At 36.4% G+C, this 57,671-nt stretch carries 41 protein-coding genes and 2 tRNA genes (1 of these 43 only partly in view); 18 read left to right on the plus strand and 25 right to left on the minus strand.

Features of this window, described 5'->3' with window-relative positions:
- Positions 1-50: 50 nt before the first annotated feature.
- Positions 51-1,232 carry an MFS transporter gene (locus tag DBR39_RS13820; protein WP_124534710.1) on the minus strand — a complete coding sequence of 394 codons (1,182 nt, stop codon included), beginning with the start codon at positions 1,230-1,232 and terminating at the stop codon, positions 51-53.
- Positions 1,233-1,535: 303 nt separating this feature from the next.
- On the opposite strand from DBR39_RS13820, the gene DBR39_RS13825 reads away from it, so the two are divergent.
- The 3 genes from DBR39_RS13825 to DBR39_RS13835 all read left to right on the plus strand — a co-directional run bounded on the left by DBR39_RS13825 (position 1,536) and on the right by DBR39_RS13835 (position 5,574).
- Positions 1,536-2,414: a helix-turn-helix domain-containing protein gene (locus DBR39_RS13825; protein WP_124534025.1), complete on the plus strand. Its 879-nt coding sequence runs from the start codon at positions 1,536-1,538 to the stop codon at positions 2,412-2,414.
- A gap of 89 nt (positions 2,415-2,503) precedes the next feature.
- The gene (locus tag DBR39_RS13830; protein ID WP_124534027.1) at positions 2,504-4,432 is read left to right on the plus strand and encodes an oleate hydratase; all 1,929 of its coding nucleotides are present in this window, start codon (positions 2,504-2,506) and stop codon (positions 4,430-4,432) included.
- A 245-nt stretch (positions 4,433-4,677) separates the two neighbouring features.
- Positions 4,678-5,574, plus strand: a complete 897-nt coding sequence (locus DBR39_RS13835) for a 3-hydroxyacyl-CoA dehydrogenase (RefSeq protein WP_124534029.1) — start codon at positions 4,678-4,680, stop codon at positions 5,572-5,574.
- Positions 5,575-5,949: 375 nt separating this feature from the next.
- Here DBR39_RS13835 and DBR39_RS13840 read toward each other — a convergent pair whose 3' ends face one another.
- Both DBR39_RS13840 and DBR39_RS13845 read right to left on the minus strand, forming a co-directional pair.
- Positions 5,950-7,623, minus strand: a complete 1,674-nt coding sequence (locus DBR39_RS13840; protein ID WP_124534031.1) for a glutamine--tRNA ligase/YqeY domain fusion protein — start codon at positions 7,621-7,623, stop codon at positions 5,950-5,952.
- 70 nt (positions 7,624-7,693) lie between these two features.
- Positions 7,694-10,519, minus strand: coding sequence for a hypothetical protein (locus DBR39_RS13845; RefSeq protein WP_124534032.1), 2,826 nt, complete (start codon positions 10,517-10,519; stop codon positions 7,694-7,696).
- 109 nt (positions 10,520-10,628) lie between these two features.
- On the opposite strand from DBR39_RS13845, the gene DBR39_RS13850 reads away from it, so the two are divergent.
- Together DBR39_RS13850 and DBR39_RS24260 are read left to right on the plus strand one after the other, a co-directional pair.
- Positions 10,629-11,759 (plus strand): alpha/beta hydrolase, encoded by a 1,131-nt coding sequence (locus tag DBR39_RS13850; RefSeq protein ID WP_124534034.1) that lies wholly within the window; start codon positions 10,629-10,631, stop codon positions 11,757-11,759.
- A 464-nt stretch (positions 11,760-12,223) separates the two neighbouring features.
- Positions 12,224-12,391 (plus strand): bacteriocin-like protein, encoded by a 168-nt coding sequence (locus DBR39_RS24260; protein ID WP_185147186.1) that lies wholly within the window; start codon positions 12,224-12,226, stop codon positions 12,389-12,391.
- Between the two features lie 14 nt (positions 12,392-12,405).
- Here DBR39_RS24260 and DBR39_RS13855 read toward each other — a convergent pair whose 3' ends face one another.
- Together DBR39_RS13855 and fbp are read right to left on the minus strand one after the other, a co-directional pair.
- On the minus strand, positions 12,406-13,410 hold the full coding sequence (locus tag DBR39_RS13855; RefSeq protein WP_124534036.1) for an o-succinylbenzoate synthase: 1,005 nt from the start codon (positions 13,408-13,410) through the stop codon (positions 12,406-12,408).
- The gene (fbp, locus tag DBR39_RS13860) at positions 13,411-14,427 is read right to left on the minus strand and encodes a class 1 fructose-bisphosphatase (protein WP_109737937.1); all 1,017 of its coding nucleotides are present in this window, start codon (positions 14,425-14,427) and stop codon (positions 13,411-13,413) included.
- 324 nt (positions 14,428-14,751) lie between these two features.
- Here fbp and DBR39_RS13865 point away from each other — a divergent pair, with 324 nt between their 5' ends.
- The 3 genes from DBR39_RS13865 (at position 14,752) to DBR39_RS13875 (ending at position 18,036) form a co-directional block, all read left to right on the plus strand.
- Entirely contained in the window at positions 14,752-15,990 is a 1,239-nt protein-coding gene (locus DBR39_RS13865) for an aspartate kinase (protein ID WP_124534038.1), read from the plus strand.
- Between the two features lie 22 nt (positions 15,991-16,012).
- Positions 16,013-17,854: a lysophospholipid acyltransferase family protein gene (locus DBR39_RS13870; protein ID WP_124534040.1), complete on the plus strand. Its 1,842-nt coding sequence runs from the start codon at positions 16,013-16,015 to the stop codon at positions 17,852-17,854.
- Positions 17,855-17,963: 109 nt separating this feature from the next.
- Positions 17,964-18,036: transfer RNA gene (locus tag DBR39_RS13875), tRNA-Phe, on the plus strand.
- A 322-nt stretch (positions 18,037-18,358) separates the two neighbouring features.
- Here DBR39_RS13875 and DBR39_RS13880 read toward each other — a convergent pair.
- Positions 18,359-19,480: a hypothetical protein gene (locus DBR39_RS13880; RefSeq protein ID WP_124534042.1), complete on the minus strand. Its 1,122-nt coding sequence runs from the start codon at positions 19,478-19,480 to the stop codon at positions 18,359-18,361.
- Between the two features lie 373 nt (positions 19,481-19,853).
- On the opposite strand from DBR39_RS13880, the gene DBR39_RS13885 reads away from it, so the two are divergent.
- A complete protein-coding gene (locus DBR39_RS13885; protein WP_124534044.1) occupies positions 19,854-21,203 on the plus strand; it encodes a DUF3472 domain-containing protein in 1,350 nt (449 codons plus the stop codon).
- 490 nt (positions 21,204-21,693) lie between these two features.
- Positions 21,694-21,766: transfer RNA gene (locus DBR39_RS13890), tRNA-Phe, on the plus strand.
- A gap of 269 nt (positions 21,767-22,035) precedes the next feature.
- Here DBR39_RS13890 and DBR39_RS13895 read toward each other — a convergent pair.
- From DBR39_RS13895 to DBR39_RS13915, 5 genes are all read right to left on the minus strand, one after another.
- Complete coding sequence (locus tag DBR39_RS13895) at positions 22,036-22,797, minus strand: LytR/AlgR family response regulator transcription factor (RefSeq protein ID WP_124534046.1); 762 nt, start codon at positions 22,795-22,797, stop codon at positions 22,036-22,038.
- Between the two features lie 79 nt (positions 22,798-22,876).
- Positions 22,877-24,196: a RagB/SusD family nutrient uptake outer membrane protein gene (locus tag DBR39_RS13900; protein ID WP_124534048.1), complete on the minus strand. Its 1,320-nt coding sequence runs from the start codon at positions 24,194-24,196 to the stop codon at positions 22,877-22,879.
- A gap of 12 nt (positions 24,197-24,208) precedes the next feature.
- Positions 24,209-27,541, minus strand: coding sequence for a SusC/RagA family TonB-linked outer membrane protein (locus tag DBR39_RS13905; RefSeq protein WP_124534050.1), 3,333 nt, complete (start codon positions 27,539-27,541; stop codon positions 24,209-24,211).
- Positions 27,542-27,547: 6 nt separating this feature from the next.
- Complete coding sequence (locus DBR39_RS13910) at positions 27,548-30,133, minus strand: zinc-dependent metalloprotease (protein ID WP_124534052.1); 2,586 nt, start codon at positions 30,131-30,133, stop codon at positions 27,548-27,550.
- Positions 30,134-30,245: 112 nt separating this feature from the next.
- Complete coding sequence (locus tag DBR39_RS13915) at positions 30,246-31,829, minus strand: histidine kinase (protein WP_124534054.1); 1,584 nt, start codon at positions 31,827-31,829, stop codon at positions 30,246-30,248.
- 396 nt (positions 31,830-32,225) lie between these two features.
- On the opposite strand from DBR39_RS13915, the gene DBR39_RS13920 reads away from it, so the two are divergent.
- Both DBR39_RS13920 and DBR39_RS13925 read left to right on the plus strand, forming a co-directional pair.
- Positions 32,226-33,404, plus strand: a complete 1,179-nt coding sequence (locus DBR39_RS13920) for a thioredoxin family protein (RefSeq protein ID WP_124534056.1) — start codon at positions 32,226-32,228, stop codon at positions 33,402-33,404.
- 14 nt (positions 33,405-33,418) lie between these two features.
- Complete coding sequence (locus DBR39_RS13925; RefSeq protein WP_124534058.1) at positions 33,419-34,051, plus strand: DUF3575 domain-containing protein; 633 nt, start codon at positions 33,419-33,421, stop codon at positions 34,049-34,051.
- A 211-nt stretch (positions 34,052-34,262) separates the two neighbouring features.
- Here DBR39_RS13925 and DBR39_RS13935 read toward each other — a convergent pair whose 3' ends face one another.
- Complete coding sequence (locus DBR39_RS13935) at positions 34,263-35,459, minus strand: exo-beta-N-acetylmuramidase NamZ domain-containing protein (protein WP_124534062.1); 1,197 nt, start codon at positions 35,457-35,459, stop codon at positions 34,263-34,265.
- Positions 35,460-35,463: 4 nt separating this feature from the next.
- Here DBR39_RS13935 and DBR39_RS13940 point away from each other — a divergent pair, with 4 nt between their 5' ends.
- Both DBR39_RS13940 and DBR39_RS13945 read left to right on the plus strand, forming a co-directional pair.
- Positions 35,464-36,693, plus strand: coding sequence for an ABC transporter permease (locus tag DBR39_RS13940; RefSeq protein ID WP_124534064.1), 1,230 nt, complete (start codon positions 35,464-35,466; stop codon positions 36,691-36,693).
- A 133-nt stretch (positions 36,694-36,826) separates the two neighbouring features.
- On the plus strand, positions 36,827-37,825 hold the full coding sequence (locus DBR39_RS13945; RefSeq protein WP_124534066.1) for a PLP-dependent cysteine synthase family protein: 999 nt from the start codon (positions 36,827-36,829) through the stop codon (positions 37,823-37,825).
- A gap of 90 nt (positions 37,826-37,915) precedes the next feature.
- On the opposite strand, the gene DBR39_RS13950 is transcribed toward DBR39_RS13945, so the two are convergent.
- From DBR39_RS13950 to DBR39_RS13960, 3 genes are read right to left on the minus strand one after another with little or no spacing between them, the layout of a single operon-like run.
- Entirely contained in the window at positions 37,916-38,443 is a 528-nt protein-coding gene (locus DBR39_RS13950) for a hypothetical protein (protein WP_124534068.1), read from the minus strand.
- 37 nt (positions 38,444-38,480) lie between these two features.
- Positions 38,481-38,783 carry a chaperone modulator CbpM gene (locus DBR39_RS13955; RefSeq protein ID WP_103233294.1) on the minus strand — a complete coding sequence of 101 codons (303 nt, stop codon included), beginning with the start codon at positions 38,781-38,783 and terminating at the stop codon, positions 38,481-38,483.
- A gap of 3 nt (positions 38,784-38,786) precedes the next feature.
- Positions 38,787-39,701, minus strand: a complete 915-nt coding sequence (locus DBR39_RS13960) for a DnaJ C-terminal domain-containing protein (RefSeq protein ID WP_124534070.1) — start codon at positions 39,699-39,701, stop codon at positions 38,787-38,789.
- Between the two features lie 93 nt (positions 39,702-39,794).
- On the opposite strand from DBR39_RS13960, the gene DBR39_RS13965 reads away from it, so the two are divergent.
- A complete protein-coding gene (locus DBR39_RS13965; RefSeq protein WP_124534072.1) occupies positions 39,795-40,994 on the plus strand; it encodes a dicarboxylate/amino acid:cation symporter in 1,200 nt (399 codons plus the stop codon).
- 28 nt (positions 40,995-41,022) lie between these two features.
- Positions 41,023-41,535, plus strand: a complete 513-nt coding sequence (locus DBR39_RS13970; RefSeq protein WP_124534074.1) for a hypothetical protein — start codon at positions 41,023-41,025, stop codon at positions 41,533-41,535.
- A 25-nt stretch (positions 41,536-41,560) separates the two neighbouring features.
- Here the strand turns inward: DBR39_RS13970 and DBR39_RS13975 are convergent, their stop codons facing one another.
- From DBR39_RS13975 to DBR39_RS13985, 3 genes are all read right to left on the minus strand, one after another.
- Positions 41,561-41,944, minus strand: coding sequence for a DUF779 domain-containing protein (locus DBR39_RS13975; protein WP_124534076.1), 384 nt, complete (start codon positions 41,942-41,944; stop codon positions 41,561-41,563).
- 89 nt (positions 41,945-42,033) lie between these two features.
- The gene (gene adhP / locus DBR39_RS13980; RefSeq protein WP_124534078.1) at positions 42,034-43,068 is read right to left on the minus strand and encodes an alcohol dehydrogenase AdhP; all 1,035 of its coding nucleotides are present in this window, start codon (positions 43,066-43,068) and stop codon (positions 42,034-42,036) included.
- Positions 43,069-43,347: 279 nt separating this feature from the next.
- Positions 43,348-44,877 (minus strand): aldehyde dehydrogenase family protein, encoded by a 1,530-nt coding sequence (locus tag DBR39_RS13985; protein WP_124534080.1) that lies wholly within the window; start codon positions 44,875-44,877, stop codon positions 43,348-43,350.
- A 182-nt stretch (positions 44,878-45,059) separates the two neighbouring features.
- Here DBR39_RS13985 and DBR39_RS13990 point away from each other — a divergent pair, with 182 nt between their 5' ends.
- Positions 45,060-45,983, plus strand: a complete 924-nt coding sequence (locus DBR39_RS13990; protein WP_109737930.1) for a helix-turn-helix domain-containing protein — start codon at positions 45,060-45,062, stop codon at positions 45,981-45,983.
- Between the two features lie 86 nt (positions 45,984-46,069).
- Here DBR39_RS13990 and DBR39_RS13995 read toward each other — a convergent pair whose 3' ends face one another.
- The 3 genes from DBR39_RS13995 to DBR39_RS14005 form a co-directional block, all read right to left on the minus strand.
- Positions 46,070-47,680, minus strand: a complete 1,611-nt coding sequence (locus DBR39_RS13995; protein ID WP_124534082.1) for a RagB/SusD family nutrient uptake outer membrane protein — start codon at positions 47,678-47,680, stop codon at positions 46,070-46,072.
- 12 nt (positions 47,681-47,692) lie between these two features.
- Positions 47,693-50,545: a SusC/RagA family TonB-linked outer membrane protein gene (locus tag DBR39_RS14000; protein WP_124534084.1), complete on the minus strand. Its 2,853-nt coding sequence runs from the start codon at positions 50,543-50,545 to the stop codon at positions 47,693-47,695.
- Positions 50,546-51,165: 620 nt separating this feature from the next.
- On the minus strand, positions 51,166-52,494 hold the full coding sequence (locus DBR39_RS14005) for a hydroxymethylglutaryl-CoA synthase family protein (RefSeq protein ID WP_124534086.1): 1,329 nt from the start codon (positions 52,492-52,494) through the stop codon (positions 51,166-51,168).
- A 123-nt stretch (positions 52,495-52,617) separates the two neighbouring features.
- Between DBR39_RS14005 and DBR39_RS14010 the strand changes: the two genes are divergently transcribed.
- Positions 52,618-53,115 carry a hypothetical protein gene (locus DBR39_RS14010; protein ID WP_124534088.1) on the plus strand — a complete coding sequence of 166 codons (498 nt, stop codon included), beginning with the start codon at positions 52,618-52,620 and terminating at the stop codon, positions 53,113-53,115.
- A gap of 86 nt (positions 53,116-53,201) precedes the next feature.
- Here the strand turns inward: DBR39_RS14010 and DBR39_RS14015 are convergent, their stop codons facing one another.
- The 4 genes from DBR39_RS14015 to DBR39_RS14030 all read right to left on the minus strand — a co-directional run.
- Positions 53,202-55,712, minus strand: coding sequence for a M1 family metallopeptidase (locus tag DBR39_RS14015; RefSeq protein ID WP_124534090.1), 2,511 nt, complete (start codon positions 55,710-55,712; stop codon positions 53,202-53,204).
- Positions 55,713-55,737: 25 nt separating this feature from the next.
- On the minus strand, positions 55,738-55,956 hold the full coding sequence (locus DBR39_RS14020) for a hypothetical protein (RefSeq protein ID WP_124534092.1): 219 nt from the start codon (positions 55,954-55,956) through the stop codon (positions 55,738-55,740).
- A gap of 781 nt (positions 55,957-56,737) precedes the next feature.
- Positions 56,738-57,532 (minus strand): thymidylate synthase, encoded by a 795-nt coding sequence (locus DBR39_RS14025; protein ID WP_124534094.1) that lies wholly within the window; start codon positions 57,530-57,532, stop codon positions 56,738-56,740.
- A gap of 136 nt (positions 57,533-57,668) precedes the next feature.
- Positions 57,669-57,671, minus strand: partial view of a hypothetical protein gene (locus tag DBR39_RS14030; protein WP_124534096.1) — the end only. 438 nt of this gene lie beyond the right edge of the window; 3 of the gene's 441 nt are visible here — the last part of the coding sequence; the start codon falls outside the window, past its right edge; it ends in the stop codon at positions 57,669-57,671.

Raw genomic sequence — 57,671 nt, forward strand, 5'->3', positions numbered from 1 at the left:
AAATTGCCCGAACCTTTTTTTAAATTCATGAATCAAAAACATGATATCTCTTATATCACCTCTTCTTCCACTTTATTTTTATCTTTCAACATCCATGGAACAATAAAATAAAAACCAACTGCAATAGCTACTGCCAGCACTCCCGTCCCAATCCACAGCATATTGAAGCCTAATTTCTCAGCAATCAGTGTTCCTATATAAGGTGTTATGATGAATGCTATAGAAAATGATATTCCATTCAGCCCCATATAAGCACCTTTGTTATTCTCTCCTGAGCGTAATGCTGTAATAGTCGACATAAAAGGCAGCGTCCAGATTTCTCCCACACAAAGCAAGGTCATAGAAACAATAAGGGCAGCCATACTGTAATCAAAAGCCAGCATCGCATAAGAAACTCCACACAGGAATGTCCCGATAAGCATGGTAAAAGCTAAAGTAAAATACTTCTCCGCTACCTGTACAAGCCCCATTTCAAGCAGTACAATCAAAAAACCACTGTATCCCAGAATATACCCGATATTTTGCTGGCTCAGATGCGCTGTATCCTTATAAAATATGGTCAGTGTACTGAACAGCTGGAAGAAACATATTGAAAACAGCATACAGAACACACAATAGATCAAAAACTTCCTATCGCGATAGGGAGAACTTTCTTTTTTAACAATGATGGCTTCTTTTACCTTTTTTGCTTTCAGTTTAGCCAATCTTGCACGATCTTTAAAGAACCAGATATACATCAGTCCGGCCAGAAAAGCAGCCAGTGCATTACTGAAAAACAGAAACTCATAAGAAATAGCAGATAGAATACCTCCCAATGCAGGCCCAATAGAAAACCCAAGGTTTACAGCCATACGGTTCAGTGAAAAGGCACGGGTAATATTTTCAGGTTTGGCATATTTGGTAATGGCTACCGAGTTCGCCGGACGGAAAGTTTCACTTACAATACTCTGGGCCAAAATAATTCCAGCCAGTCCGGCTTCGGTCGTAAAAAGCGGAATCATACAGAATAAAGGAACACTGAGAAGTAAGCTCAGGCTTTGTACCCTATACTCTCCTATTTTATCGGTAATCATTCCTCCCAGCCAGGATCCAAGGACCGAGCCTATTCCAAAAAAACTCAGTACAATTCCTGAATTTTCAATACTGAAATGTAAATGATTGGTCATATAAACTCCCAGAAAAGGAAGTACCATAGAACCGGCCCTGTTGATGAGCATTACCAACGCCAGCATCCAACTCTCCTGCGAGAGTCCTTTGAAAGAACTCGTATATACGTTAATTAATCTCACAATACTATTTTGGGGGAATTTGAAAGTGCAAAATTAGATAAAAATAACCCAAAAGCCTGTGTTTAAACCCTTTTTTTATAAATAACATCCATTAAAACAGACTATCAGCTGTATCCTGAAAAAAATAGTTTTTTTTACTATTTAAAGCTCAAAGACTTTTATAAAAATCGTAAATTGCAGTAACAACAAGGGCTTTTAAACTAAAACCATTTAAAAACACAATAAATTTTTAACCAATACGGAAGAATGGTAACCTACGAAAATTTACATGATACGCTATCCTTTTACAGTATTGACTGCCGGCAATCCTACTACATTTCTTCCGGAAAACCCATTTTTGAGTTCCCAAAAGCTCCTTTCAGAATGGATTATTATGCTCTGTGCATCTGTACCGCAGGAGAAATCAATATTGAGATAGACCGTCAGAAATACAAAGTAGATGCTCATAGTTTTCTGATGGCTGCCCCTTCTACCATTGTAAAGTTTGTAAAGACCAGTGAAGATTTTATGATGAAACTGCTGTTCTTTGACAAGAATTTCCTGATTAAAAATATTTCCAATCCATTTATCATCGAGAAAATGAATCTTTTCTCCAAAGGTTCCTATAGCATCGTAAAAACCTCTGCAAAAAATTCATCGTTGCTGCAGAACCTTCTGGATTACCTTGATAAAAAATCAAAGAAGCAGGGAAAGTTTACCGAAGAAATTATCCGTACCATTATTTTCAATCTGCTGCTGGAGACGGCTGAGATTATGGAACAGGAAAACTCTGCAAATCCAGGAAAAGAGGAAGGAAAAAAAGACCTTTATCTAAGGTTTAATAAACTGATCAGGGAAAATATCAACAGGGAGCGAACGGTTCAGTTTTATGCCGATCAGCTCCATATTTCTAATAAATACCTCATAGAGATCATTAAAAAGGCAAGCGGAAAAACACCTCATGAAGTTATTGACGAAGCCTTACTGAAAGAAGCTTATGTCATGTTGGGAAATCCTGATATAACGATTTCGGAAATTGCATTTGAACTTCAGTTTAATTCCGCATCGGCTTTCGGCCGTTTTTTCAAAAAACATACGACGCTTTCTCCTTCAGAGTACAGAATGAAAGAAAATATTCAGTCATGAGAATTTGGGGATGATAATTCTGAACTTGGGGATATATGTCGCTTTGTGAATAGAGGTACCTTTATACTGTTAATTAAAAACAATACAAAATGAGTACGATCAATTCAAAATTCGATAAAGTTTTAAATGCCTCTGATCAGTTCGAAAAAGTAAACCACGAACCGGATTCAAGTAAAGAAGTTCAGATTAACACTCCTGAAAAAACTATGCCTTTTTCCGACCAGATCGGAAACTATCAACGTAACAAGGGAATTCCTTTGCAGTCTTACGAAAACAGTAAAATCTATATTGTAGGAAGCGGAATTGCAGGCATGTCTGCCGCTTATTATTTTATCCGTGATGGCCGTGTACCAGGCAAAAACATTATTTTCCTCGACCAGCTGAATGTTGAAGGTGGATCCCTGGATGGCGCCGGGAATGCAAAAGACGGTTATATCATCCGTGGAGGAAGGGAAATGGATATGACGTATGAAAACCTATGGGATATGTTCCAGGATATTCCTGCATTGGAATTACCAGCTCCGTATAGCGTATTGGATGAATACAGACTTGTCAATGACAATGACCCCAATTATTCTAAAGCGAGACTAATCCACAATCAAGGACAGATCCAGGATTTTAGTAAATTCGGTCTTGAGAAAAAAGATCAGCTTGCCATTGTAAAACTTTTGTTGAAGAAAAAAGAAGAGCTTGATGATCTTACCATTGAAGATTATTTTGCAGAATCCTTCCTGAACAGTAATTTCTGGTTTTTCTGGCGTTCTATGTTTGCCTTCGAAAACTGGCACAGCTTGCTTGAACTGAAACTGTATATGCACAGATTCCTTCACGCTATTGACGGAATGAAAGACTTCTCATGTCTGGTTTTCCCTAAATATAACCAATATGATACCTACGTAACCCCCCTGAAAAACTTCCTGGTTGAAAAAGGAGTACAGATCCAGTTTAATGTTCTGGTAAAAGACCTTGATATTCATATCAACACCGAAGGAAAAACGGTAGAAGGAATCATTACTGAACAAAATGGAGAGGAAGTAAGAATACCAATCGGTAAAGATGATTATGTTATTGTAACAACCGGATCTATGACAGAAAGTACTTTCTACGGTGACAACAATACCGTTCCTGAAATTACGATAGATAACAGCAGTGCAGGACAAAGCGCCGGATGGAAACTGTGGAAAAATCTTGCTGCAAAATCTGAAGTATTCGGAAAACCAGAAAAATTCTGTAGCCACATTGAAAAATCTTCATGGGAATCCGCCACATTAACATGTCGTCCTTCCGCTTTCACTGAGAAACTGAAAGAGATGTGTGTGAATGATCCTTATTCTGGAAGAACTGCTACAGGAGGTATTATTACCATTACAGACTCCAATTGGGTGATGAGCTTTACCTGCAACAGACAGCCGCACTTCCCTACTCAGCCGGATGATATCCTTGTAGTATGGGTATATGCTTTACTAATGGATAAAGAAGGTAATTATATCAAAAAAGCAATGCCTCAATGTACCGGAAACGAAATTCTTGCCGAACTTTGTTATCACCTTGGAATAACAGACCAACTGGATAACGTTATAGAAAACACGATTGTACGTACCGCCTTCATGCCTTACATTACTTCTATGTTTATGCCAAGAGCGCAGGGTGATCGTCCTAGAGTGGTTCCTGAAGGATGTACCAACTTAGGTCTTGTAGGACAGTTTGTAGAAACCAATAATGACGTTGTATTCACAATGGAAAGTTCTGTGAGAACTGCTAGAATAGCTGTTTACAATCTTCTTAACCTCAACAAACAAGTTCCGGATATCAATCCTTTACAATATGATATCAGACATTTATTAAAAGCTACCCAGGCTCTTAATGACTACAAACCATTCTTAGGAGAAGGAATATTAAGAAAAGTATTGAAAGGGACTTATTTTGAACATATCCTGGTAAACCGTCCTGAAGAAAAAGAAGAACACGAATCTTTCTTGAGCAGATTTCAGGAATGGGTAAAAGGAGTAAAAGGCTAAAAGTACCAGTTTACAAAACAATAGTTTTAAAGTAGTCCATACTTTATTCTTAACGCAAAGATTTAGAATTATAATAATTTATTAGAGGAAGCAAAGAAGAGAATCAACAAGTTGATTTGATGAAGCGTATAGCTTTGCGAAGCAGATTTATCTGCCTTTGCCCTCTTGAAATAATAATAAGTTTTTATAAACCCTTGCGTTAAAAAAAATAACTATTCTAAAAACATATATAAAAAATAAATCTCATGGATTTTAAAAATATAACGATAGCAGGAAGTGGTGTATTAGGATATCAGATCGCTTTTCAGTCTGCCTATCACGGATTCAACGTTACCGTATATGATATCAACGATGATGTATTGGAAAAAGCGAAAGGTAAATTCGCTGCTTTAAGTGAAGCTTACCAGCAAGATTTGGGTGCAACACAGGAACAGCTTGATACAACCTTTAAAAACATCAGCTATTCATCAGACCTTGCTGAAGCAGTGAAAGATGCAGACCTTCTCATAGAAGCAGTTCCTGAAGATCCAGCCATTAAAATAGAATTCTATCATAAATTAGCTCAGGTAGCACCGGAAAAAACAGTATTTGCAACGAATTCTTCTACCCTTCTCCCAAGCCAGTTTGCCGAAGATACAGGAAGACCTGAAAAATTTGTTGCCCTCCATTTTGCCAATGAAATCTGGAAGCACAATACCGGGGAAGTAATGCGTCATCCGGGAACTTCGCAGGAAGTATTTGATTCTGTAATCAAATTCGCCAAAGCTATAGGAATGGTGGCACTACCTATTAACAAAGAACAACCGGGATATATTGTCAATTCATTGCTCGTTCCGTTGCTTGGTGCCGCAGTCAATCTTTGGATTGATGAAGTTGCCGATATTGAAACGATTGACAAGACATGGATGGTAGCTACAGGAGCGCCGACAGGACCATTCGGTATTCTGGATGTTGTAGGAATTACAACGGCTTACAATATCAATAAAATGGAAGCTGAAGAAACTCAGGATCCGTTGAAAATTAAAGCTGTAGAAAAATTAAAAGAAGATTATATTGATAAAGGAAAACTGGGAGTACTGACGGGTGAAGGGTTTTATAAATATCCTAATCCTGCATACCATGACAAAGACTTTTTGAAATAGAATCTTAAGCTTCTGATTTTAAACTATTAAAGTAAAAAGCAGGACTTGTTTAGAGTCTTGCTTTTATTTTTTCCAATATTAAGATTAATTCAGGCTTATAGAGCTGTCTGTTGGAAAACGCAAGGACGCAAGGTTATTTCTTTTTCGAAGTGTTTAAGGCACAAAGATTCTATCTGAGATAAAATTGAACACTGTTAATTTCTTAAGCTAAGAATATTGATTGATCAAGTATTACACTTGCTGGAAATCTTTGATTTCCTTGGGGCTTAAAAATATTCACAATGATGAGCTTCTTAGCACCTTTGCGTTACTCAACAAAAATAAAAACCAGGACTCCCATGAAGTCCTGGTTTTATATATTAAGTATCCTGAAAATTATTCAGGCTTATAAGAATCTTTCAGTGTTACTGTACGGTTAAATACGAATGTATCCTCTGTAGAATCCTGATCTTTTGTAAAATATCCGATTCTTTGGAACTGTAATGGTTCTCCTATCGCAACTTCTTTAAGGCTTGGCTCAGCAAAACCTTTCGCTGTAGTTACAGATTCAGGGTTGATGAAGTTTAAGAAATCAACATCTTTCTCTGCATCAGGCTGCTCCACGGTAAACAGATGATTGTAGCTTCTTACTTCTACAGGAATAGCATGTTTTGCAGATACCCAGTGTAGAGTTCCTTTTACTTTTCTTAAACTCTCCTCTGTTCCACTTCCCGATTTACTCTTCTCATCATAAGAAGAGTAGATGGTTGTGATCTCTCCATTTTCATCCTTCTCCACTCTTTCAGCTTTGATGATGTAAGCAGATTTCAAACGAACTTCTCCGCCTAATTTAAGTCTGAAGAATTTATTGTTAGCTTCCTCTTTGAAGTCTTCGCGCTCGATATACAGTTCTCTTGAGAAAGGTACTTCTCTTGTTCCTGCATTTTCCTGCTCAGGATTATTTTCAGTGTCCAACCATTCTTCCTTGTCTTCAGGATAGTTTTCGATCACTAATTTTACCGGATCTACAACTGCCATCACACGCTTAGCTACCTTATTAAGGTCTTCACGTACACAGAAGTCTAGCAACTGAATTTCGATTAGGTTTTCTCTTTTCGCCACCCCTACTTTATCAATAAAGTTTCTGATTGAAGTCGGAGTATATCCTTTTCTTCTCATTCCTGAAATGGTAGGCATTCTAGGATCATCCCATCCGGTTACAGCTCCTTCCGCCACCAATCTCTGCAGCTTTCTTTTGGAAGTAATCATATAGGAAACGTTCATTCTCGCAAATTCTCTCTGCTTGTTTTTAACCCTTCCTTCTTCATACACCTGATCTAAATACCAGTTGTACAAAGGTCTGTGGTTTTCAAATTCCAAAGAACACAACGAGTGTGAAATTTGTTCAATATAATCGGATTCACCATGAGCCCAGTCGTACATCGGATAGATTTTCCATGCAGTACCTGTTCTGTGGTGAGGCTTATTCAAAATTCTGTACATAACAGGATCACGCATATTCATGTTTGGCGAAACCATGTCGATTTTTGCACGAAGAGACATTGAACCACTTTCAAATTCTCCGTTTTTCATCCTTTCGAATAAATCTAACGATTCTTCAACAGGACGGTTTCTGTATGGAGATTCTATTCCCGGTTCTGCAGGATTTTTTCTTTGTTCTGTAATGACTTCAGACGCTTGCTCATCTACGTAAGCTTTTCCTTCTTTAATTAACTGAACTGCCCAATCGTAAAGCTGCTGGAAGTAATCGGATGCGTACAAAACTTTATCCCATTTGAAACCTAGCCATTCTACGTCTTTCATGATAGAATCTACGAATTCCTGTTCTTCTTTTTCAGGATTCGTATCGTCGAAACGAAGGTTTACGGGAGCATTGTATTTTTCGCCCAGCCCAAAGTTGATGCAGATTGCTTTTGTGTGACCTACATGCAGGTAACCATTTGGTTCAGGTGGAAAACGGAAACGGATTTGATCTTTATTCAAACCGTTTGCCAGATCATCTTCAATAATTTGCTCAATAAAATTGAGGGATTTTTTTTCTTCTTCCATTAAGATTAGCTTTTGTTTTTGTACAAAAAAAGTTGTACAAAGTTACGGAAAATTTGGGGTAAAGAAAATTCTATTTTTTTGCATCTATTTTAGATGGTTTAGGTTTCTTAAGCTTATCAATCCATATTTGCAACTGGCCTTTAGGAACAGCTTTTTTAAAATTTTTATTGTCAAAATACTTATGTTCCAAAACCAGACCTTTTTTACCAATCTCTCTTGCCAGTTTTTCTGCTATTTCAGCATCATCTCTATTAAAATACCGAACCTGATTGATATCAAAAGAAGAAACATTTTGCATGCCCTGAACACTGAATATATATTTTTTTTCACTGTTTTTGGGATTATCAATGATGACTTCGTTGCTGATATAATTTCGCATATTTTTGATTAGTTCCGGGTTTTCTTTTTCAGCTTTATCTGAGTAATAAATATATACTGTAGATACATTTGCACCATTATTATCATTAGAAATCATTTTAGTACGCTCATCTGTAATTTTTTTCAAAGCATTAATGATAAGTGTTGCACCATTCTTTTCAGAGCTTCCATATAAAAACATCTTGTTTATTGTTTTCTTACTGATCAATCTTGTAGTAGCAAATTCTTCTGAGTTTCTTATATTTAAAATTGTATCGGTGATTCCCTCCTGTTTATTAAATATATTGTTACTGCTTTCAACTTCTTTTTCTAAAAAACTTAAAGCATCCTTAGCATGTCCGTTAAAAGGTACTTTATAAGTCTGGTTTATCGTATAATACAACATAGATTTTCTTAATAGGCCCGAAGATTTATCTGTTTTTTTATCAGATTGATCTGCTGAAAGGAAATTAATCATTATAAACCGTATCTTTCTTTTAGTATGTTTTTTTAGATAGTTTTGATAATAGCTTTTTAATTTCTTATAAACAATTAAGGTTGTAGATGTTCCTGTATTTTCATAAAAGCCGCCATCACCCAGATGGTCTACTCCCGGAACATTATTGTAAGTGCTCAACAATGGAAATGCCTGGCTTTGTGCTACAGCAGCGGAAATCGGGATGTAGTTCTCTTTTCCGTATTTAGTATTTGCAAATCTCTTAACAATATCTTTCACACGACTGGTATCTAAATCCTGAACAGGTGAAAAAATAGCCTTTTCACCTTTATTCATCATAGTTGTATTAATAAAGAATAAAGGATTGATCTGTTTCTGTTTATCAATTTTTTCTTTGTACCACAAGTCCAGATAATTTTGATCAAAATAAGCTTCAATAGATTTTAAACTGTCCGGTCTTATCATTGAAGTTGCAGCAAGCATTGCATTCTTTTCTTCTTTCTGCAAAATATAATTCCTGTCGATATGAGCTCCGCTAAGCGAAGCAATAGGATTAATAAAATAATCAGAAAACATAAGTCCTAAAAAATTGCTACTGAAATAATTGGTAGTGTAAATTTCTTTAAGCAATTCATATCTTCTATTATCTGCAAATCCGGCTTTTGGAATTTCAGGTAAAATATTTTTCGTCTTAGCCGCAAAATAAAAATTAGCTCCATTTGATGATCCTGATACGGTAGAAATACTAAAGATATTATTATAAAACTGAGGATTTACAGCTTCTACATTCAGCAGATTGGCAAGCAGCCAGCTTCCTGCCGTAGACCCTCCTCCTTCTCCCGAAATAAGGATAACATCAATGGGTTCATTATTTTCCTTTTCATTAAATTGATGATTATGTATCAGCCACTGAAGAAAATACCCATTCAAGGTCATTCTTTTGTCAATCTTTTCTGAAGTAGGGCATTGGTATACATTTTCTCCTGCATCCGATTTTATCATGTGGATGTTTTTATCAGGCAACAATATGAATATTACAAGCATGATCATCATTGCTGCATAGAAAATATACCGCTGTCTGTCATATTTTCCTGTAGGTGAAGAATTTTTATAGCGATCAATCACAACAATCATTCTCGGAGTTGTATAAAGTAATTCAAAAGCTAATATAAATACCGTTGAGACAATGATTAATATGACCGTCGGAGAAATCCAGATTAATTTTGAGTTCAAGCTAAACAAACAGAAAATCAATAAAAGTGAAACACTGAGAAAGATGGTGGACCGGTGAAGCGTTTTACTGAATTTATATTTTTGTTCCGTAGTTGCCGATTCTTTTTCTTTATACACTAAAAATAAAAAAGTACTCACAATACAGAAAACATTATAAATAGCCAATAAACTTAAGAAGATATTATAATACTTCTTTACACAAACGGGATTTGTACTGCATTTATTGCTAAGCTCAGGATAGGCAAACAAAAAGATAACTAATGGAAGGACAGCAATTACAATTGCTGCCAGAATTAGGGTATTTAGTAATCTTTTGCGGGTTTTATTTCTAGTAAAAAACTTGTGAAGTATATTGTATTTTCTATTCAGAAGATTCAGAATATACATAGAAAACAGGAATAAATATAAAAAGATATACCAGACTGATTCTATTATAAATAAAGACTTCATCAGACAAACAGTCAAAGTAATAGTGTAGATAACCCAGGGAGCAATAGCTATGTACTTCACCGGAATTTGATTTCTCTTTTCATTTCTCTTTCCGTTATAAATGTCTTCAAAACCTTGATAATATGACAAAACTTCCTGATGTGGAGTTTCAGATCCTAAAAATATTTTTAGAAAAGATGCAGGAATTACCCACAAAGCAAGCGTTAGGAGAATAAATGACAAACAGATAAAGAATACACTGGCAAAATTCCCTTTATCACTTAATGCATAGATGAAATCATCACTCACATCTGAAATCACAAAAAGTAAAAAGACAAAAAAAACAGATAAAAAGATATAAATTCCATTGGATTTAATGGTATTATAAAGCTTTTCAAAATAATAGATTATAGTTTCCATGGTATTAATTTTAGTTGATTTTAAAGTTAGTGAAACTGAAATCTGATTCAAATCACCCGAAAGTGGTATTTTCAATCATTATTTTTAATAACTTTATGAAAAACTAATCATGGCCGTTTATATCTTAAGCAACCGGAAAATCATCCGGCATAAAGGCGAAAAAGTGGACTCTTTTTCTAATGATGAATACTCAATTCCCAATTTCAGGATTGCTAAATGTGATTTTGAAAACTATAAAGAACCCACTGCACAAGCCAAAAAAAAGAAAGATTACACCAACAGGAATATCGTAAACTACAAACTGTTCTCCGAACCCGAAAAACAAGGTTATCAGGACGTTTTAGACGTTCTGTTGAGCGAAAAAGGAGTTAAAAATTCTTCTCTTACAGCCAATAATCTGGGCGGAACTCAGAGAATGTTCTATGAGCTGTATAAAAATATGTCTTCCACCAAAGAAAGGAGTGATGTATTGATATTTATCCATGGCTATTTGTATGATTTTGATGATGAATTAAAAGCTATTCTAGACCTTAAGAAAATATTCATTGATAATCCGGCATCCCCAGTAGAACATATTTTATTCGTAAGCTGGCCTGCCTCCGGGAGTATTATTCCGTTAAGTTATTTTGATGATAAGGCATCCAGTATCAATTCCGGAGCATCACTGATGAGGATGTTTTATTTCTATACTCAGTTTTTAAAGGATATTTTTTCCAACCGGGATCTTGTGCCCTGCAATCAAAGAATTCATATCATGACCCATTCTTTGGGAAACAGAGTCCTTCAAAGCATGCTGTATAGTCTTAAACGTGAAAATATACTTCGTGTCATAGATCAGGTTCTTCTGTTGAATGCAGATGTGACCTATAAAGTATTTGAAGATTCTGAAGATTCTTTTAATAAACTGCCCTTATTAGCCAACCGGATATCTATTTATCTCAACAGACAGGATGCAGTTTTGGGCATTTCTCAGTTCACCAAAAACATTCTGACACCAAGGCTGGGCAAAAACGGACCGAGTGACATTGACCGTTACAAGGATATTGTTTCTATTATTGATTGTACGTTTGTGAAAGATGACCTTCTAAACAGCTTAAAATATGAAGTAGGACATCATTGGGGATATCTCTCAAGCTCGCAGGTACAAAATGATATCATCCAGAATTTAAATGGAATAGACAGAAACCTTATTACCAACAGAACAAAGAATACCGAAAATATTTTCACAATTATTTCTTAACAAATAATTAAAATACACCTTGAAAAATGAACTCTGCGTTAAAATTAATTCAATACTAGAGTATGGCATAAAGATTGCCAATTCAAACTATAGGGAATTACAATTTTTTATTATGGAACAGATTAAAAAAAGGTTTTCTTATATTTTAAACTATATAAAGAAGGCCATCTTCGTAAAAGATGTGATTTAGCTGAATAACAACCTCTAAACATTAATTATCCGATAAAAAACTACTTTAGCCATTAAACAGAACTGAAAATTGACTACACTTCCTACAAATTTAATGCAGGGATGTATTTTCATTTTTAGTATTCGGGTTACTTCTCTAACTGTTCATTTTAATATTTAATATCTATACAATAATCCCCCACTACATTGTTAAATATAGCTAAATAATCCCCCACATGTTGTATAATTGAAAAAAGTTTTCGACATTTGATTATCAATCAAATAAAATATTAAACATGAAAAATCTAAAAAAAATCAAAAGAGGAGAATTAAAGACTATCAAAGGAGGAAGACCCCCTCTTGGATGCAACAGCTGGAACCCAGGTGCTATGTGCTGTAGATCATGGGCTCCTGATTACTGTGGTCAGGCTACATGCCCGGATTCACCTGCTCCATCGTGCTAATTAACTTTTCTCAGTTATATTTTGAACCATAAAAGCTCATTTCTGAGATCCAGATCGGATTCAAAATTATTGACAAATAAAGCTCCAGTGCCCAAACCTTGAGGCATTGGACTTTTTTTTGTAAATGTGTATTGAGCAATAGCATTCAAGCCAATATTACTTTCCAACGCTGAAGTAATCCACCAGTCTATATTCTGATTTTCAGCAAGAGAAATCCATTCATCCGAACCGGAAAATCCTCCTACCAATGCTGGCTTCAGAATGATATATTGGGGTTGTATTTTTTCTAAAAGCTTTTTCTTTTCTTCAGGATCAATAATCCCTATCAACTCTTCATCCAATGCAATTGGAGTGGGTGTTTTTGCACATAATTCTGCCATATCATTCCAGTTTCCAGCTTTGATAGGCTGCTCAATAGAATGAATGTGAAGATCTGCAAGCTGTTGTAAAACGATAACGGCTTCATCTTTACTGAATCCTCCGTTGGCATCTACACGAAGCTCCAGCTGGTCTTTGGAGAATTTTTCTCTTAATTTCTGAAGAATAACATGTTCTGATTTCCAATCGACACCGATTTTCAATTTAATACAATGGAATCCTTTTTCCAGTTTATCCTGAATCTGTTCTTCCATGTATCCTACCTCTCCCATCCATATCAGACCGTTGATGGTGATAGCAGATTTTCCTTCGGTAAACTCACTTGGAAAATAAAGGCTGTCCCCATATTTAAGATTCAGAACAGCCTGTTCATAACCAAACCAAATAGACGGAAACTCCTTGAGCTCTTCTTTCAAAAAAGAAGTGTCCTGATCAATGTTTTCGCAAAGCCATTTTAGTTTTTCTTCGTAGTCAGGTCTGTCATCGAAGCTCAAGCCTCTGAAAATCGCGCACTCACCTACTCCTTTTCTTCCGTCTTTTGAAAGAGTCAGGATAAAGGTTTCCTTATCAAGCAAAACGCCGCGAGATGTTCCACTCGGGCGTTTAAACTGTAATAAATATTTTAAATAAGTTGCTTTCATTTATTTTACGCTGTCGATACGCATAAATTCTTCTGCTTTCTCTACCATTTCTATACTTCCACAGAAGAACGGAATTCTCTGGTGAAGTTCTGTAGGTTCTATTTCAAGAATTCTTCTGAATCCGTCTGTTGCTTTTCCTCCTGCCTGCTCTGCAAGGAATGCCATTGGATTACATTCGTATAACAATCTTAATTTACCATTCGGAGCCTGTGAATAAGAAGGATAAATATAAATTCCTCCTTTCAGCATGTTTCTATGGAAGTCTGCTACCAAAGAACCGATGTATCTTGATGTATAAGGACGGTCTCCTTCTTCCATCTGGCAGTACTTAAGATAATTTTTTACTCCCTGAGGGAATTTGATATAATTTCCTTCGTTGATAGAATAGATTTTACCTGTTCTTGGAAAAGTCATATTAGGATGGGAAAGATAATAAGTTCCCAAAGAAGGATCCAGCGTAAATCCGTTCACTCCGTTTCCGGTCGTATAAACAATCATTGTAGAAGAACCGTAAATAACATATCCTGCAGCAATCTGATTGATTCCTTTTTGTAAAAAGTCTTCTAACTGTACGGGAGTTCCAGGTTCTGTAACTCTTCTGTAAATAGAAAAAATGGTTCCTACAGAAACATTGACATCAATATTGGAAGATCCGTCCAACGGATCGATAAGTACTACATATTTACTTAAATGACCGTTTTCTCCACATTTAATATCAATAAAATCATCATTTTCTTCAGAAGCAATACCACAAACAACCTCTCTTTGAGACAAAGCCGTAATAAAAATTTCATTAGCGATCACATCCAATTTCTGCTGTTCTTCACCCTGAATATTCTGGTTTCCGGCAGCTCCTGTTATATCTACAATTCCGGCTTTATTTACTTCTCTGTTTACCACTTTAGAAGCCAATCTTATGGCACTCAGAAGACGAGAGAATTCACCTGTAGAATACTGAAAATCGTCCTGCTTATCTATAAGAAATTCTCCTAAAGTCTGTAATGGTTGATTTGACATATTTTTCTTTTTACGTTTTGCCCAAATTTCGGAAAATTTATCGCATTAAGGAAATTTAATTGCAAAAGAGATTACCCACTGTATTTCAACACAATACAAACCAAACACAACATAATATGAAGCAGTTACAAAAAATAGAGTCCCCGAATTTGTTATTCCAGACCTGTGAAAAAAACAGATTATTTCAACAATTATTGATTTTAAGCAAATCTTAATTCTATCATTCCGCTAGGCTATTTCATATCTCGTTGTAAATTTATAATTTTGACGTCCGTAAAAAACTCATGTAATTTTTTATCTAACAATTTTATTTTTAACAATTTAATGAAAATTTTCAAGTTTGGTGGAGCATCAGTAAAAGATGCTGAAAGTGTGAAAAACGTGTCTATGGTTCTAAAAAGCCAGGGATTTGCCAAATGCTTGCTGGTCATTTCAGCAATGGGCAAAACGACGAATGAGTTGGAAAAAGTTGTAGAACTTTATTTCAAAAAGGATAACTATCAAACTGAGATTGAGAAGATAAAACGAAAACACATTGAGATTGCGGAAGGCCTTTTCCCTGAAAATCATGCGGTTTTCGCTGAAATCAATCTCTTTTTTGATGATATTGATTCTTTTTTAAGAAGAAATAAGTCTCCTAACTACAGCTTCGTATATGATCAGGTGGTAAGCTGTGGAGAAATGATTTCTACTAAAATCCTGAGTGAATATCTGAATGAGATCCAGTTTACCAATCAATGGTTAGATGCCAGAGATTATATTAAAACGGATAATTCATACAGAGAAGGTACCGTAGACTGGACAAGAACTGAAGAATTTATTTCCAATCTTAATCCTGAAATCTGCTATGTAACCCAGGGGTTCATAGGTTCCGACGACAATAATTTTACGGTGACGTTAGGAAGAGAGGGATCTGACTACTCTGCGGCTATTTTTGCTTACTGCTTAAATGCTGAAGCGATGACCATCTGGAAAGATGTACCGGGAGTAATGACCGGAGATCCAAGAAAATTCAATGATGTAACGCTTCTTTCTAATATTTCTTATGAAGAGGCCATTGAAATGGCTTATTACGGAGCAAGTGTTATTCACCCGAAAACATTACAGCCCCTACAGCAAAAAAGCATTCCTTTTTATGTAAAATCTTTCGTAGATCCCACTAAAGAAGGAACAAAAGTAGGTGCTTCCGAGAAAAACCAAAACGAAGAATCTTATATTTTAAAAGAAAATCAGGATCTTTTGAAAATCTCTACCAGAGACTTCTCTTTTATTGCAGAAGATCATATGAGTTTAATTTTCGGATATTTATCTAAATATAAGATCAAAGTTTCCCTGATGCAGAATACTGCAATCTCCCTGGCACTATGCCTTGAAGATAAGTTTAACCATATTGAAGAACTCGAAGAAGAGCTTCAAAAAATTTTTAAAACCGAAACAATTAAAAATGTATCTTTATTCACAGTAAGAAATGCGAAGATGGATCACATTGATAAATTTTACCATGAAAAAAATGTATTATTGGAACAAATTTCCAAGAATACTCTTCAAATGGTAACACAATAATATTAATTGCGACTAAACACACATGAGTTTAATTTCGAAAAACGATCTGATCAAAGCTTCCGGCTTAAATAAAATTGGGTTTCTAAAGAACCCAGTAGCATCTGCTGTGATGAGCATTGCTAAAATAAACGAAGTAAATAAATTATACGACAAACTAAAAGACAAGGAAGGCAAAGACTTTTTCGACTCATTTGTAAGAGAAAGAAACCTAAGCTATGTAGCTTTTGAAGAAGACTTGGCAAAGATTCCCAAAACGGGACCATTTATACTGGTTTCCAATCATCCGCTGGGTGCTATTGACGGGATTCTGATGTGCAAAGTCTTATCTGAGGTTCGTCCGGATTTTAAGGTGATGGGAAATTTCCTTTTGGAGAAGATCAAACCTATGGAACCGTATGTAATCGCAGTAAACCCTTTTGAAGGTAGAAAAGAAGCTTACAGCAGCTCTTCAGGAATGCGCGAAACGCTCAAGCATTTGCAAAACGGAGGCTGTGTAGGTATTTTTCCGGCGGGAGAAGTTTCCAACAAAAACAATCCTTACGGAGAAATTTTAGATAAAGAATGGGAAAAAACGGCACTTAAGCTCATAAGAATGGCTAAAGTGCCGGTAGTTCCTATGTATTTCCATGCTAAGAACAGCCGACTTTTTTATCAGGTGGCTAAGCTTCATCCGAATTTACAGACTTTGATGCTTCCTGCTGAAATGATGAATGATAGAGAAAAACCTATCAGAATCAGAATCGGGCGACAGATCACTGTAAAGGCCATGGATGAAATGGAAACAATTGAGGAATTGGGTGAATTTCTGAAGCGTAAGGTGTACATGATGAAATCTTACTACGAAAAGAGAAAATCTCTTGCTCAAAGCATCAATCTTCAAAATTTATCTGTAAAATTTCCTTTATTAAAGGAAGAAAATATCGTTCAGAATATTATCGATGAGACTCCTGTGGAAGACATCATAAAAGATGTTGATAAGCTGAGAGGAACTGATAAAATGTTGTTCAGTAACGGAAATTATGAGATCTACTTCACGACATACGAAGAAATCCCTTCTATTATGAGGGAAATCGGACGTCAGAGAGAGCTTACTTTCCGTGCGGTAGGTGAAGGAAGCAATCTTCCGTTTGACCTTGATGAATATGACAAACATTACCATCACTTATTCCTTTGGGACAATGGTGAGAAAAAGCTGGCTGGTGCTTACAGAATGGCACTCGGTAGAGAAGTAATGAAAAAATATGGTATCAAAGGCTTCTATACAAGCTCTCTATTTGAGTTTGAGCAGGACATTCATCCTTTCTTCAAAAAAGTGATTGAAATGGGCCGTGCCTATATCTGCCAGGAATATCAGCAAAAACCACTTCCTCTTTTCCTTTTATGGAGAGGAATTGTACATGTATGTCTGAGAAATCCTGATCATAAATTCCTGATGGGTGGTGTGAGTATCTCCAATAAGTTCTCGGAGTTCTCAAAATCTCTGATGATCGAATTTATGCGTTCCAATTATTTTGATTCTGCAGTAGCTCAATATATCACTCCAAGGAATGAATATAAAGTAAAGCTTCGTGACAGGGACAAAAACATTTTCTTTGAGGAAATGGAATCTGACCTTAATAAGCTTGACAAGATTATTGATGACCTTGAACCGGAATTGAGACTTCCTGTTCTGATCAAGAAATACATCAAACAAAATGCTAAAGTAATTGCTTTCAACGTTGATCCTAACTTCAATGATGCCATCGATGGATTGATGTATATCCGAATCAGTGATCTTCCAGAAAACACGATAAAACCGGTATTGGAAGAGATGAGCGAACAGATCAGAAAGGAGCAGGAAAATAATCCGGCTGATAATCAGTAAGTTTTTAATTTTATTCAAAAAAAGTACGATGACTACTTGCTTTGTATACTAAAACTTACTACTTTTGCATCACTTTAAAACAACGAAGTAAGTCAAACAAAAATATAATGGTTTCTTAGCTCAGTTGGTAGAGCAATGGATTGAAAATCCATGTGTCCCTGGTTCGATTCCTGGAGAAACCACTTTAAAACCTCTAATTCATTTTAGAGGTTTTTTTGTTTTTTACAAGCAACTCTTTTTCTCATATTTAATGCTTCCACACTAAAATTTGTATACTCAGCAAATTTTCCCACCCCTACCACTATCAAAGCAGACCTATTCAAAATTTGAACATCCTGACTAGTGGATTCAAAAAGTAATATAACAAAATATTGTATTTATATGGAAATTGATGGGGTTATAACCAACCGATAAAAGAGGCCTATTATTTCAAATATGATTACACAAAATTGTAATTGTGAACAGTGAACAACATCAGTAATGCTTTCCCGGAAAGCGTATAAGTTAAAAATTTTCTCTCTTTAAATTCATTTGAATAGTGTCCTTATAAAAAATCATCTTCCATTGCATTGAATTATTTCTAAAATTTTTAATCTGAACAGGAATTGTATCAGGTTTACTTGGATTCTTTTCGTAAGATATAACCTTAAAATTCTGTTTTTTATCATCGTAATGATATTTCATAAATATTGAAGTACTATCCACATACATAAATGGATTTGGGCAATAATACATTTTTCCTCTTTCTTCAATATAAATTGTTTTCCAAGCCAAAGTATCTTGTTGCCATTCATTGTCTTTAACCAATTTTCCATTACGTGACATCGACGTGACTTTCCATTTTCCAAAATATTTTTTTGAAAGGTGAACGTCATAATTATAGTAGATAACAAACAATAAAGGAATTAGAATACATAACACACGAGCGATTGAGCGTGAAAAATTATTACCAATTGATGGTAGTCTATTTTTGTATTGATTAAAGAAGTTTATTATATTAACTTTTTGCTGTAAAAACAGATTAACTAAGCCTAATGTTATTAGGATTGATGTAAATAATGTAATTGGTCCGATATTATAAAAAACATTAATCAAAACAATGTTCAGCATTACAGGTAAAAGTATTGTAATCCCTAATAAAGTTGTGCGTTTGAATAACAAAAGAATACTACCAATAATTTGAAAAAACGCCACAATTACAGCAAGCCCGTAAGAAAATCCATAGTACTTCCAGGTTAACTCCGGACCCGTTAATGCGCCTGATAAAGAATCATTTATGTGATATGAATAATTAAAATTAACTTCAAATATTTTTTGAAAGCCAAAATCTAATAGTAGAAATGCAATCCAATAACGCAATAATGTTGAAAGCCAAGAAATATATTTTATAGAATTAAAAGTTCCATTATTTTCTTTTTTGTGCCAATAAAAAGAAAAACCAATTGAGAATAGTATAGCTAATCCTAATGTGAAAAATCCGGCAGGGAGTATAAACTGTGAAATTTTATAGGGTAAAAGAGGTGAAATTATAAAAAGAGCAGTATTTACAGTACCAACAATTGCTAAAAAAGATAATGAAAATTTCGAAAACCATTTTGTATTATTTATTACTTCGGTTGAGTTCATAGTTTTTTTAATTAATATTTTTCGGTTTTGGTTTATACAAAATGAAGCCTAACATTATTCTTTTCGAAACAAAAAATATAAGAATTTCGTAAAAAAAATACCATATCCTTATTTCGTTAAACTTGTCGCTAATATAATTATTTATTTATGATCTAGATACTTAATAAAAAATGGTCATGATTAGCTTTGCAAGAGGCTGCAAATAAATCTTTCCGTGATTTAATTTTTTCTGTTTGCGATATCTCAAAAAAAATATAAAAACAATTCTATTTAGCATAAAAAACAAAAAAAATTAATCAAAACTATGGGAATTAATTTGTTATTTGACAGGTAAGACTTAATTTAGTACGGCAAACCAATTACAAATATCATTATGAGAGTAAAATTATTAGCCGATACTTTTCTGGGTATCGCCGCTCTTCTTGTTTTTCAATCATGTGCCGAAAACACTATGGCAACAGAGGACACCACTGCAACACAAAAAAATATCTCCGCTTTAAAGAAAGCAGCCTCCTTCAGTGTTCCGGTTGCCGGGAATTCTTTTTTAACAGTAAAACCATCGGGAGCCAATGAGGTTATTACTTCGAATAGCTTAGGCAACTGGACAAACTCCAATAGTGTTATCAGCACCTATTTCAGAGTGAGTAATACGGGAATATTAAACATCGGATTAAAAGCCTCTGTCCCTTCGGGTACAAGTGTTGTAAAAGTAACTGTAGGCAGCACATCCAAGAATGTTACTTTAACGGGATCTGCGTATAAGGAGTATACCGTTGGAGATTTTACCGTTTCTACTCCTGGTTATGTAAAAGTTGATCTTCAGGGCGTTTCTAAAACCGGTGGTTACTTTGCAGATGTAACAGATGTTACTTTCGGTGGGGCAGCTTCTACAGGAACTAATGTGTACAGCAATGATCCTTCTTACTATTATTGGGCGCGCAGAGGGCCTTCCTGCCACCTGAATTATACAATTCCGACCACTAGTAATGTTAGCTATTATTACAACGAAGTAACAGTTCCGGTGGGAGAAGATAAGATTGGCTCTTATTTTATGGCCAATGGCTTTAGTGCGGGCTATTTTGGAATGCAGGTGAACTCTGCTACAGAAAGAAGAATTCTGTTCTCTGTATGGAGCCCCTTTGATACAGATGATCCCAATAACATTCCTCCTGATCACAAAATAGTTCTGAACAGAGCAGGCACCGGAGTAACGATTGGAGAGTTTGGCAATGAGGGTTCTGGCGGACAAAGTTATTATAAATACAACTGGAGTGCAGGACAAACCTATAAATTCTTATTAAAAGGGGAACCGGATGGGACTGGAAAAACAGACTTTACAGCCTGGTTTTTGTCACCGGATGCTACGACATGGAAACTGATCGCCAGCTGGAAGAGACCTCAAACCAGTACCTACCTTAAAAGCTTCTACAGTTTCGTTGAAAATTTCAATCCTGAAAATGGATATCAGGGCAGAAAAGCAGAGTTCAAAAATCAATGGGCCAGAACTTCAGATGGCAACTGGGTACCTATTTCCGGAGCAAAGTTTAGTGTAGATAACACTTATAATGCACAACAAAGAATAGATGCAATGGGAGGAACAAGCGGTAATTCTTTCTTTTTGCAAAATGGAGGATTCTTTAATACAACTGTTGCTCCCGGCTCACAGTTTTCTGTCACTGCACCTACGCAGACTCCGAACATCAATTTCACGACCCTCCCCTAACATTATAATCTAAAAAAATCGGCCAGTTCCTTATCATAAAATAAGAACTGGCTTTTTATTATGCCTATTTTTAATTGTGTAGTATAACTGTTGTAAATAACGAAGTACATACAATACTCACATTGACTTCTTCGCCCAGTGAATGGGGCAAACTTCTCTGTCAGTAATTTAGTTTTTTACAGAGACCGCGCCGATAAAAATGCTTTAGCTAAAAATACAGGGAACTATAATGCTTTTGGGGCTGATAGAAAATTCCTTACTGAGTTTCACCCCTAAAAATACATCTGTAATAAACAGTTAAAAATAATTTTCTAAAAAAATAAAAAAAGTAAAGCATATCAAAACACTGATGAACAGAACATTGAATACAAAAACAAGCTCTAGCAGCAGATTTATTCAAAAAAATATAACAAAATACTTGCGCGGTATTACAAAATGTTATACTTTTGCATCACTTTAAAACAACGAAGTAATAAACAAAAACATAAATGGTTTCTTAGCTCAGTTGGTAGAGCAATGGATTGAAAATCCATGTGTCCCTGGTTCGATTCCTGGAGAAACCACTTTAAAACCTCTAATTTATTTTAGAGGTTTTTTTGTTGTTATATTTCTGGGAATATTCTTAAGAAACCGAATTTAACGCAAAGGCTTGAAATATCTAAATTAAATTTTGGGGGAGCAAAGGTGGAATCAACTTCATTGATTCTTTTTAAGCGTGAGCATAATCATAGAGTTTCATCAGCGACTTGTTGCTTTCTTAGCACCCTTACAAATACGATGATTGAAGATAAACTTTGCGTTGATATAATGGTATAGATTGAAATAAGTCTAATTAGCTGTTCAGCCAGTTCAGACATTCGGCAATCTGCGTTTTACTGATAAAAACCTCAGCATTCACTTCCGGTTCCGGAGAAAGTCTAAGCTCTACTTTCTGACTGGAATGTTTGATAATTTCAGAAACGGCTTCTTTGTTAATGATAAACTTACGGTTTATTTTAAAGAAAATATCAGGATTCAACTTCTGAATAATATCTTTGATGGTATCATCGTAAATATAGGTCTGATGATCTTTTGTAGTAAGGAAAAGATATTTCCCTGAAGCAAAAAAATAAGCGGTATTATGTTCGTCTATTGATTTAAGCTTATTCCCTTCTCTCACCATAAAACGTTTCATCATCTCATCTTCTGTCTGACGTAATGAAGAAATGGACCTAAGCACAGGCTCAGGGTCAAAATTGTTTCTTATGGAGATGAATTTATGTAAAGCTTTATGCAGATCTTCCTCCTCGAAAGGTTTCAAAAGATAATCGATTGTAAAATGCCTGAAGACTCTCATGGCATATTCATCAAACGCGGTAATGAAAATAATGGGGGTAAAAAGCTCTACATGTTCGAAAATTTCCAGACTCATCCCGTCACCGAGATGAATATCCATAAAGATAAGATCAACAGAATCTTTTTCAAAAAAATCAATTGCCTGTTTTTTGGAACGAAGAATAACAGTCTCTGTAACAGGGACTATGCTCTGTGTATCCAAAAGATTTTTCAGATAATTCACAGCCAGCAGCTCATCTTCTATAATGGCAATTTTCATAACGGTGCAAAAGTACAAAAAAACCGCTAAAACAATTAAGTTCAAGCGGTTTCCTCTGTATTGAATTTGATATGAAGTTCTATAGATTGGGGTTATTCTTCTTCGCACTCATCGGATATTCAATGGTATATCTCGGATCATTCTGCTGAAGAATATATTCTTTGCCACTTATTGTATGGCTTATTTTTTTCTGATTTGCTCTTCTTAAGTCAAACCATCTTTGTCCTTCCAAAGCAAACTCTCTGAATCTTTCATCCATGATAAAGTTCATGAATGCTGTAGAATCCATTGAAGACACTGTATTTTGTACTGAAATATACCCGTCCGGAGTATATCTGTTTTTCAATACTTTCAGAAGTGTTTCTTTAGCCTCAGTCAGTTTGTTCAACTTTAATAATGCTTCAGATTTTATAAAGTACTGTTCTGCTGTTCTGAAGGATACTTTGAATTCTAAGCTACCTCCTTTAATGACTTTATACTTACTTCCATTTTTTTCAAAATACATGCCAAACCTTTTATCTGCGGTAGTATTGTAGGAAGAAATCAATTCCGGAGAGGCAAAAGATAAGTTCTTAATAGAGTTATCCCAGGTATTGTCCAATGCCATGATAGATTCCGGGGAAGCATAATGATTAGGCGGGGTACTTGCTGTATTCAAATTGCTCAAATCTCCTTTTACCGCCAATACCCGATCTGCATAGTTTACAGCTTTGTTCCAGTCTCCTTCATATAGAGCTGTTCTTGCTTCAAAAGCCAGCAATGCTGTCTTTGAGAATCTGTAGCTTGTTCCTAATGCCTGCTTCTGCTCTACCATCAGATCTTCTGCTTTTTTAAGGTCTGAATGAACCTGATTGTATACTTCCTGCACAGAAGATGGCTTCAATACCTCCTCAAGATCAATTTCAAGATTGATCGGTACTCCTCTGTCTGTAGAAGCCGTAGCACTGTTGTATGGTTTCCCATATAAGTTCACCATATCAAAATACAGGTAAGCACGAAGAGCATACGCTTCTGCTAAAATCTGATTCCTTTCCGGAGAATCCTGCATTGTTTTACTTCCTTCATTGATAATCTGATTCAGGTAGAAGTTCACGTTATAAAAGCTTAACCAAGGAAGCTCCGCAGAGTTAGAGTCATAATTCGAATCCTTCCACATCGCAATTTCACGATAAGAAATAAAATCTACACCATTGTCATCAATATTTGTCTCATCGGTACGAAGGGCTACCAGCGATTTGTGAACGGGATATTTTGAATAGGCTGATGTAAGTACTTTTCGGTAATCTTCAGCGGTAACAGGAATAACCTTTCCTTCTGGCTGAATATCTAAAAACCTGTCACATCCGATACTGATAAAGCTGATTGCGGCAAGCGCTATGATTGTTGTAATTTTTCTCATTTTTCTCAAGTTTTAAAAAGAAACATTAAATCCTACAGTCACCGACTTGGTGATAGGCTGTGCATAAATATTACCATACGTTTCCGGATCAAAATATCCTTTATATCCATTACTGAATACAAACAGGTTACGCCCCTCAACACTTAGTCTCAAACTGCTGATCCCCATAGGATTTGTAAACTCTTTAGGAAGTGTATACCCCAAACGGATGCTGCTGATTCTGATATAACTGATCTCTTTTGCCCATACATCAAGCAGATTGTATGCGCTTGAGCGATTGCTGGCAAACCATTTATTCGCCATCCACCCGTCCGGGTTAGCATCCATATCAGGACTTGTAATTCCCGGAAGTGCCCCTCCTGCTTCATAGATATCTCTTGTGTAATTTCTTCCTCTATCCAGATCCATACCTCGGTAAGAAGGTGTTCTCATTACCGTCTGCTTCAGGTTGAATGTTGCAGAGATGGTAAGGTCAAAATCACTTACCTTAAATGTGTTGATAATACCTCCGGTAAACTTCGGATCTCTATCTCCGACATAGGTAAACAGGCTTCTAAGCTCAGCGTTTGAAAGTTTCGTATCTACAAGCTGTCCTGGAAGGAAATCTGCATACACATCATATAATTTAAAGAACTCTACTGCTGAAATCTTTTGGTCTCCTTTCCAGAATAATGGATTTCCGTGTTCATCCATTCCTGCCGTTTTCAAAGCAAAAACAGCATTCACAGGAAGACCTTCTCTTGAAGGAAGGAAAGAGTTGTCACGAGGCTGCTCGCTCAATACTCTACTCTTGTTATGTGCAAAGTTGATCGTAGTAGTCCACTTGAAATTATCATGATTGATGTTTCTGGTAGATATTGCCAATTCAAAACCTTTGTTGGTCAAGCTTCCCCAGTTCATCATCGTGTATTCAAACCCCGTTTCAAGAGGAGTTTCTCTCATACTGATCATATCTGTTCCTTTTCTGCTGTAAACATCAGCGGTAAGGCTAACACGGTTATTGAATAATCCTAAATCAAGACCAACGTTGGTGTTGGTCGTTTTTTCCCATCTTAATTTATCATTTGGCGGGCTGATCACATTGATGACTCCTTCTTTCATTCCTGGAAGAATCGTTGCATCATTGTATTCACCAATAAAGAATGGCGATGTATTTCTGTCGATATTCCCCTGAAGACCATAAGATGCTCTTAATCTAAGGTTAGATATTGCAGAAACATTTTTCATGAAGTCTTCCTTCGTCACCAGCCATGATCCTGAAACGGCCCATATTGGAAGGTATTTATATTTTTTATTCACCCCAAAAAGATTCGTTCCGTCATATCTCACACTTCCGAAGAATGTATATTTCTGATCGTAGGTGTAAGATGCCGTAGCAAACATAGAAGCATAAGCATTCTCTATAGGAGCTGCCTCACGGTATGTTTCATATCTTTTATCTGCCGCAAAACCTGAATTCGGGAAAACAATTGCCGTAGCTCTTCTGGTCTTTGGATCATACCCAAAAGCTCTTGTAATGGTCGTATTATCTTCTGTTTTACGGATTTCCGTTCCAGCCATCAAATCAATTTCATGTTTTGAGTTGATCTTTGTGCTATATGCCGCCTGTAATTTCCAGTTGTACTGGAAGAAATCGTTATCCCAGTTTTGTTTTACAGCACCAGCTGGTAGAAAGTAATTGTATTTACCGTCTTTGTAATAACGGGTATTTTCTCTCATTTTTCTGGTGAAGTAGGTATTCTCCGTAGCAAATTTCTCTGTTTTATTGGTATCATACTGAAGACCTAACTGAGAGGTAAATTTTAAACTTTTTGAAGCTTTATATTCTAAATCTAAAATCGCTTTCAAAGAGTTATTTTTCAGTGAATAGTTTGTATTTTCTCTTTCTTCAAGGAAATTGAAAGGAACATAACGATCCTCATAACCATCCATATCTTTATCATAGTTGTAGCTTCCGTCTGCATTGAAAGGTTTCAGATAAGGATTGGCATTTCTTGAGTAATTAACAGGGTTTATTGAAGCATCAGCATCCGTTACAAAAGATGTACGTTCGCTTTGCGTTCCGAAAATAGAGATTCCTGCATTTAACTTATCGCTTAATTTATAATTATTTTTTAAAGTCAGGTTGTAACGTTTAAAACCTGTACCGATAGTCGTTCCTTCTTCATCATAGTATCCCAGGGAGAAATAGTAATCTGCACGATCACTTCCTCCTGAAACACTTAATCCATATTGTTTGTTGATGGCATTTCTGTACAACAGTTTACCCCAGTCTGTATTGCTGTTTCTTAAGCCGTCGATTTGCTGGCGTGTGAATGAGTTCAACGCATCAAAACCTCCGTTTCTGAAAGCATCAAGCTGGCTGTTCTGAGTCAGAATTCTCATCACTTCTCCTTTATCTGCACGGTAAGTAAGGTCTGCACGCTTGGCAAGCATCAGTTCCAGGTCTACTTTTTCGGAAGCGTTCAGAAGATTCAGTTTGCCAAAATCAGGACGTGATGTAATGAAAGTATCTGCTGAGAAGTTCAGTTTCAGGCTTCCTTTTTTTCCTTTTTTGGTTGTAATGGAGATCACTCCGTTCGCTGCTCTTGCCCCATAAATTGCTGTTGCTGCTGCATCTTTAAGGATGGTAATATCTTCAATATCGTTTGGGTTAAGCCCTGCGATAGAGAAGTTTTGAAGCTGGTCAATATTATCTTTATCGGTAAAATTCGGAACATCATTTCCTTCTAACGGAAGACCGTCAATTACCCATAGCGGATCCTGAGGACCGGAAAGAGAAGCCGTACCTCTGATTCTGATCTTCGCGGGACTTCCCGGAGCTCCTGTTTCAGGAGTTACTGCCACACCGGCAATCTGCCCTGCCAGCATCTGGTCTACACTGGCAACACCAGCCTGGCTGATATTATCCATTTTCACGGTAGAAACTGCTGAGGTCTGCTTACGTTTTTCAATTTTCTGATATCCGGTGATGATAACTTCCTGGATCTTATTTTTATCGGTAACTTCAGAAGTCAGTCTTATTGTATAATTGGTCTGCCCCTCATTAAGTTGAATTACTCGGGACTCATAGCCCGGGTAGCTTACCAATACAGATTTTGTATCTTCAGGGATTTCCAGTATAAATTTTCCGTCCTTATCGGTTACTGTACCTACTGATACACTTTCGATAATTCCTTCCAATTCTGTTTTTGTAGAGACAGATTGAGTCTCTATTTTTATAGAGGCACCGGTAATGATATGAGAAGTGTTTCCGTCTTCTATTTTTCCGGTGATCGTTTTCTTTTGCTGGGCCATTACAATATTAGCAGCCAAAAGAGGTAAAAGTATTAGAGTTTTTTTCATAGCTGTTTATTTGTTTAAAGCCTCTTGAATACGAATAATTAAATCTGTGTAATGCGCTCTGGAAGCATCATCACCTCTGTACCTTGTTCTGTTCAGTAAGTCCAGAACTTTCTGAAGTTCCGCTCTCTTGTAAGTAGTGACTTCAGATACTCTTTTCATGGATGAATAATTGATATTCCTAAGACCATGGTCATTTTCATGGAAGTTGCAGATGGTTGGGATATTCAGTGTATCATCTACTTTCAATCCTTTCACAGCCGTTTTTTCAAATAATTTGTTTACCGAAACGATCAGAGCATCTACATAATTTTTCTGAGTCATCTTCTCAAGCATCGTTAAACTTCCTTTTTTATTGAAAATAGCTGTTCTTACCTGATCAAATAGGTTTTCAACCGTGTAGATCTCTTCTTTAGAACCAGAAACCTGATGTTTCAATTCATTTTCAAGCAATCTCAACAATCGGTCATCCATCAACAGAGAGTAGATATTCGCATACTGCGTTCCTCTTGCAAGGGTATACGGTGTCTGCTCGAATGGTCCCATTGGTGAATCTTTAACCGGGTACGTTTTTTCTGTAATCGGGTTGAAGAATAACCATTCCGGAAGGTTGATGGCATTTTTAATAAGATAATCAACGGCTCTTCTCTGTATTTCTGCAGGAACTGCTTCGTAAGCTTTCTTCTTGTTGCCAAAAACAGTATTGTTCAGATAGATCCCTCCAACATTAGCCATCACATGACCTGTATACAAATCCCACTGTCCTATAACTCCCAGATACAATTTTCCGGCATCCGTATATTCTTTACCATCTTCATACGTCCATTTTAAAAGATTATTGATGATAACTTTCAGGTTTTTTATTCCGTACTCACTGGCTTTCATCGCATCATCTCCTAAATCTTCAGACTGCGAACGCGGATCAATCGTTTCCAGGTAGCTCTGCTGCTCACCATAGAAATACATCGGATCATTCTCGTGTTTTTCAATTAAGCTTTTCAGCGCTTTTTTCTCAGCAAACTCATCCGGATACCAACGATATCCCCAGTCTATAGCATATTTATCATAAACACCAATTTTCGGAGTAATTGCTGTCACACCATCTTCCGGCTGTGCCACATAATTGTAACGTGCGTAATCCATAATGGAAGGTGCCGTACCACCCATTTTGTCTGTAAATTCTTTGGAACGAAGCGATTCTACAGGGAATGCAAAGGAAGCTCCCATATTGTGCTTCAATCCAAAAGTGTGACCTACCTCATGAGAGGAAACAAAACGGATCGCTTCACCCATATGTTCATCACTGAATTTATTTCCTCTTGCTTTCGGGTCTATGGGTCCCGTCTGAATTCTCATCCAGTCATGAAGAGAAGTCATTACATTATGCCACCAGATGATATCTGCTTCGATAATTTCACCACTTCTCGGATCTACTACAGAGGGTCCCATTGCATTTGACTTTGGCGATGCGGCGTAAGTAATCACAGAATATCTTACATCATCAATATCAAAATCTTCATCTTTTTCATCCGGCATTTTCGCAATCACTGCATTTTTGAATCCTGCCTGCTCAAACGCCGCCTGCCAGTCATGTACTCCGGCAATGATTTTTTCACGCCATTGTTTTGGGGTTGCCGGGTCTATATAATAAATAATAGGTTTCTTAGGCTCTACTAATTCTCCTCTCAGATATTTTTCTTTATCTTCATCCTTGGGTTCAAGGTTCCATTTGGTAATGAAGAACTTTTCATCCATTTTCTGCTGATTGTCATTAAACGACCAGTGCTTTTCGGAGAAAAATCCTACTCTTGAATCGGCTACTCTTGGTTTCATCGGTATTTTAGAAAGCAGAACCAGATTGGTAGTAACTCCTAATGTTACCGGCAGATCTACCCCACCTTCATTTACAGAAGTAGACAATTGAGACTTCACGACAAGATTCTTGGGGAAAGTCTTCACTCCTTCTATATAAGAAAGGCTTGATTTCACAGATCCTCCCAACCCTACATTCGCCAAAACATCATTAAAGCTTTTCTGATTTCCATCAAAAACTTTGTTGACTTTAATGGCTACTGCTGTAGAATCACTGTTTTGTGCTTCAATATCAAAGACCTCAATGACAGATTCTGAAAAGTTGTCTTTCACAGATTTTGTAATGGCATCATTTTTTGGGGATGATACTTTAGGAACCACCGTTTTTACCCATACCTTTTTAGCTACAGGGTCACGGTGAAAAGAGATGACCTTATTTTCATAATTCATTCCTTTGTTCAATCCTGCCTCATTGACCTGCATTGGCACCTGAGAAAGTTTGTTCACCACCAAAAACTGACGTCCCATCAAGCTGTCAGGAATTTCAAAATAAATATCCGTTTTTACCTGGATCGTATTAAAAAGTCCCTTTTTATAGGTTCCTTTTTTGATCAGGTCTTCAATTTTTTTTGTTTTCTTTGATGAGGAAGTTTCTGTTTTATCAATTTTGTCTTTGTTGACTTTCACAGTATCTTTTTTCTGTGCTATTGCCATTGGTGAGGCCACAGCAAGACCTAAATACAGTGCCAGTCTGTAATTCTTCATTAAAATAGTCCGATTCATTCCAAATAGTAAATATCTTAGTTTCAGCTAGCAAAGCTATAGGTATAGTGAATTATATAAATAATGTTAGGGAGTGAACGGTGATTATTCGGGAGTGAATGGATTTTTATTTTCACTTCATTAACGGTAAAAAACATATGAAATATTCACCATCTACAGAAATATGAAGAAGATTATTCTTAAAATACTCATAAACCTGATTCAAATAATCAATTCCGAATTTCTCTCCCTGCACCGGTTCAGTTTTTAGCTGCCAGGTGTTCTTTACTGTGATCCCATCTGTATCAACAATAATACTAATTTCCAGAGGCTGATCTATCGTGGCAATATTATGCTTGATAGCATTCTCAGTAACAATCTGCAGGGACAAATACGGAATCCGCTTTTCCAGACTTTCAGGATCATTAATAATCATTTCAAACCTTATCTCTTCATCAAACCTGCTTTTCAGAAGTTCCATATACTGCTGTATAAATTTAATTTCCTGCGAAACCGGAACAATATTCTCTTTTGGAGGCACAATAAGATACCTGTAGATCTTGGAGAGATTCATGGTAAATTTCTGTGCATTCTCTTTATTGATCCCGATCAGCATATAAAGGGAATTCAGAGAATTGAAAAGAAAGTGCGGATTGATGTTATTTTTAAGCTGCTGAAGCTGATTGATCACCTCGGCTTTGTGCATCTTTTCGTTCTCTACCAACAATAAATTCTTTTCAGACTGTATTTTTTCTTTTTCCTGATACGCCAGATTGGTTGCCCGCTGGAATAAAATGAAGACTGTAACAATAAGGAATAAGGCTGCCAGAAAAATATAAACGGTGTAGGTTTTTATCTTGCTGATATTTTCATCAATAATGAAATTAACATGATTCACTACTGTGTATCCGTCAAAATTATCAGTCTTCAATGGTTTTATGAAACGGGTTACTTCCACACCCAAATACTCTGAAACAGCTGCTCCTTTAGTATATCCCGCTTCAGTTTTGCTGGTAAGAGTATCATTAGGTTTAATATCTGTAAAATCAAAAATATTCTTCCCGATATACTTTTTTTCAGGATGGGTAATGCAGATTCCTTCTTTGGTAAAGACATAGGCGTAAGTATTGGAACTCTTATCTACATTGATAAAATATTGATGGAGATCATCCAGGCTTACGGTAGAGCCATAATACAGTTTGTTTTTATCAGGCAGCATCAAAGAATCATAGCTTATCCAGTACATACTGTCTTTTTTAGTAATCAAAAGATCTTTGAAATGCCCCGGACCATTATTTTTTATTATAATGGATTTTCCTTTTTCATCTTTATTTTTGAAAATATCTGATAATGGATTATTGCTCTCAGATTTCCCTGAACTCCTGTTTTCATAATAATACCAACTGTAAGGCAGCAGATTTCTTTTTTTGTTTAAATCATTTAAAACTAAAGAATAGTCCTTATAGTTCTTCAGACCGTCTTTCTGGATCAATGCACGAAGCAGATATTGATAGTCCTCAATATTCCTGAACTCATGTTCTATCGATTCATATTTTCGGAAGAATGTTTTCTTCGCAAAATCATCCGTATTTTTACGACTGTCTTCTGTAATTAAAAGACTTAAAACGGCAAATGCTGCCACTGCAATCAAGCAGGCAGACAAAGCGGTGATGTAAATGGATTTTTGGGATAAGGCGTGTTTAAAATTAATAATCAATTTTCTCTGAATTGTGGGTTCCTCTACATATAAATTATTCGTTTGCAAAGATATAACAAAGATTTCAGGACCATAAAGTGAATTAAATTTAGATGTTGTCTTTTTTTAAAACAAGCAATAGCACGCAATAATTGAGAGTCTTTTTTAATGGAAACAGCAGCCTTTTTTTATTATTTGGTATATTTTTCTTCTTTTTCAGGAAAGGAATACAATAGAAGTTTCATGTCTTTTTTTTAAGAATATAAAGCCATGATCAGTACCTTCATTTCCTAGCTGAAAAATCACAGTAATCAGCCGACTAAGTCTTAAAGTTAGTTAATATCATCATTCTAACAACAGATTCAGCGCTCTATATTTTGAAAATTAATTATCTTCGCCTACAAATCTTATTTGAAAATGAAGAAGATCATCTCCGGGATATCTATTTTTTGTACCATCGCTGTCTCAGCTCAGGAAACGATCAAGTTTCAGGAACTCCCCTATAAAGATATTATTGCTAAAGCCAAAAAAGAAAAAAAATTGGTTTTTATCGATGCATATGCTTCCTGGTGTGGCCCCTGCAAAATGATGGAGAAAAATGTTTTCACACAGAAATCGGTGAGTGATTATTACAACACCAACTTCATTAATGCAAGATTTGATATGGAAAAAGGAGAAGGTAGAGACATCGCTTCTCAATTTGGAGTACGATCTTATCCTACTTATCTTTTCCTAAATGGGGAAGGTGAGCTTGTTTCCAGGAATACCGGTTATATGGAAGAAAGTATGTTTGTAGCCATGGCACAGGATATCAATTCACCCGGAAACAAAAAAGGTTCTCTGAAAGATCGTTTTGCCAGCGGTGAAAAGGATCCGGAATTTCTGATCAACATTATGAAGCTGAACGCCAATACAGACTATGATTTTGCTAAAAAAGCTTCTGAAAGATATTTCCAGAACAAAAAGAAAACAGAGGAACTGACAAAAGACGAAATTGGCTTTCTTCTCTATTTTGTAAAATCATCCGAAGACACTAATTACAATATTTTTGCTTCCAGAAAAGCAGAGATCATTAAATTTCTTCCTGAAGAAACTTACAAAGAATTTGATGCACAGTTAAAACTAGGAAAAATAGTAGAACAATCTATTGATGATAAGAACAAAAAAATCAATGATGATTATTTCCTGAAAACTGCTGAACCATTGGTAGGAAAAGAAGCCGCTATAAAAAAACTGAATCAGACTAAGCTTAGTTATTATGAGCAAAATACTAACTTCCCTGAGTATGAAAAAGCTGCTTTAGATTACTATAAAAACTCTGATGCTTTTGACCCTAATGAGCTTTTGAGAGCTGCCTGGATATTTGCAGATCATGTGAAAACACCAGCTTCATTAAAGAAAGCAAGTGAATGGGCAGAAAAATCTGTGATGAGAGGAGAAACTTCTGAAAACACTTATATTCTTGCTAAGCTTTATTACCTTACCGGAAATAAGGAAACAGCAAAAAACTATGCTGAAATGTCTAAAAATATGGCAGCAACCCAGGGTAACAAAGATTCTCAATTGGCAGATGAATTATTAAAGCAAATAAAATAAACATTACATACCGGATGAAATATAAATTAGCAGCAGCAGGCATTTTAGCTTTCCTGTCAGCAAGTACATTGAATGCTCAGGAACAGGAACAAGGAGGACAGGATAAAAGTTTATACATAAAAGGAAATGCGGTATTTGCTCCGTTAGGAATTTTAAATGTGGGAGTAGAAAAACAAATCGCTCCAAGATATACACTTCAGGGAGATGTTTTCATTTCACCCTGGAAATCTTTCTCAGGACACAAACTACAGTTTTATTCTATATCTGCAGAAGGAAGATACTATTTCAATGAAGCTTTCAAACATTGGTATGTAGGAGCCAACGTTGCTTTTGCTGCATATAATGCTTCAAAATGGAATTATTGGAATGATGATACTGTTGAAAACTGGAATGGAGAAATCCTTACGAACTCCAATCTGTACCAAAAAGGATACTCCGTCATGCTGGGAGTTACAGTAGGATATCAATTTCAGTTAGCTGAACGATGGAATCTTGATATTTATGCAACAGCAGGAACGTCACAAGGATTTTATAAAGGATATGACAAGTCTACGGGAAGACGCTATGATTCTGCTGAGAAATTTAATAAAAGTGGTGAAATTATTCCGTACAGAGGTGGTGTAATGATTTCCTATAAATTAAAATAAGACAATGAAGCTATTGGGAAAAAATCATATTATCATTTTAGTGATCACTTTTGTGATCCTTTTTTTAATGAATTATATCGGGAACGATCTGCCTGATAAATTGCAAAGGGCTTTATTGACTGCCTTTGCAGGAGTCGTTGGATTAACGGTGGGGCTTTTTATATTAAATAAGGGTAAAAATGATAAAAATCCGCCCCAAAATTTTGATTAATTAATTTTCATACACCACATATTGGGTTCTGATCTTTTCGAAATTTTCCAACTCTTTTTTCCATGAATTTTTAATTTCCGGAATTGATTTTCCAGCGATGATCTGCTTTCTAAATTCATCAGTTCCGGATAAGGTATCAAACCACAGGTTTTTCAGAAAGAAATCCTGCTGAGGGTTTTTATAACTCTGATAGGCTTTGATCACCCATTCAAGATTGAGCTCTCTTAAATCTTTATGATAATTGGAGAGATTTTCACCATAACATAATTTCCCGTTAAGGAAAGGATCTTTAGCTCCATAGCTTGGCTTTGGAGTAAACTGATAAGGCAGGTTTTCCGTCCATGGGGAACCATAAATCTGAAAAGGGAGATCTGTTCCTCTTCCTACTGAAACCTGAGTTCCTTCAAAAAAGCACAGACTCGGATATAAATTGATTGCTTTGTCATTCGGTAAATTAGGAGAAGGCTTATCAAGTATCGGATAACGCTGCTTCTTATGATAATTCTTCATTGGAACAAGCGTATACTTAGCTTGAGCTCCATTTTTCAGCCACTTTTCACCATTGACCATCTTTCCATACTCTCCTATCGTAAGCCCATATACTACAGGAACCTCATGCAGTCCTACAAAACTGGCCCATTTTTTTCTCAATACCGGCCCATCAGTGTATCCGTCATGCGGATTGGGACGATCTAATACCATTATCTCAACGTTATTTTCAGCACCCGCTTCCATCAGGTAAGACAAAGTGGAAATATAGGTATAGAATCTCACTCCCACATCCTGGATATCGAAAACAACAATATCAATCCCGGAAAGCTGTTCCGGCTTTGGCTTTTTATTATTGCCATACAGAGAAACAATGGGAATCCCGGTTTTCACATCTACTCCGTTTTTCACTTTTGCACCTGCATCAGCATCTCCTCTGAAGCCATGTTCAGGAGCAAAAATAGATTTGATCTTAATTCCGTTTTTTACCAGAAAATCTACCAAATAAGTCCTGTCACTCATCAAACCCGTCTGATTGGTAACGATCCCTATAGTCTTACCTTTTAATAGCGGTAAATAAATTTCAGGTTGGTCTGCTCCGGTTTTGAAATCAGATTGAACTTGAGTCTGAGAATAATATTGATTGAATACTCCTAAAAAAATTAGGCAAATCAGAAGTAAATTTTTAATTTTGAAATCTAAATTCATAAGCTTGAAATTTCCTTTATATTTCTCTAGAAAAATAGCATTTTCCAAAGATAACAAAAATAACCTTTCAAGGGTTATCATCTTCATTGGCAGGCTTTCCGTAGCATTGGGGATTATTGTTTCTTTAATTACCGTTGCCACTGGTTTTGGTTCCAAGAAAGCTATCAAAGAGAGGCTGGCAGATTTTAGCGGACATATTACAGTAAGATCTACCCGATCCAATTCATCCTACAACACCTCAGTACTTGATAACCAGGGGCTGAATATTGCAAAAATCAAAGAGCTTCCTGATGTAGAAAGTACCCAGAAATATGTAATGGTTACCGGAATTATGCGTAATAAGCACAATTTTGCAGGAATTATATTTAAGGGAATCGGAAAGGATTTTGACAGTTTAAGGTTTAAAAAATTCCTGATTGCCGGTACGACTCCGAAAGTGACTGAGAAAGGCTTCAACAATGATGTTGCTGTTTCGCAAAAAATAGCTAATGACCTTCATCTTAAAGTAAATGACAGCATTGTTACTGTATTTTTAAAGGCCGATCAAAAACCACTTTACCGTAAATTCAGAATCATCGGTATCTATAGAACTGATATTAAACTAATTGACGAGCAGTTTGTTATTGGCGGGATAAACCATGCAAGAAAAATTCAGGATATGAAACCTGATGAGATTGGCGGAATAGATGTTTTCTTCAAGAATGTAAATGACATTGATAAAGATTTTCCTGAAATTGAAAAACTGATTGGCTATAAAAACTACGCTGAAAAAGCCACTGAAAAGTTTCCGCAAATTACTGACTGGATCAGTATTTTTGATACCAATATCGCTTTGATTATCATTATTATGCTGATTGTAGTAGTTATCAACATTATTATGGTTCTTCTGATTCTTATTATTGAAAGAACCAATTCTATTGGTCTTCTTAAAACTTTAGGAGCAAGTAATTCACAGATAAGAGCAACCTTTATCAATTATACCCTGATCATTATGATTCCGGGACTTTTATACGGAAATGCTATTGGATTAGGACTTATTTTAATCCAGAAATTCTTTGGCGTAATAAAGCTTAACCCGGAAAACTATTACGTAAGTACTGTTCCGGTAGACCTTAATCCTGTCGCCATTATTTCTATCTCAGTGGGAATTCTTATTATTTCAGGCTTGGCTTTAATTATTCCTAGCTATCTGATCAGTAAAATTTCTCCTGTGAAGGCTATTAAGTATAACTAATTTGATCATTAAAAATTGATAGGTTATGAGTTGTTTTTCAATTCATTTCAGTTTTATTCACAACTTATCCACACGTTATCCACAGCGCAGATAATTTTAAAAGCCTTATCTTTGCGCCGCATATAAACCATTTATGAAATACGCAAAAAATATCCTTGAAACGATAGGTAACACACCGCTGGTAAAGCTTAACAAAGTATTAGGTGAAGACTTCCCGGCATTAGTATTGGCAAAAGTAGAGACTTTCAATCCTGGAAATTCAGTAAAGGACAGAATGGCTCTTAGAATGATAGAAGATGCCGAAAAAGACGGCAGACTAAAACCTGGAGGAACCATTATCGAAGGGACTTCCGGAAATACAGGAATGGGACTGGCATTGGCTTCGATCATCAAAGGCTACAAATGTATTTTTGTAACCAATTCTAAGCAATCAAAAGAAAAATGCGACATCCTTCGTGCTGTAGGTGCTGAGGTAATCGTTTGTCCTACAGATGTAAAACCTACTGACCCGCGTTCTTATTATTCAGTTTCCAAAAGACTGGCTAAAGAAACAGAAAACGGATGGTATGTCAACCAATATGATAACTTATCCAACAGAGCTGCTCATTATGAATCTACAGCACCTGAGATCTGGGAACAGACTGAAGGAAAACTGACTCACTTTGTTGCAGGAGCAGGAACAGGAGGCACTATTACAGGATGTGGAACATTCTTCAAAGAAAAAAATGCTGATATCAAAGTAATTGGAGTTGATACTTACGGTTCTATTTTGAAAGAATTCCACGAAACTGGAGAATTACATTACGACCACGCTTATACTTATATTACAGAAGGTATTGGAGAAGATATCATTCCTGAGAATTATGATATGTCTGTGATTGATCACTTTGAAAAAGTAACTGATAAAGACGGTGCTATCTATGCTAGAAAACTGGCTAAAGAAGAAGGTATCTTCTGTGGATATTCTGCCGGAAGTGCAATCGCTTCATTGATTCAAATGAAAGATCAGTTCACAAAAGATGATGTAATTGTTGTTCTACTTCACGACCATGGTTCAAGATATGTAGGAAAAATCTACAATGACGAATGGATGAAGGAAATGGGCTGGCTGGAAGAAAACAAAGAAGGCTAATAAAGAAAATAAATTGGCATACCTGTTAAAAGGTAAAAATGCTAATTTCCAGATAAAAAAAACGGAGTAAAATTATTTACTCCGTTTCTTTTATTTATTGATATGCTCTTTCAATACATTTTTGAGAAAGCTGTACTCTCTCTCAGTCATTGCTTTTCTTGGAAACATATAATTGTATTTTCCTTCAAGAGAAATAAATTCATTATTACTGTCAAAATATTCAAAATCTTTCCATTCGCTGGTTTCTTTTTCTCCATCAATATTTACAGTGAAAAAATTCTGATCAAATCTAATGTCGTATACTTTACACTTTTCCAATCCATTTAAATAATGATTCACCTGCTTCTTCCATCTTGACACTTTATTGACGCTTACGGATAGAAAAACAGCACAAAGTAAAAATATAAAACTCATAAAATATAAAACACCCACACTTTCTTTGCTCAGACTGTCTTTTAAAAGAAATACAATGAAAACAATCACTGCAGCTATAATGGTGGTAATTGTTTTACTTTTCGTTGTAGGTGAAAAAAGCAGACTGCCCTCATTCCCGCTAAAATAAATATCTTCAAAAATCTTTCTGTCCGATTTTAGTGTAATCACCTTTTCTTCATTCATAATTATAGAGTTTGCTTTAAAAAGCTACAAAACTAAACTAAATATCTTCATATTGATCACTTATTGCAGAAAGTTTGTTCATCAGTTCCCTGTTTCTGCGGTTCAGTGCATCCAGCTTTTTCAGCATATTATGAATCACTTCAAGACCTGGAAGATTGACTTCAAGATCATAATGCCAGTTGGCAAATTTTTCCAGATCAGGCAGGTCTTCATACATCAGATAATGAACATTCTCTTCAATCTGTATATTCAATAGCCCATAGTCTACAAGCTCATCAAAAAAAGTGATTTCTATGTTATAGATTCTTACGAGTTCTTCCCGTGATATTCTTTCACTCATGGCTTAGGAATTTTTTAGTTGTTCAAAAAGTTCTTTCTGCTTTTCAGTAAGATTGGTTGGCAGTTTCACTTCATACGTTACAAAAAGATCTCCATATTGTCCCTCTTTTTTATAAACAGGAAAGCCTTTCCCTTTGAGTCTTACGGTGGTTCCGCTTTGGGTTTCCGGTTTTACTTTAAGATTAACGCTTCCGTCCAGTGTATTTACATTCACTTCTCCGCCTAAAACAGCAGTAAAGAGATCAATCACTACTTTAGTTTTCAAGTCATCTCCAATTCTTTCAAAATCTGGATCTACAGGAATATTAAAGGTAATATATAAATCTCCGCTTGGCCCACCGTTTACTCCCGGATTGCCGTGTCCTTTTAATTTGATCTGCTGTCCGTCATATACCCCTGCCGGAATCGTAATTCTGACTTTCTTCCCATTGATATCAAAAGTCTGCGGATGAGTTTTTGCAGCATCTCTTAAGTTCAGATTAAGCTCAGCCTGTATATCCTTTCCTTTGAATTTTCCGGAAGCTCTTCCTCTTGAGTTCCTGCCAAAGCCGCCTTCTGCTCCACCGAACATGCTTTGGAAGAAATCTGAAAAATCTTCTCCTTCACCAAAGTCTGCTCCGGAGCTTCCTCTGCTGTTGCTTTGTTGTTGATATTGTCTTTGTTGCTGCTGTTGAGCCTTTTCATATTCTTCACCATGTTTCCAATGCTCACCGTACTTATCATACTTAGACCGGTTTTCAGAATTACTGAGCACTTCATTGGCTTCGTTCAGTTCTTTGAATTTCTTTTCTGCTTCCTTGTCATCAGGATTAAGATCGGGATGAAGTTTTCTGGCCAATTTCCGGTAGGCCTTTTTGATATCATCCTGTGTTGCGCTTTTATCTACGCCTAAAGTTTTATAGTAATCTATATAAGCCATAGAAATGAGGTTTACTCAAATTTATGAAATTTAGGTCTGAAAATTGTATAACAGAGTGTTAAAAATAAACTTATCTTTGATAAAAAGCGCTACATGAAAGAGGTATTGAAAAACTACTCCGGGATCATATTTTTACTTTTGGGAATAACAATAGGAAGCATCATAGGAATCGTTGCTCCAGGTTTTGTGGAGTACATTAAGCCTCTGGGAGATATTTTTCTTAATCTTCTTTTTGTAAGTGTGGTTCCTTTGGTATTTTTTGCAGTATCCAACTCCATTGCCTCTTTAGAACAGCAGTCTAAATTTGGGAAGATCATCTTTGTGATGGCCCTTACTTTTTTATTCTTTATTCTTACCGCAGCCGTTTTTACGATCTGTGCTGTATATCTGTTTCCGGTTTCCGGTGTTTCAGGAAGCTCTGATATGATTGCAGAAGCAGCCAATGATGATACTTGGGGCAACAGAATTGTAAGCTTCTTTACCGTAGGAGAATTCACAGAGCTTTTTTCGAGACGGAATATGCTGGCACTTTTAGTTTTTGCATTTATGACAGGATTTGCTGCCAGAAAAACAGGAGAACCGGGACAGCCTTTCAGGGCTTTTATTGCTTCGGGGTATGAAGTAATGAAAGAGCTCCTTTTGCTGGTTATGAAACTCGCTCCCATTGGTCTGGGAGCCTATTTTGCGTATCAGGTAGCCACTTTAGGACCACAGCTTTTCGGATTTTATGCTAAACCTTTGGGGCTTTATTATATCGCAGGAATTATTTACTTTTTGGTCTTCTTTTCCATTTATGCTTTTATGGCAAATGGAAGAAAAGGAGTGAAAAGTTTTTGGACCAACGCTATCTATCCTAGTTTAACAGCAATCAGTACCTGCAGTAGTTTTGCTACTATGCCAGCCAATTTACAGGCAGCCTCTAAAATCGGAATTCCAAATTCTATTGCTAATCTTGTGATTCCTATTGGGACTACGCTTCATAAAAATGGATCTTCCATGTCTTCTATCATTAAGATCTATGTGGCATTTTTAATCATTGGAAAGGATTTCTTTGATCCTGCCAACCTGCTATTAGCTTTGGGGATTACTGTTTTCGTCAGCATTGTGGCTGGCGGTATTCCTAATGGTGGATATATTGGGGAAATGCTGATGATCTCGGTTTATAAATTACCTCAGGAAGCTATTCCGGCTGTCATGATCATCGGTACTCTGGTAGATCCCTTGGCTACAGTTCTGAATGCCGTAGGAGATATAGTCGCAGCCATGTTTGTCAACCGGTTTGTGAAGGTCTGATATAATTTTACCTATTTTTTGTTACGAAATGAGTTCATTTTTTAAAAATATCGGGTTATATGACAGTTGCAAAGTGGAAGTCAATATCAGCAGAGCTGACCTGATTCAAAGGCTATGGAAAATCACTTATGAAACCAATACCACTTTTATATCGCTGGAAAAAGATTCTGTAATTCCTACACGGTTTGAATATAGAGGAATGATTGATGAAGAAAGTTTTACAATCAAAAGAAGGACAAGAATATTTGATATCAATATGAATAACCCTGTATTTCATGGGCATATTTCAGATGAAAACGGTACATCATATGTCTCGGTAGAAGTCCGCCCATCCGGATTTCAGATTATCAATTGTATTGCCATCCTATTTTTTTGCTTAGTGGCAATTTTTGTCAATATAGGAGGAGAGCAACAAAACCTTATGGTCCTGGTAGTGGCTTCAATAATAGCTGTTTCTCAATATTTTATCATAAAAAGGGCTATTTCACGAGGAAAATATGAATTTGAAAGAGAACTTATTTATATTGCTCAAAAGCCTTAAATTTTTGCTCTTTAATATGAAAATTCTATTCGCTGCGTTTCACCGGTTCCAGGTTTTCATATTCATCGGGAGTGAAAAGCCTGTAGTGAACTTTAAAGGTTTTTCCTAAAGGGGTTTCCAAAGAGAAGCCTCCGGGACCAAAACCATCTGTAACATCCAATGTGAAGTGTGAGTATTTCCAGTATTCAAAAAGATCACGGTCTATCCAAAACTCATATCCATTGATTGTTCCGATCATGGCATCATTCATTCTTGGGAAAAATCCTCCTTTTTCAAAACACTGTGGCTGCGTACCTTCACAGCACCCTCCTGCCTGATAAAACATCAGAGGTCCGTATTGATCTTCAAGCTTCCTAATTACTTCAAGGGCTTGTTCTGTTGCAGAGAGTCTTGCTATTTTTGCTTCCATTGTTTTTGTTTTGGCTTGATACAAACCTTATCGTTATAAAAAGATCCCGGTACAATACATTCTAACCGGGATCAGCAACACATCATCAATTAATTTGATCCAGCAATATCCAAAACGATTCTGCCGTCAATTTGTCCTTTTTTCATTTTATCAAAGACGTCATTAATATCTTCAAGCTTTGCAGAAGTTACGGTGGCTTTTACCAAACCTTCGTTAGCAAAATCCAGTGCTTCCTGCAAATCTTTTCGGGTTCCTACAATAGAACCTCTTACAGTGATTCTTTTTAAAACTGTTTCAAAAATAGGAAGCTCAAAGGATCCGGGAGGGAGTCCGTTGAGTGCAATGGTTCCTTTTCTTCTCAAAACATCTATTCCCTGTTTGAATGCGATGGGTGAAACCGCTGTAATCAATGCACCGTGCATTCCGCCAACTTCTTTATGCAGATATTCTCCGGGATCTGTATTTTTTGCGTTGACTACCAGATCTGCTCCCAATTTTTTCGCCAGCTCAAGCTTATCATCTGCAACATCAATAGCTGCCACATGCATTCCCATTGCTTTTGCATATTGAACTGCTACGTGTCCCAGTCCACCAATTCCTGAGATGGCAACCCATTCTCCGGGTTTTGTTTCCGTTTCTTTCAATCCTTTATAAACAGTTACTCCGGCACATAATATAGGAGCAATTTCAAGGAAGTTCACATTTGATTTCAAATGTCCTACATATCTTGAGTCTGCAATCACATATTCTGCAAATCCGCCATCTACACTATAGCCTCCGTTTTTCTGTGCTTCACAAAGTGTCTCCCATCCTGTGATACAGTAATCACAGCATCCACAGGCACTGTACAACCATGGAACTCCTACTGCATCTCCTTCTTTTACAAAAGCTTCCGGTCCGCAGGCTACTACAATCCCTACTCCTTCATGTCCAGGGATGAGAGGCATCTTTGGTTTTGCAGGCCAGTCGCCATCTATAGCATGTAAATCTGTGTGGCAAACTCCACATGCTATCACTTTGACAAGGACTTCATATCTTCCGGGGGCTCTTACGGGTACTTCTTCTATTTTCAGAGGCTGGCCGTAGCCTTGGACTACTGCCGCTTTCATAGTTTTTGGAATCATATTTTATTTTTTAGATTGAGTTATTGCGGGTTATTAGATTTTATCACGATATCTGAACAGATAATCTGTAAATGGTTGGGATTGCCTTTATAAAGTCAATAATTATATAGGAATATTTATATCAAAAGGCATATGTTTCCCTGCGTGAGGGATAGTAAGGGCGGCGAGGAACGAGCCGGTGCGGAATGAAATGGAGCACCGAAACGAAGTGCAGCCCTGCATAGCCCGACCGTTTTGCCCTGGAAAAAGCCAAGGCAATCGGGCACGTCCTAAATAATATTAAAAGAAACCTAACTTATTCTTGTTATAAGAAATCAGCATGTTTTTGGTTTGACGGTAATGGTCGAGCATCATTTTATGATTTTCTCGTCCTATTCCGGATTGTTTGTAACCTCCGAAAGGTGCTCCTGCAGGATAAGAGTGATATTGGTTCACCCATACTCTTCCTGCTTCAATCTGGCGTGGAACGTTATACAGCTGGTGGGCATCTCTTGTCCAAACTCCAGCTCCAAGTCCGTAAATGGTATCATTAGCAATTTTCACGGCTTCTTCTTCATCTTTGAAGGTTGTGAACGCCAGCACCGGACCGAAAATTTCTTCCTGGAAAATTCTCATTCTGTTGTTTCCTTTGAAAATAGTAGGCTGAATATAGTACCCGTCTTCCAGGTCTTCACCCAAATGGTTTACCGCTCCTCCTACCAATACTTCTGCTCCTTCTTCTACTCCTAATTGGATATAGGACAGGATTTTATCTTTCTGAATCTGTGAAGCCTGTGCTCCCATCATGACCGTTTTATCCAGTGGATTTCCTACTTTGATGGCTTTTACTCTTTCGATCACCCTTTCAATAAAGGCATCTGCGATATCTTCCTGAACCAGCAGTCTTGAAGGGCATGTACAGATCTCTCCCTGATTAAGGGCAAAAAGAACGGCTCCTTCTATTGCTTTATCTAAAAATTCATCATCAGCATCCATCACAGAGCTGAAGAAAACGTTAGGTGACTTTCCTCCCAATTCCAAGGTTACAGGAATGATATTTTCTGTTGCATACTGCATCACCAGACGCCCTGTAGCTGTAGAACCTGTAAAGGCTGCTTTGGCTACTTTGGGATTGGTCACTAAGGCTCTTCCAAGCTCTGCTCCAAATCCGTTAACAATATTGATCACACCCGCAGGTAAAAGGTCTCCAATAAGCTCCATCAAAACCATGATGGAAACAGGGGTGCTTTCTGCCGGTTTCAACACCACACAGTTTCCTGCTGCCAATGCCGGAGCCAGTTTCCAAACAGCCATTAGTATCGGGAAATTCCAAGGAATGATCTGCGCGATCACTCCAAGAGGTTCATGAACAATCAGCGATACGGTATCTTTGTCCAGCTCGTTGTGCGATCCTTCGTCAGCACGGATTACGGAAGCGAAATATCTGAAATGATCAATGGCCAATGGTAAGTCTGCTGCAAGCGTTTCTCTTACCGCTTTACCATTATCTATTGTTTCTACTATAGCCAGATATTCTAAGTTCTGTTCTATCCTGTCTGCAATTTTGTTCAGGATAATACTTCTTTCTGTAGACGAGGTGTTTTTCCAGGTACGAAATGCTTTTTCTGCAGCATCTACGGCCAGTTCCAAATCTTCTTTGGAAGAATGGGCAACCTGGGTAAAGTTTTTGCCATCCACCGGAGAGACAACATCGAAATATTGTCCTTTAACGGGTGGTGTGAATTTTCCATCAATATAGTTATCATATCTGCTTTTGAACTCTGGACGCTGTAAAAGTGTCGTTGATATTGGTTCTGTAATAGTGCTCATATTAGTCTTGTTTTTATTTTTCGATACCACCAAATTACACTGAGAACCCCAAAAGAGTATAGCACAATCCTATAAAAAAAGTGTAAAATAGTGCAAGGGGTTCAATTTTAGTATTTTATTAACAGCAACGTACTCTCAAATTTTCTATATTTGAGTTACTCCCTTTTCAAAAAAATTTAGAAATGAATAACAATAGTAAGATTTTATTAAATACTCCTGAATTACGTAAGGAAAGCCAACTATTGAGTCTTGTTGAAAACCAGACGAAATTCAATCTAAACAATTGTGAGTTCAGTATTTATGAGACCCACAAGGCTGCTTTTGATGTAAAACTTCATTTTGAAAACATTGCATTTACAGCCATGCTGAGGGGTAAGAAACATATGAAACTGGATAAGAAGACGAGTTATTTTGATTATTATCCGGGGGAAAGTATTCTGGTAGCTCCGGGAGAAACCATGGTTATTGATTTTCCTGAGGCAGATGAAACTCCTACTCAGTGTATTTCTCTGAGTCTTAATCCGGATTTTATAGAGGATTCTCTCAACTACCTCAACTATCATCTTCCTAAAGTGGACGAAACTTCGCAATGGAATATTCAGCTGGATGAATATTTTCTGTTTAATAATAAAGCGCTTGCCTCTGCTACCAACAATATTATGAGAATTGCCATGGATGATAATTCACAAAAGGATATCATGGCAGATTTTGCACTCAAGGAGCTCCTCATAAGATTGATGCAGACCCAGGCAAGGAGTATGGTGGAAAAAAATATTGTTAAGAATAAATCCAGAATAGGTTTTGTGGTGGATTATATTAAAAGAAACCTACATCAGAAATTGTCTATTGACAGTATTGCAAAGCTGGCTTATGTAAGTAAATCGAATTTCTTTAAAATGTTTAAAGATGAACTGGGAACTTCCCCCAATGATTTCATTTTGCAGGAAAGAATCAGCCGTGCAAAAGAATTGCTAGCCAGCCAGACCAGCATCAAGGAAACTGCTTTTCAGACCGGATTTTCAGATACGAACTATTTCACAAGGGTATTTAAGCAATTGGAGGGTGTAACTCCGAAAAGTTATCAGGACAGGATGCTTGTGAGGTAATTTTATTGACCAAAGACTCAAGATAACTTATAAAAAAAGAGCCCCATTAATGAGGCTCTTCTTAATAAATATATTAAAATTAAATCTTAATAATTGTCATTCTGCTTAACACTAGGGTTTGCAGAGATTTCTCTGATTGGAATAGGTAATGTATATCTGTAATCACCATTTGGAAGATTTTTCACATCGATAATATCATCCGTAGGGTTTCTGTCCATACTTACATTAGCCAATACAGCAAGTCTCTTAAGGTCAATGAAACGGTGTCCCTCAAGTGCTAATTCTATTCTACGTTCTTTCAAGATATCTGCATAAGCGAATTGTGCTGATGCATAAGCAGGCGTTGTAGCCGTTCCTTGGTAATTTCTTGCCGCTCTTACTTGTTGGATCAAATCATGAGCTGCTGTAAGGTTTCCTGCTTTCACTTCAGCTTCAGCCAAAATGAAATACATTTCTGATAATCTGAAAACTTTTACATCATTTCTTGTAGCTGTACTTGTTTTACCAGGGTATTTGTCAATAACCAATCCATCAGTTCTTGTATTTCCAGCAGTTGCACTTGCATAGTTAGCCTTTGGTGTTTCTGTAGGATCTACATAAGCATATCTTCTGATATCTCCAGGAGTACCTGTGAATAAATTATATAGATTTCTTCCCCAGAACCACATTGGAGAACCAGTAATATTTGACTGGTTTGTATTCCATCTTGAACCAATTGATCCTCCAGCTCCTAATGGAAGTCTGTTTAGAGAGAAGATGATTTCTCCTCTTGAAGAATCATTCCAAAGGTTTCTATATGGATTGAAAGAACTTGCTACATCATAAAATGGTACATTCCATTCTTTAGATCCAACAACAAGATTATTAATAGTAGATGGAGATGCCTGAGTTAATGATAAAGTTGAATTTGTTATAACTTCCTGTGCATATTGCTTTGCTAAGGTTGTATTTCCTCTATATAAATTGAAACGTGCAGTAACAGCATTTACAAAAGTTTTATCTGTCAAATATCTTCCTTCAGAAGGATACCCTGCTTGACCAGGATATAATAAAATATTTCTTGCGTAATCTAAGTCAGCATTAATGAAATCATATACATCCTGATTCTTAGCTCTTGGCAATTGTGCATCGGTAGCTGGAACATCTTTCAGAAGGATTACTCCTAATGCATTAGGATCCTTCATATCAGGAGAGAAATAAGCCTCTAACTGTACATAGCAATATGCTCTGATCGCTCTTGCCTGAGCAATAATCGCATCGTACTGTTTTTGTTCTGCTGCAGAAGAAGGTGTAATTTTCTTTGCCCCTTCAAGAAGTCTGTTAACTCTGTTGATTACTTTATAGTTATTCATCCAGATCCCATCACTTGAAGCTGTACTTACAGTTCCTCCTGTTACAACAGCACTAGATGGGTCAAGGAAAAATCTGTGTAGAGAATATTCCTGTCCTCCACTACCAGATCCTGGTTTTACTTCGTCTGTAAATACAGCAGTGAAGTAGATCTCATCAATTGGATCCAACTGAGCATATACAGATCCGTTTAAAACTTCATTAAGGTTAGCAACACTTGTATACAGATCTTGCTCCTGTAATTCTCCCGGCTGCTTTATATCAAGTGCATCCTGACAGCTGTTCAGCGTAAATGCTGCAGATGATAAGGTTGCTACAACTAATATTGTATTTATAATTCTTTTCATAATTCTTCTCTATTAAAAATCAACATTTAAACCTACAGATACGGTTTTTGGGTTAGGGTAAACATTTAGTGAATACGTAGTAATTGGCTCTGGATCGAATCCTTTCCAATCTGTCCAAGTATAAAGGTTCTCTGCCTGAACAAATACTTTGATTCCTTTTACCGGCAGTTTACCTAATTGACTTTTGCTAAAGTTATATCCAATAGAAATATTCTTAAGTCTGATAAAGTCTGATCTGTGTAAGAATCTGTCTGAAGAACCTAAGCTTAGGTTATTAGCTTTTAATCCAGGTACATCAGTATCTCTGTTATCAGGAGTCCAAGCGTTCAATAAATCAGCAGAAAGGTTTCTGTTTGCAGCTGCGCTTGGGTCCATAATCCATGATTGTAAGTTATCATAGATCCATCCTCCTTGTTGGAAAGAGAATAAAGTATCAAGGAACCATCCTTTGTGTTGTAAATTGAATCCGAAACCTCCTGTAAACTTAGCATATCTTGATTTTCCAGTCAATACTCTGTCTGCAGATGTTGGAGCTTCAGTAATATTTCCGTTTTTGTCAAGGAACTGTAAGTTTCCGTTATCACGATTTACACCAACGTATGAATATAGCTGATATTGACCAGCAGGTCCACCGATAGCATTTACCACATCTCCTGCAAGGTTTTCGCTGTTCATAGAAACAATCTTGTTAGAGTTGTATGAAGCGTTTGCGAAAACAGATAATCTTGTATTTTCGTTTCTGATCACGTTATATTTGATCATCCCTTCAATACCTTTGTTATCAAGAATTCCGTCGTTACCTCTGATTGAGTAGTACCCTGTAACTGATGATCTCTGAAGGTCGTTGAACATTCTTGATGTTCTTTTCTGATAGTAATCAAAACTACCTTCAATTAATCCTTTATAGTTAAAATCCACTCCAATGTTGCTTTGTTTTACCTGCTCCCACTCTAAGTAAGGGTTTGATAAGTTAACAAAGTTATATCCTAATAAATTCTGGTATCCTGAGAATCCATTATAAAGATCAAGGAAGTTATTTGGAAGAAGTGCTAACGGGTTAGCATTGTCACCAGCAATTCCTAAGTTTTGGTTACCTGTAGTACCGATTGAAGCTCTTAACTTTAGCAATCTGAATCCGGAATCAGCCATGAATTCTTCTTTGTCAACATTCCATCTTGCCGCTACTGACCAGAAAGTCTCCCATCTGTTGGTAGGAAGGAAACGGTAAGAACCATCTCTTCTTACAACTCCACTTACTCCATATTTATCTTTGTAATCGTAGTCTGCTGTTGCAAAATAAGCCAGCGTACCAGCAGTTACTTTTGTAGCACTGTTAGAAGGTCTGTAAATGTTTGGTGTATCCGGGTTGAATGGAATATAACCAGTTCCAGCACCAAATTCCCACTGTAATGGGTTCAAACCGTTTTGTCTTTGAGTCGTTGAAGTTACATGAGCTTTGATATAATCCAAGTATGCAGCAGCACTAATCGTGTGATCTCCAAAAGTTTTATTGAATGAAATATTCGTAATACTGTTGAATGTTAAATCTCTTGTTGTTGAAAAATCTTCAAATCCTCCATATCTTGATCCATCTCCTTTAGCAACGCTAATAGAAAGATATCCTAGTGGTGATCTTGCAAAATTTCTTTCGTATTGTTTGTACTCAATACCTGTTCTGTTTCCAACGCTTAAATAATCTGTAATTTTATAGTTTACGTTAGCATTAGCAGAGATACTTAATTCAGTAAATCTGTTTCTGATCCCTCCATTGATGTTATCCTGAAGAATCCATTGTCTGTTGTTAGCAGCATCTGCTCCTACAGCATTGTAAAGCTCCTGTCCGTTTGCATATGGAGAAGGGGCGATATATGGTCTTGAAAGTACTCCTCCGAATAAAGGATTCTGAAGGGTATTGTTAGCAATACCTGTGTTTGTTTCATCATCCAGCTGATTTCTTCTGGAATATCCTAACCCCATGATCGCACCGAAAGTCAGTTTCCCGTCTTTCGTCTTACCATTAAGGTTGTTTCTCATCGTAAATCTCTTGAAGTCTGTAGATCTTACAGTACCTTCGCTATCAAGATATCCTAAAGAGAAAAAGTTATTGATGTTTTCTCCACCTCCTGTAATTGACAGGTTGTGTTGTTGAGAAATACCAACACGGGTAAATTGTTTGTTCCAGTCAGTATTGGTTCCCCAGTTATTGATCTGATCTTGAGATAAAGTATTCCCTAATCCCGTTTGTAAATTCTTTTGAAGCTGTAAAAGTTGTCTACCGTCTGCCATGTTATAGTCAGAAGTAGGTAATTTACTGAAAGAAGTTAATGCATCGTAAGACACCTTCAGTCCAGAATTAAATTTTCCTCCTTTAGTAGTAATTACAACAACCCCATTCGCAGCTCTGTTACCATAGATCGCAGTTGCCTGAGCATCTTTCAGGATACTGAACGTATCAATGTCATACGAGTTCAGGTTTCTGAACTGAGAACCGGAAGTAATTACCCCATCCACAACGTATAGAGGATCTGTAGAACCATTAAGGGAACTTGTACCTCTGATCAAAATATTGAATTTTCCAGAACCTGGAGATCCAGATGCTGAATTCACTACAATCCCGGGAGCTGTACCCTGAATCGAGTTCAGTACCGAGATATTAGGTCTGTTTTCTAAGGTTTCAGCACCAACTGTTACTGAAGATGAAGTTGTTTTAGCTTTAGTAGCAGTCTTGCTATATCCTAAAACAACAACTTCCTCAAGTTTTGTCTCCTTGTCCTTACTGTTCTTAGAGTCCTTTTCCTGAGCTAATACAGTCTGTCCTGTAAAAAACAAAACACCGACTGTCAAAACGCTTAATTTCACATTCATATTAACAGATTTTAATATATTCAAGTGACAAATATGTCAATAAATATCTGTAACATCAATTCATTAAACGCTGAAAACAGGCTTCTGGAACGGGCAGATTCACACCCATACTTAAAAAATGATAGAGAATCATTTTAATTATATTTAAAAAATTAACAAAAAATAAGTCAATTTTAATATTAACGGAATTTTAATAAATTTAAAAATTAAAATCAATTTTCATTCATTGAAAACAAATAGTTAAAAAAATAAACCTAAATAATCGATATACGCGAAAAAAATAAAATAAACTCATTCTTAATTTGAGGCAAAATGGAGAAAAAAACACCTTATTTTCTTAAATTTTATATAAAAAATACACTCTTACAGGCAGAGAACCCCTGTTTTAACATAGTCTCGCTGAGATAAAAATTAAAAAACTATTAATATACTATATTCAGAATTCGGTTGAAGTCCCCAATATTTTCACAGTTATTCTCTGTATTTTTTTAACCTTTTCAGCATTAAACTTAAAAATAATTCAACTTAAAAAATGATGAAAATTCACTCTATTTTTACCTTGATAAAAAAGTAAAACACCCCAAAATATGGGGTGCTTTTATATTCAATTCAGGATTATTTTACTTCTGAAAGCTATAATATCTGGCTCCGATCAAAACAGGATTTTCAGTTTCAATAGAAACAAGCCCGAAACCTTTATACGTTCTGTTTACCGATTCTTTCAGTTGTTTTCTGTGAAGTTTTTCATAGGTTTCAAAATCAACAGCGGTTCTTTGGTCCAGATTTTCGAATAAGTTCCATTTTTCTGCTACTTTTCTCCAGTTGTCAGAAACCTTACCTGCAAAAACCTTTGACTTTGAACCACTTCCATAGCCTACAAAACCAATTTCCTTTCCTGAAAGCTCTTCATTTTCATTAAAAGATGTTTGTAATGCGGAAAGAAATGCCATAAAGATGGAAGCTGTATACATATTTCCTATTTCAGAAGAGGCTCTCTGTGTCTTTTCTATTTTATCATTGATTAATTTCAGATAATTTTCAGATTTTGCAACGGCTTTCTGTTCATCCGCAGTTTCATAAGAAAGACCATTCTCTTGGCTGTAGATCTCAGTAAAAACTCTTTTTCCATGAAAAGCATAGGGAAGGTGAAAAATAATGTATTCCCAGTTTTCATAAGGTTTTTTCTGTCCTGTAACTTCTTTATAATGGCTGTAGGCTTCTTTTATTCGATCCTGATAGCACTGATTGGAATACTGTCCATCAAAAACAGGTTCGTCCGTAAAAATTTCAATTTTTTCAGGGTATGTTTCCGGCGCACCATTCAAGTCCTCTTTATTATATAATCTTCTCGGTTTGAAAAAATCAAAGACACTTTCAGAAGCTACTCCCCAGTTATTTTCAATTTCAAGAAGGTCCGGCTTTGATGAAACCAACAGGGCCACTGCTCCACCTCCTTGTGTATATTCTCCTGAAGAGGCCAATTCATATTTGGCGTAATCACTGGCAATCACTACTGCTTTTTTATCAGGATTCACTCTTACAAAATCCAGTGCATTATGCAAGGCATCTACCCCTCCTACACAAGCAAAGGTCATATCCAGAACGTCACAGTTTTTGAAACATCTTGCTCCCAATTCCTCTTCCAACACCTTTTCCACCATCTGTACCGCATAGGAAGCCGTAGGTTTTGCTGCATCCACAGCACTTTCTGTTCCCAGATATACTCTTGCTATTTCCTTAGGATTGATATCGTAATCTTTTATAAGCTTCAGTAATGCTTCTGCTGCAAAAGTTGCCGCGTCTTCATGAACATCAGAAAGTCCCATTTTATGAAGACCTAACCCTTTTTCCAATTTCGCTGGTTCTATTCCTCTTTTTTCTGCTAAATCCTTAATCTCCAAATATAAACCAGGCACATAATAGCCCGCTGCTTCAATTCCAAAACTCATAATTGTCTAAATTTTAAACGAATTTATGAAAGATAATGCAAAAAACAACCGTAAAAACTACTGATTTTTGTAATATTACTAAAAACCAAATAGGAAGTCTGTATAACAACACCCTTCAGTACTATGGCATTTGAAATTAATTACTTTATAGGAAGTTTAGACACTTATTTTCGACAGGATGAAATGAGCGTTTTATTCTTTTATGCAAAAGACATTGATCTTGAGCTCACCAAAAAACTGAATTATCTTTTGGATAAGAAAACATCCTATATGATACATCATAATATGAATATTTCAGGTTTAGACAATGATGATCCTTTGCCTGCCTATTATCATACGGATGACATAGAAGCTGCTATTCGGTTTATCTCAACTCAGCTTATTCCTGCTATGGAAAAAGAAACAGTAAATATGGATGAAAAATACGGAGGCAGTATGAGTCGTTTTATTGATCTCATTAATAACTATCCTAACGATTCTTTAGGTTTCATGCTATATGTCGCCCATGATTATGTTCCATATGAAATGACCTATTATATTGATCAGGCTAATGAAATGAAAGATCTGCTTCAGGAGTCTCTGAATTTAAAAACTCCAATAATCATTAATTATACGGATTAATATGTGATGGATAGTTATTTTATATCTTAAAGTAAGATCATACACTCACCAATAAAAGAGCCGGCAAAATCTGCCGGCTTATCTACTTATTTATAATTTTCAATTGCTTTATTGATAACGTCAATCTGCTTGTTGATGCTTGCTGCATTTTGTGGATTTTGTTTCAGCAATTCCATTTTTTTGCTCAAGCCATCTTTCAGGATCTGAACCATCATCATTTTTGCCTGTGGGTTATCTGCCATTTGGTTTTTGGCATATCCCGCAATTTTTGTGACGCTTTCCGTTGCTTTCAGGTTATCTGAAGTCATAATCCAATTGAATCCTTCTTCTGCTGCTTTTCCTAATTCCGGATTCTGGAATTTAATAAATGGATAAAATGTTGCAAGCGGTGTAATATTTTCCATTTGAGAAGTAATTTTATTCTTCACAATAATCGGAAGCAATTGTGCCTGCAGCTCATCCGAAGCTCCTTTCATATCAATTTTATCAGCCAGATTATTGGCTCTTGACGGATCTATTGAAAGAATGGCACTCATAGAACTTCCTCTCACAGCATTTGAAACAACATTAACTCCTTTTTCAAATAAGGGAATGTATTTCTTATCTTTTGTCTTTCCTAAAGCGGCAATAGCGGCAGCCTGAGTTAAGGTTTTAGGATCATTTGAAGCCAATTTTTCAACATCAGCGCCTAATGCTTTCATCTGCTCAGGATTGGTAAGATCTATTAATCCCAATGCTTTTATTCTTATTCTAAAGAATGGATCTTTCAATGCGGCAGCTAATAACTTTACGGCAGCAGGACTTTTTCCAACCTGATCTTTTATTCCCGTTAAAGCATTATATCTATTTTTAAATTCCTTAGAGTTTGTAAACTGCATCAGGTTCTGCTCCGGGGTTTTGGTATCGGTAATATCTGCCAATAAAACTCCGTCAGCATTAATGTTTACCAGATCCGGAGTCTTAGAAACATCAAAACTGAATGTATTCTTTGCCTCTGCATTTACCCAGACATTATATCTTTTTGGCTTTCCGTTGTCATATACATCTATTGCCAGAGGGAACTCAAATGGTTTTTCCTGAGTTTGATTAATAGTAACCGCCACCTGTTTTTTCACAGGTTCAAATGTAGTTGAGTAATTGATTTTGGGGTTTCCGCTTCCAAAATACCATTGATTAAAGAACCAGTTTAGATCTTTCCCTGAAACTTTTTCAAAAGAAAGTCTCAGCTGATGTGCTTCTGCGTTCTGATATTCGTTGGTTTTCAGATAATCATTCATTCCGGCAAAGAAGGCATCATCTCCAAGATAGTTTCTCAGCATATTGAGAATTCCTCCTCCTTTCTGATACGTTACCAGGTCAAAAACATCTTCACGGGAATCATAATTGAACCTCACCAGATTCTTATTGAAGTCTGATGGATTGTGAATATACTGATTCACGTCTGACATCAGGTGATAGTCTGCCTGGTCTTTTCCGTACTTATATTCGTTCCAAAGGTATTCGGAATAGTTGGCAAAAGATTCATTGACGGTAAGATTACTCCAGCTTTCTGCAGTAACCAGGTCTCCAAACCAATGATGGAACAATTCGTGGGCAATGGTATCCTCCCATTTATTTTCATCTATAAGCTGTCCCGGTTTCTGAAGGATATCACTTCCGTGAAGTGTCGCCGTCGTATTTTCCATCGCTCCACTCACATAATCCCTGCCTGAAATCTGAGCATATTTCGCCCATGGATAGTCATAGTTCAGTTTTTTAGAGAAAAAGTCGATCATTTCCGGAGTATTACCGTAGATCTGCTTGGCATAAGGTTCGTATGCTTTTTCGATGTAATAATCAACCGGAATATTTTTCCATTTGTCTTTTACAATAGCATATTCCCCTACCCCCATAAAGAAAAGATAGGTAGAATGTCTTTTATCCATCACCCAGTGATCAGTTCGCAGGTTATTGGACTCCTTTTTAGATTCTTTCAGAATACCGTTGGAAAGGGTAACATATTTATCAGGAACGGTCATGTAGATTTCCTGTGTTGTCTTTTGATTCGGTTTATCGATAGTCGGAAACCATGCAGAAGAAGATTCTGTCTCTCCCTGAGTCCAGATCTGTGTCGGCATATCCGGATTTGTTCCCTGAGCATTGATAAAGTAAAGTCCCTTCGCATCATTGATCGCCATACTTCCTTCCTGTTTTACTTCGTTCGGGCGGGATGTGTATTTGATATAAACTGTATAATCCTGATTTTTCTGGTATGTTTTATCCAGGGTAATTTTCAGGACATCGCCTTTGTATTCGTATTTTAAAGGGGATTTTTTACCGTTATTGTCAAGAGCTACTTCATGAATCAGCATTCCTTTTGCATCAAGTGTCAGTTCGTTTGCAGCATAAAAATAAGGTGAGGCAGTAAGCCACTCTTCCCCATTCATCTGTTCTTTCTGATAATCGAAATCTACTTTCAGCTTCGTGTGTTTAAGTTCTGTTACTTTGGTATGGGTAGCTCTGTACACTTTTTCCCTTCCTGAAGTCTCAGTTTGTGCTGATACGTTTGCGGAAAATAAAATCCCAAGTATAGCAATTGATAGAATGGCCTTTCTCATCGGTCTACTTTATTATTTTTTAGATTTATTTTTTTATGATGATATCGAAAATATCATTGACTAAGGTTTCATAGTCTCCTTTTTTAAGTTGTTCCTTCGTTTTTGCAAAAGCTTTTTTCAGTTCGCTTTCAGGATTTTCGTCATCAACTATTTCTACCGAAGCGACTCCTTTCAGCTGAAGTACTGCATTTTTCAGTGCTTCAATATCTGCATTTCCTTCAATATCGATTTTTAAATACTTCATGATTTATTTTTAAACATTTGAAATTTATGATCTTCAACTTATTAAGCTCCCTCTTTTCAAAGAGTTGAATGAGCCTCAGTTGTTCTTTCAAATTTAAGAAACAATTGCCAAAAGAAAGTGTGCTTACCTGTTTATCTCAAGATAATTTGTGGTATCGAATAGTTTGCGCATTATTTTTCTGTTTTTAGAATAGAATACTGCCTCGCCATTTACTTTCTATCTGAAATGTAAACATGGGTTTTTGAGGATATAATAACGTTCCGGACAGTGAATAAGGTACAGGCCGGACCAGTCTCAAATACTGGGGGAATAATTCAATATAGATGTTTTTTGACATTTAGTTATGAAAGATAGTACAGCTATTAAGCATATGCTTGCTCAGAATCGATATTCAATCGATTCACTGCTTTGCTCACTGAAAATAAAACGGAACTGAAAATAAATCTTTGCGTGGTATAAAATCCAGAATTAGGATTCTCCAACTTTTAAGACTGATTCGGAATTTAATTCTGACGCAAAGTTTTAAAAAGTTGACATCATTTTTTTAAGAAGGCAAAGTCGGAATCAATTTCATTGATTCTTTCTAAGCGATCGGATAACCATAATGCTTTATCAAAGGTTTACCACAGTTTTTTTACTTAGCCCCCAACTTTTGTGCTTGATCCTGCAAGGCTAGCTGTCCTTATATTTCAGTATTTATGACAAAAAGGAAATGTCTTCTATTAAAGTGAAAATAATAGAAGGATATTGATAAAAAGGATTAGATAGATATAACAGTATATTAAATGGCTACAGGAGCTTTAATCCCAGGATGCGGATCATAATTCTCCAAGGTAAAGTCTTCAAAATTAAAATCAAAGATGTCTTTAACCTCTGGATTCAACTTCATTGTCGGAAGTGATCTGGTCTCTCTTGCAAGCTGTCTGTTGACCTGTTCAAAGTGGTTATTATAGATATGAACGTCTCCGAAGCTGTGAACATAATCTCCTACTTCCAAATCACAAACCTGAGCTACCATCATCAACAGCAATGCATAGCTTGCAATATTGAACGGTACTCCAAGGAAAACATCAGCACTTCTCTGATAGAGCTGTAGAGATAATTTACCATCTGCTACATAAAACTGGAACAGTGCATGACAAGGCGCCAATGCCATATTGGGTATTTCCGCCACATTCCATGCTGACACAATGAGTCTTCTGGAATCGGGGTTCTTTTTGATCTGGTCTATTACTTCTGTGATTTGGTCCACAATTTTTCCGTCAGCTCCATTCCAGCTTCTCCATTGTGCTCCGTACACGGGTCCCAAATCTCCATTTTCATCCGCCCATTCATCCCAGATGCTTACTCCGTTATCTTTAAGGTATTTGATATTCGTATCTCCCTTCAGAAACCAAAGCAATTCATAAATAATGGACTTCAAATGCACTTTTTTAGTCGTTACCAATGGAAATCCTTTTGACAGATCGTATCTCAACTGATATCCGAAGACACTTCTTGTTCCGGTGCCCGTTCTATCGGTTTTATCAGTTCCGTTATCTAAAATATGCTGTAAAAGATCCAGGTAGTTTTGCATTTTGAATGGGATTTTAAGTTTTCAAATTTAGTAAAAACCATCAAAAAAAGCACTCCTTTTTATGAATGCTTTTTATAGAGACTATCTCTATTTTCTATTAAACAGCTGTTTATCTGTGATCTAACATCTTATATTTTTA

It is taken from the genome of Chryseobacterium sp. KBW03, from assembly GCF_003852415.1.
In the GTDB taxonomy this organism is placed as follows: domain Bacteria; phylum Bacteroidota; class Bacteroidia; order Flavobacteriales; family Weeksellaceae; genus Chryseobacterium; species Chryseobacterium viscerum.

Bases quoted from the DNA above. Each gene is read 5' to 3' on its own strand.
- DBR39_RS13845 (WP_124534032.1), bottom strand. From the start codon at position 10,519: ATGGAAACTATAATCTATTATTTTGAAAAGCTTTATAATACCATTAAA.
- DBR39_RS13835 (WP_124534029.1), top strand. From the start codon at position 4,678: ATGGATTTTAAAAATATAACGATAGCAGGAAGTGGTGTATTAGGATAT.
- DBR39_RS13840 (WP_124534031.1), bottom strand. From the start codon at position 7,623: ATGGAAGAAGAAAAAAAATCCCTCAATTTTATTGAGCAAATTATTGAA.
- DBR39_RS13970 (WP_124534074.1), top strand. From the start codon at position 41,023: ATGAGTTCATTTTTTAAAAATATCGGGTTATATGACAGTTGCAAAGTG.
- DBR39_RS13995 (WP_124534082.1), bottom strand. From the start codon at position 47,680: ATGAAAAGAATTATAAATACAATATTAGTTGTAGCAACCTTATCATCT.
- DBR39_RS13895 (WP_124534046.1), bottom strand. From the start codon at position 22,797: ATGAAAATTGCCATTATAGAAGATGAGCTGCTGGCTGTGAATTATCTG.
- DBR39_RS13910 (WP_124534052.1), bottom strand. From the start codon at position 30,133: ATGAATCGGACTATTTTAATGAAGAATTACAGACTGGCACTGTATTTA.
- DBR39_RS14015 (WP_124534090.1), bottom strand. From the start codon at position 55,712: ATGAGAAAGGCCATTCTATCAATTGCTATACTTGGGATTTTATTTTCC.
- DBR39_RS13920 (WP_124534056.1), top strand. From the start codon at position 32,226: ATGAAGAAGATCATCTCCGGGATATCTATTTTTTGTACCATCGCTGTC.
- DBR39_RS13945 (WP_124534066.1), top strand. From the start codon at position 36,827: ATGAAATACGCAAAAAATATCCTTGAAACGATAGGTAACACACCGCTG.
- DBR39_RS13870 (WP_124534040.1), top strand. From the start codon at position 16,013: ATGAGTTTAATTTCGAAAAACGATCTGATCAAAGCTTCCGGCTTAAAT.
- DBR39_RS13830 (WP_124534027.1), top strand. From the start codon at position 2,504: ATGAGTACGATCAATTCAAAATTCGATAAAGTTTTAAATGCCTCTGAT.
- DBR39_RS14005 (WP_124534086.1), bottom strand. From the start codon at position 52,494: ATGAGTTTTGGAATTGAAGCAGCGGGCTATTATGTGCCTGGTTTATAT.
- DBR39_RS13880 (WP_124534042.1), bottom strand. From the start codon at position 19,480: ATGAACTCAACCGAAGTAATAAATAATACAAAATGGTTTTCGAAATTT.
- DBR39_RS13820 (WP_124534710.1), bottom strand. From the start codon at position 1,232: ATGCTGGCGTTGGTAATGCTCATCAACAGGGCCGGTTCTATGGTACTT.
- DBR39_RS13865 (WP_124534038.1), top strand. From the start codon at position 14,752: ATGAAAATTTTCAAGTTTGGTGGAGCATCAGTAAAAGATGCTGAAAGT.
- DBR39_RS14020 (WP_124534092.1), bottom strand. From the start codon at position 55,956: ATGAAGTATTTAAAAATCGATATTGAAGGAAATGCAGATATTGAAGCA.
- DBR39_RS13925 (WP_124534058.1), top strand. From the start codon at position 33,419: ATGAAATATAAATTAGCAGCAGCAGGCATTTTAGCTTTCCTGTCAGCA.
- DBR39_RS13950 (WP_124534068.1), bottom strand. From the start codon at position 38,443: ATGAATGAAGAAAAGGTGATTACACTAAAATCGGACAGAAAGATTTTT.
- DBR39_RS13990 (WP_109737930.1), top strand. From the start codon at position 45,060: ATGAATAACAATAGTAAGATTTTATTAAATACTCCTGAATTACGTAAG.
- DBR39_RS13960 (WP_124534070.1), bottom strand. From the start codon at position 39,701: ATGGCTTATATAGATTACTATAAAACTTTAGGCGTAGATAAAAGCGCA.
- DBR39_RS13900 (WP_124534048.1), bottom strand. From the start codon at position 24,196: ATGAGAAAAATTACAACAATCATAGCGCTTGCCGCAATCAGCTTTATC.
- DBR39_RS14000 (WP_124534084.1), bottom strand. From the start codon at position 50,545: ATGAATGTGAAATTAAGCGTTTTGACAGTCGGTGTTTTGTTTTTTACA.
- DBR39_RS13935 (WP_124534062.1), bottom strand. From the start codon at position 35,459: ATGAATTTAGATTTCAAAATTAAAAATTTACTTCTGATTTGCCTAATT.
- DBR39_RS14010 (WP_124534088.1), top strand. From the start codon at position 52,618: ATGGCATTTGAAATTAATTACTTTATAGGAAGTTTAGACACTTATTTT.
- DBR39_RS13850 (WP_124534034.1), top strand. From the start codon at position 10,629: ATGGCCGTTTATATCTTAAGCAACCGGAAAATCATCCGGCATAAAGGC.
- DBR39_RS13885 (WP_124534044.1), top strand. From the start codon at position 19,854: ATGAGAGTAAAATTATTAGCCGATACTTTTCTGGGTATCGCCGCTCTT.
- DBR39_RS14025 (WP_124534094.1), bottom strand. From the start codon at position 57,532: ATGCAAAACTACCTGGATCTTTTACAGCATATTTTAGATAACGGAACT.
- DBR39_RS13975 (WP_124534076.1), bottom strand. From the start codon at position 41,944: ATGGAAGCAAAAATAGCAAGACTCTCTGCAACAGAACAAGCCCTTGAA.
- DBR39_RS13905 (WP_124534050.1), bottom strand. From the start codon at position 27,541: ATGAAAAAAACTCTAATACTTTTACCTCTTTTGGCTGCTAATATTGTA.
- fbp (WP_109737937.1), bottom strand. From the start codon at position 14,427: ATGTCAAATCAACCATTACAGACTTTAGGAGAATTTCTTATAGATAAG.
- DBR39_RS13855 (WP_124534036.1), bottom strand. From the start codon at position 13,410: ATGAAAGCAACTTATTTAAAATATTTATTACAGTTTAAACGCCCGAGT.
- DBR39_RS13965 (WP_124534072.1), top strand. From the start codon at position 39,795: ATGAAAGAGGTATTGAAAAACTACTCCGGGATCATATTTTTACTTTTG.
- DBR39_RS13825 (WP_124534025.1), top strand. From the start codon at position 1,536: ATGGTAACCTACGAAAATTTACATGATACGCTATCCTTTTACAGTATT.
- adhP (WP_124534078.1), bottom strand. From the start codon at position 43,068: ATGATTCCAAAAACTATGAAAGCGGCAGTAGTCCAAGGCTACGGCCAG.
- DBR39_RS24260 (WP_185147186.1), top strand. From the start codon at position 12,224: ATGAAAAATCTAAAAAAAATCAAAAGAGGAGAATTAAAGACTATCAAA.
- DBR39_RS13955 (WP_103233294.1), bottom strand. From the start codon at position 38,783: ATGAGTGAAAGAATATCACGGGAAGAACTCGTAAGAATCTATAACATA.
- DBR39_RS13985 (WP_124534080.1), bottom strand. From the start codon at position 44,877: ATGAGCACTATTACAGAACCAATATCAACGACACTTTTACAGCGTCCA.